Consider the following 57,671-nt stretch of genomic DNA (forward strand, 5'->3'; position numbering starts at 1 on the left):
TTCAAGTATTACCCGCAGTTCTTTTTCACCCATCAATAGCTCTGGCACATTAAACACTTGTTCAATCTCACCGCCTTTTATCCCACGACTCGCAGCGACCTTCACTTTGACCATAATTCGTTGTAAATTAAAACCACTTGGCAGCACAAAATCGCTGTCCATAATTTGAAAGTAATTGAACTCAAATTCCAGCTTTTTATTAATTAACTCGCTCAAAGACAGTTCAGCTGGCCCGCCATTTAGTGTGCCGAGCAACAATACAGTGGCGTTGGTTTTCACTTTCACTTTGCGTTTTTGCAACTGGGTTAAGATTAATCGTAACTGATATTGCTCGGAAGCTACACCTTGAGATAATTCCACCCCATGAATTGCCACCCCTTCAACATCAGCATCGGTAACCATAACACTGCGATAAAATGCTAATTCTTTTTCTAACGCTTTCTGTTCAGATAATTGCTGACTAAACATTTCTTGCATTTCTTTATTGGCATTATCAGCAATACTTAACGCTAAATTTCGACTTGCAAGCGCTTGCGCTTGCGTCTCGAGTTCTTGCAATAATTTACGCTTACCACTGGCGCTATTAGGTGTAGCCTCTGGTGCAAATGAAAGCCATAGGTTAAAACTTATAGCTCCTAACAAAAAACATACGATCATTAATCCGATTAAGTATATGCTTGAAGTCCGGTTTTTACGTTCTAAAACTTGCAGTCTGTCTAACCAGCGGTGATAATTTAACATTACGTTACAACCTTTTAATAAAATACAGTATGCTTGATGAAGCTTATTTGCGTAGTGCTTATTTTTCTGTAGAGCTTAACATCTTGTTCAAATCCTATGCATTGTAAATAAGGTGCTAATGATAATAATTCGCTTGCCAAATGAAGCTTTACCACCCAACGTAAAAAGCTAAAACAGACATGTTCAAGCCGTACTTTGACTTGTTAAAGGGCGTTAGTGCAAATTGATGGAGAGTAATAACATGACACATACGCGTTATCGGCCAATCAATAAACAACTGCCAAAGACAACCCTAAAATATCCACAGACCTTAGAGTCAAACCGTGCAATTTAAGATAAATAAAGCCGCTATTATTCACGCCAAAAGAGCTACGCGCAAATATCTACGTAACGAATTTAGAGATAAGTTATCTCAGGCTAAAATTAGTGTGCAACTTTGTGCACTCGCACTGTTGTTTGCCATCATTGCCTCACTAGTGATCATCTTATTCCGGTTAAGCTTGGTGTGGGCAGAACAATACCTACATGCAGATTCCATGAGCTTTAGCTCAACCTTAAGCGATTGGCGATCCTACTTACCTTTAATTGGCGCATTGCTTATTTGGTTGCTGTCATTGTTGGGATCAAAGCGATACCGGCGCATGGGCATTGCTTATGTATTGCATCGATTTAAATTGCACTACGGTAAGGTACCGCTTCAATCAGCTGCTGGACAGTTTTTCCAAGCATTAATCGCGCTGATGACCAATTTCTCAGTCGGAAAAGAAGGCCCTGCGATTCACTTAGGCGCAGTGAGCGCCAGTGTTATGGCTGAGAAGTTTTCATTACCAGACAATAGCGTACGCATTATGTGTGCTAGCGGTATTGCCGCCGGTATTGCCGCCACCTTTAACGCGCCACTTGCTGCGGTTTTGTTTGTGTTTGAAGTCATTGTACGAGAGTACAAAATTCATTACTTCTTCCCTATCATGCTATCTGCCATTTGCGGCGCGGTATCAAGCCAACTTGTGTTTGGTAATATTCACGAATACGATTTGATCAATGTGATCCATATTCCGCTCGATCATTATCCTATTTTACTCATTGGCGGGCTTGCGCTGGGATGTGTCGCTGCCCTATTTAATTTTTCACTGATGAAAGTTACTGCGACAGGCCAGCACTGGCCATTAATTTATCGACTGCTCATTGCTGCTGTAGTCACAACGCTAGTTGGTTTAGTCATGCCACAGGCATTAGGCTCAGGCGATTTCGCCATTAATGAAGCCATTAGTGAGCATCCTAGTTTACTGTTTTTAATCGCGCTGTTATTAGCAAAAATGTTGGCGACCATTGCGGCTATTGGCTTTGGCGTACCAGGCGGACTCATCGGCCCTCTCTATGGTATTGGCGCATTAATCGGAGCAATTCTAGCTCTAGTCAGTAGCATAATATTTCCGTCAATTGCGCCTTATGTTGGGCTATATACCGTGATTGGGATGACGGCGATGATGGGGGTTTGCCTGAGTGCCCCCCTAGCAGCATTAGTTGCACTTCTTGAATTAACCAACGATGCTTCGATTATTTTACCGGCCATGTTTGTCACCATTCCAGCATTTTTGGTCGCGTATCAAGGATTTAACACTAACTCTATCTTGCTAAAACAACTAGATATTATGGGGCTTGGTTACAAAGTCGCTCCGCTTAATCAAGGGTTGCAAAAGAAAGGTGTTAGAGTGTTAATGGATAAGCGATTTGTCATTGTGAATGATGATGATGAACTGCTACTTGAAGTACTAAAACGGGCAGCCGGTCGCCCAGTACTAGTGCGTAATGCTGAGGGAGAAATTGAAATGCTGCGCCTTGAAATGCAGTCCTTTGAAGATTCGACCACGCTATCACGTCTTCCTATGCCGGGGTTACCTGACACTGCCACCTTAAATGAAGCCTATGAGGCACTGGTCGCGAAACGCTCCGGCGAAGTGTATATCTATCGAGGCACGAATCAAAAAGTGGTTGGGGTAATAAGTTGGGCTAATTTACTTCAAGAAATTCGCTCAGGTCAGGTATAGTCCCAACCGATCCTCGGTATAACCTCTCACTGAGATACCGAATGGAATAAACCAATTCAATCTATCTATTTATAAAATAGGCCTATTGGCTAGCAAGACACATTAACACCTTGAAGCAGGTTATTTTACAAGAAAACTAGAATGCTTAAATATTGGGATAATAAGCGATTCAACAAACGTTAAGTTACCCAAAAAGAGGCTGCCTTAGCGTTATGAAGTTTGAGAGGGTCTGTAAGTATGCAGCTCATTCAGCTGCTAAATTAATCATAAAGTCGAGCAACTCAATTCAGTTAAAATATACACTAAAGCCCTCTGAATGTTCTTCATAGCAGCAAGTGAATCTCAAAGTTCGGCACGGTTATTATATTTATCTGGTGGTTATTTTCTGCTACAATTTTGCCTCAGCCACCCTACACATAATCTCTATAACACTCTATATAATAATACGGTAAAATAGCATGCTGTTCTGGTGAATATTTTGCCCCCAAACTTTGGAAATCAGGCTGATGACACAGTTCGAAGGTTCACATATCCTTTCAGTAAACCAGTTAGATCTGGATTCGATTAACACTATTTTCAACGTCGCTAACAAAATGACCCCTTATGCTTTGCGTGAAAAACGCACCAAAGTGTTGGAAGGTGCCATTTTAGGCAATCTGTTTTTTGAACCCAGCACCCGAACTCGTGTCAGCTTTGGCTGTGCCTTCAATTTACTTGGCGGACATGTAAGAGAAACCACAGGAATGGCATCATCGTCATTATCTAAAGGCGAGTCGCTTTACGATACCGCCCGAGTGCTCTCGACCTATTCTGATGTGATTGCTATGCGTCATCCAGATGCCTACTCCGTCAAAGAGTTTGCTGAAGGCAGCCGAGTGCCAGTAATCAATGGCGGTGATGGGCCAAATGAACATCCAACTCAAGCCTTGCTGGACTTGTTTACCATCAAAAAAGAATTAAGCCATTCAGGTATGGGTATCGATGGTATGCACATTGCCATGGTGGGTGACTTAAAATATGGTCGCACCGTGCATTCACTCTCGCGCTTACTTTGTATGCATAAGGACATTAAGTTCACATTGATATCGCCAAGTGAGCTAGCAATGCCTGACTATGTGATCGCCGACATTGAAAATGCTGGCCATAAGATCACAATAACCGAACAACTTGAAGGTAATTTACATAATGCGGATATTTTATATCTTACCCGTATTCAAGAAGAGCGCTTTCCGTCACAGGAAGAAGCCAATAAATACCGTGGTAAGTTTCGCTTAAATCACAATATTTATACGCAGCATTGCAAATCAAATACGGTGATTATGCATCCATTACCTCGTGATTCACGCGCGCAAGCAAATGAACTCGACAATGATTTAAACAGCCATCCAAGTTTGGCTATTTTTAGACAAGCCGACAACGGCTTACTCATACGTATGGCACTTTTTGCATTAACATTGGGAGTTGCAAACCAACTCGAAAAGTATGAGTGCCCAGTAAACTGGTATTCACGTAAAGCCGATAGATAATTGGCACATAATATTAAGGATTAGACATGACCCGTTCCGAAGTTTTATTTGAACAGGCTAAAAAAACCATTCCTGGTGGCGTTAATTCACCTGTACGCGCCTTTAATGGTGTCGGTGGTTCACCTTTGTTCATTGAAAAAGCTGATGGCGCTTATATTTTTGATGCCGATGGTAAAAAGTACATCGATTATGTAGGTTCATGGGGACCGATGATTTTAGGCCATAACCACCCTAAAATTCGCCAAGCGGTATTAGACGCGGTTGATAATGGCTTGTCATTTGGTGCGCCGACTGAACTTGAAGTGAAAATGGCTGAAAAAGTCATTTCGATGGTGCCATCAATAGAACAAGTTCGTATGGTCAGTTCAGGCACTGAAGCCACCATGAGTGCAATTCGTTTAGCCCGTGGTTTTACTAACCGTGACAACATTTTAAAATTTGAAGGCTGCTACCATGGTCATGCTGACTGCTTATTAGTAAAAGCAGGTTCTGGTGCATTAACGTTAGGACAACCAAGCTCTCCTGGCATTCCTGAAGATTTTGCTAAACACACCTTAACTGCAACCTATAACGACCTTGATTCTGTCCGCGCTATATTTGAACAGAATCCTGAAAGTATCGCTTGTATCATCCTTGAGCCTGTTGCCGGCAACATGAACTGTATTCCACCAGTGGAAGGGTTTTTACAAGGTTTACGTACAATTTGTGATGAATTCGGTGCGTTACTGATTATTGATGAAGTGATGACCGGCTTCCGTGTATCTATGAGCGGCGCACAAGGTCACTACGGTGTAACGCCAGACTTAACCACACTAGGTAAAGTGATTGGCGGCGGCATGCCTGTGGGCGCATTTGGTGGCCGTAAAGATGTTATGCAATTTATCGCACCGACAGGCCCTGTCTATCAAGCGGGTACGTTATCTGGTAATCCTATTGCGATGTCGGCAGGCTTAGCGCAAATGGATGCATTGTGTGAACCCGGTTTATATGAAGCACTAGCTGACAAAACAAAGCGGGTTGCAGAAGGCTTTAAAGCCGCAGCAGACAAACATGGTATTCCATTAAATATTACTTATGTGGGTGGCATGTTTGGTTTCTTCTTTACTGAAGATAACACGCCAATGACCTCGTTTGCCCAAGTCACAAAATGCAACATGGAGCATTTCCGTCATTTCTACCATGCCATGTTAGATGAAGGTATTTATTTAGCGCCAAGTGCTTATGAAGCAGGCTTCATGTCTATGGCTCATGGTGATGCTGAAATTGAATATACTTTAGCTGCTGTTGATCGCATTTTTGCGGCAATGAAATAAAGCAACTTCATCGCTTAACCTCATTTTAGGTTAAGCAAACTGTTGGTAACAAAAATAGGATAAATAACTAAGTTGTTTATCCTATTTTTATTTGTGTTAACAAATTTCTATCCCCTTTCTCCGAGTTCATTATTTTATCCACGACTTTGGTCGATAATTAACGAAAAAAACTGTGATCTATATTGCGAAAATGCCCGTGGTGTGATGTGATCGCCCCGCCAAACGGAAAGCTTAATTCAACCTTAAAATAAAGACTGAATTAGGTTAGCAAAAATTCATGGTAATGATGTTGATTACCTACAACACAAAGTTGGAATTGCAGTCATGCTACATACCTTTCTCATCTCACTTGCAGTGCTTGCGCTGTTAAGTATCGTGCTCGAAGAAGTTACCCATATTAATAAAGCCAAAACCACCTTGTTCCTTGGCTGTATAGCTTGGATCACCTTGTTTATTGCTTCTGGCAGCCCAGAAAAAAGTAAACTCGTGGGTGAAGAACTCAATGAAAACTTATTAGAAATTGCCACATTATGGCTGTTTTTAATGTCAACTATGACCTTTGTTGCTTACCTAAATGCTAAAGGCATGATCCAAGTATTGGTGCAAAAAATATTTCCACAGCAAGTGTCTGTTCGCATGTTGATGATCCAAGTGGGGATGTTTTCGTTAGTGCTGTCGACTTTTTGTGACAACGTGACTGCCACCCTCGTGTCATTAGGTTTACTAACAACCTTTAATTTAGACAAACAAATGCGTCGCCGTATGGCAGTGTTAATTATCTTTGCGGTGAACTCTGGCGGGGTTGCTTTAATCACAGGCGATGTCACTACTTTGATGATTTTCCTTGCCGGTAAAGTGCATATTTCTGAGTTGTTAATCCTGTTTATTCCTGCAGGCATTAGCGTCATGCTCCTAGCAATATTGTTTTCTCTCAAAGCTGAAGGTCATGTGAGTACGACTCCAATTGAGCAAAATTACAATACCGTTGATATTGTCATCGGAGTAATTTTCTTCACCACCATAGTATTAACCATGGTACTTAACGTGCTATTTGGCGTTCCTCCTGTATTAACTTTCTTATTTGGCTTATCGGTAATGTTCTTGGTGGGTCGCACTAACAAGAGTAAAACCGAAGAAGTTCAAGTATTAGAATACATTCGCCAAGTTGAGTTCGACACCCTACTGTTCTTCTTAGGTATCTTGTTACTGGTTGGTATGCTTAAAGAGATTGGTACACTTAACCTATTAACTGAAGTCTATGGCATGTATAACCCAAGCATTTCTAACTTCTTTACCGGTGTAGGCTCTGCACTATTAGACAACGTGCCATTAACCGCAGCGTTATTAAAAGCGGATCCTGTACTGACAACAGCGCAATGGTTAGGCTTAACCTATTCGGTTGGTGTAGGCGGATCGTTATTAATCATCGGCTCGGCGTCAGGCATCATCGCGATGAGTAAAGTTGAAGAACTAACATTTGTAAGCTACTTAAAATATGTTCCAGCATTACTATTATGCTACTGCATAGGTTATGGATTAACGCTGTTTTTAGCCAATAACATTCACGGCTAATATTACGATTTTTCAAATAAAACAAAGGCGCTAATAGCGCCTTTGTTTTGTCTGTTACATGTCAACATAGACTTAACGTTAAACCGCTCTAAATTGCTGGCACTCTAAATTGCTCGCCGTCAATTTCTAGTACGATATCTCGAGGTCGTATTTCTACAATCGTCAGCTTATTCTTAATCATATCGCCCTGCTGTAATTCAACCCCATCGACACTTAACCAACGGTTACTTGGTTCTGTCGAATATACATGGGCATTAATATTAAACTCGGGTACTTGTAACTGCACGCTCGCGGGTAAGTCACCATACTTAGGGATTTGCTGATTTGAAGGTCGAGGAATAGGATCTAATTTTGCTGACGTCACTTGTTGATTAGCCGACTGTTCATATTCAACGTCTTTAAGCGCCGTTTCAAATGCAGCAATCAAATTATTATGTTCATTATTTGATGGTGCTTTAACAGAGGCGAAATCGACGTCTTCTGCGGCAGCATTCACTTGCAAGCGCAATGCTTCAAGCTCAGCTAAACCTCGGCGATTAGCTTTAGCACCCAATACAATCGCTTCTCGCAGCTGTGCCTGTTGACGATTGTTCTCTTGTGTTTGATATTCATCAACTCTGCTATCTTGCTCACTTTGATAATTAACCTGTTCAGAACCGGTTTGCTGAGAGTTGAATTGTTGAGAGTTAGCTTGTTGAAAACTGCGCTGCCCATCATTTTCTTGCAGGTATAATTCATTCACACCAGAAGATTCAGCGTAACCATTGTTATTATAACTTGCTGCTTGCGTGTTCATTACATTCGTATTGAACGGTTTGGCAATAGGCAATGCCACCTTACCCGCTAAACGAATATCATCGTTACTTTGCACTGCGGGTTCATGTTGTTTAACGGTCGATGCTTCAGCTGCTTTATTTGACGTAACAGTGACAGGGGCCGTGACAGCTTGCAGTGCATTAGCGCCACTGGGTTGGACAGTCGTTAACGATGCTGATCCTGATGGTGACTGTAATAGCACACTCATACCCCATGCAGCGCCAATACCCAAGGCAATGGCTACGGCCAAAAGACTATACTTATTCAACTTATTTGAGCTGTTAGATTGCGATGTATATTGAGGCGGCTGCGTCGACATAATATCGACAACATCACCTTGTTGCTGCTTTTTACGGTTAACCGCATCTAATAAAATTGACATTAACTGCGCACCTCAGAGGCACTTAAACGTGGGCCTTGCTGGCTCAAATATAAGTTAAGTTGCACCAAAGTCTGATTGCCTGCTATACCGTCTGGTTTTAAACCATGTTGACGTTGAAAAGTCATTAATTGTTGCTCTAATTCACTATCAAACTGTGTCAGTAGTCGTGCACGTCGTTTGTTAACTAACGCTAAGCTATTTTCAAGCCATTGTACTTGCGCCAAACTAGAAGACTGGCCAATTTCTCGCGGTAAGATACTGTCTGGTTGCCACAAAATTTCGAAGGTGCCGCTAAAGTGGCGGTCAAACCAATCTTTATTCACCCAAAACTGTTGCTCGCCTAATTGCAGTAGGATCTGCTCGGCTTGACGCTCAACAATTACGCCATAAAACACATTCGCTTGTGCGTCTTGCAAGTAAGCAACCGCAGGGTAATTAAGGCGCATAATACTGTGCCAATTACCTTGTTGCTGGTAACAGGCTAAATCTTGTTGTTGTGCCGCCTGGCAAGCAGACAAGCCGATAATAGGTTGTTTATTCCACAAGCCGAATAATCCGGCAAAGGCATTATCAATGCTACTGCTTTGTAGCATGGCTTGACGCATAATTTGTTGTTGTGCATTGGCAACTGGAGTTGCTGCTTGTACTTGCTGAGGCTGAGTTTGTGCAGCTTGGTTTATCTTACTTGGCATAGATGCAGGCGTTTGATTGGCTAGACTAGATTGCGCTTGAACATCTGCTATCGCCGCATTGGCACTCATATTGTTTTCAAAGGCTGAACGATTAAACAGATAGAATGATAAACCAAAAGCGAGCACTAACGCTGTAGCGGCAATAAATGGCCAGCGTTTATCGCCAGGTACATCAATATCACCCAATACTTCGACAGCCGCTTGATTAACCATTTTATGATCGATCGGAACCTTAGCTTGCCCATAACCAGCCATTAATGCACGTTCACATAATAAGTTGGTTAAACGCGGAATACCGCCAGAATGTTTATGCAATGCGGTTATCGCTTTACGCGTAAATAAAGGCTCATGCCTACCAGCCACCTGCAAACGATGCAGCACATATAAAGCAATTTCATCTTTATTTAGCGGTAGTAAATGATAGCGAGCAGTGATCCGCTGTGCTAACTGACGTAAGTCTTGGCGCTTTAGCAGTTGTTGTAATTCGGGCTGGCCAATCAAAATCACTTGCAGCAGTTTTTTGGTATTAGTTTCTAAATTGGTCAATAAACGCAGCTGTTCTAATACTTCAGAACGCAGATGCTGTGCTTCATCAATAATCAGCACCGTATTACGACCATTTTTGTGATTATTCAGTAAGTACATGCTGATTAAATCTGTCAGCTGTTTTAACGTCGGATTATCACCGTACTTAATTTCCAGCTCATCACATAGCGTGGCCAAGAGTTCAAGCTCAGTCAATGATGGGTTAAGAATAAACGCGGTATCGGTATTATCGGGAATTTGTTGTAATAAGCAGCGAGAAACAGTGGTTTTTCCAGTGCCGACTTCACCCGTTAATAATACAAAACCACCGGTTTCACCAAGGCCGTAGGTTAAATGAGCCAACGCCTCACGATGGCGGTCACTTAAGAACATATAATGAGGGTTAGGCGCGATAGAAAATGGGTTATCGTTTAATCCATAGAAGGCTTTATACATTCGACCAAAAATCCTTATTTGAAACTGACGGCTCACGTTAATGCTTGTATGACAGCTTGTCAAAAGTTAGCCGTAAAAATCTAACTCTGATAAGATTTAACCTACTTATTATTACACGTTGTGATACGCCATGAAGATTTATTTAGTAGGTGGGGCCGTACGCGATACCCTTCTTAAACAAACTGTCGTTGATAAAGATTATGTGGTTGTTGGCAGCAGCGTAGAAGAAATGCTCGCATTGGGTTATCAGCAAGTCGGTAAAGACTTCCCTGTTTTTTTACACCCTAAAACTCAGCAAGAATATGCACTAGCTAGAACAGAACGGAAAACCGGTTATGGCTATCAAGGTTTTAGTTGTGATGCCAACAAAGATGTCACCCTCTCCGAAGACTTATTACGCCGTGATTTAACCATTAATGCCATCGCACAAGATGAGCACGGCACATTGACGGACCCGTTCCACGGTATCGCAGATATTAACGCTAAAATACTTCGCCATGTGTCAGATGCCTTTACTGAAGATCCTTTACGCGTGTTACGTGTGGCCCGTTTTGCAGCTCGATTTCATCACTTAGGCTTTACTATTGCACCTGAAACCTTACAGTTAATGACCGACATAGCTAATAGTGGTGAATTGGATCACCTCACCCCAGAACGCGTATGGCAAGAATGTGATAAAGCATTAAGCAGCCAAAGTCCGCAGGTTTTCTTCGATGTGTTAAAGCAATGCCAGGCATTAATCGTATTATTTCCTGAAGTTGATGCGTTGTTTGGCGTGCCGCAACCTGAAAAATGGCATCCTGAAATAGACACTGGCATTCACACCCTCATGGTTCTCGAGCAAACTAGTCTGTTAAGTGACAATAAAGCAGTACGTTTTGCCGCTCTAGTTCACGATCTAGGTAAAGCGTTGACCCCAAAACAAGATTGGCCGAAGCATTATGGCCACGGGCAGAAAGGTTTGCCGGTCATTAAAAAGCTTTGCGCACGAATTAGAGTGCCAAACGAATACCGTGATTTAGCATTATTAGTCAGCGATCAACACCAAAACATTCATAACGCGTTTGAACTAAGAGCAGAAACCATCGTCAAATTATTTGATAAAGGTGATTTTTGGCGAAAACCTCAACGCTTAACAGAGCTACTATTATGTTGTCATGGCGACTTAAGAGGACGAACTGGATTTGAACAATCTTCCTATCCACAAGCCGAATATTTACTACATTGCTATGAGTTAGCGAGCAACGTCGATGTGCAATCGATTATTGCCGCGGGTTACCAAGGATCGCAAATTAAAAGTCAACTTCAGCTAAATCGAGCCGAAACGATTAATAACTATAAAATACAATACATTGAAAGCAAGCAGCTACATTAGCTATTGCCTATTTAGGGTTTTATGAAAAAAAGCGGAAAAAAGCATTTTTTAACAGGGAATAAGCAATAAATCACTAAGATTTATATAAATTCGGCAATTAATGATGCTTTTGGCCCGGTAGACTTGCAATTTTCATTTATTTCGCTATTTTAAATGAACAATCTTATATTTGCCTATAGCAAATAAAAAAATCTGTGACATAATTACGCCGTTGCAAAGGCACATGCCGTTGCACTATTTAACAACCTATATATTAAGGGATTTACCCATGAACAAGAAAGTACTGATGATTGCTGGTGTTGCGATGACTGCTTTATTAGGTGGTTGTGCTAACACTACTGCTTTAGAAGAAAGCGTAGCAAACCTAGGTAACAAAGTTGATCAACTATCAGCACAAGTTGGTTCTTTAAAGTCTGAGCAAAGCAAGCTATCTGCTGATGTTAAAGGCGCTAAAGCTGCTTCTATGGACGCACAAGCCGAAGCTAAACGTGCTAACGACCGTTTAGACAACATGGCTTCTTCTTACAAAAAGTAAGAATAGTTATTAAAAATTAGCTTATTTACATAGGTTGATTATTAGGGCTTGATTGTTGATGCAACTACTTTCAGTAGAACTTCAACATCAAGCCTTAATTATTTGTGCTAGTTTTACAAAACGATATCAAGCGATATCAAGCGATATCAAGCGATATCAAGCGGTATCAAGCGGTATCAAGCGATATCAAGCGGTATCAAGCGGTATCAAGCGGTATCAAGCGGTATCAAGCGGTATCAAGCGGTATCAAGCGGTATCAAGCGGTATCAAGCGGTATCAAGCGGTATCAAGCGGTATCAAGCGGTATCAAGCGATATCAAGCGATATCAAGCGATATCAAGCGATATCAAGCGAAAAATCTAAACACCTACTGCTTATCCATACCAGCTTTTTCACTCTTTAATCTAAGCATTTTTCAACCATTTAATCTTTCTAAACAATCTCACAGAAATCTTAGAATCAGCTCTTATAGTATCTAGCCGCGAAGCGTCCTAGCCCTTAGGCTCTAACGCTCTCACCGCATTGTCGTCCTTATCGCTTGTCATCGCTTAACACCGCTCGCAACCAATTTTAGCTCTTATAGCATCTAGCCGCGAAGCGCCCTAGCTCTTAGGCTCTAACACTCTCACCGCATTGTCGTCCTTATCGCTTTCCATCAGCTTTCACGCTTGTCATCAGCTTTTACATTTTTATAAGCGTTTTTTGAGCGTTATGATCTGCCAATCAAACTCTAACTCACTGATTGCCGTCGATTTAACTTGATGCTTTAACTGATCATTAGCACGCCAACCAAATACCGACATATCAAGGAGTGTTAATGCCTGCTCACCGGTCACAGATTGAGTAAATACCACTTGTTGCTGGGCCTCAATTTCAACATCATTAGGTAAATTTAACTGCAACGGTTTTTCGACTAAGTCTGGATAAACTTGTTGTTTAATTTGCCATAAATGCCTAATACCAGGCTGCAACAATACAATTCGACCATCATCTTTTAAAATCCGAATGCATTCTTTCCCCTTTAACGGTGAATCAAGAACCGTCACGATATCGACTGATTGCGAGGCAAAGGGCAATTTTTTTAGTGCCAACAACAATAAGTTCGCCGGTGTTTCAGATTTTGCCGCTGCAAATATTGCGTTTTCAGCATCAGTAATGCCCCAGTGCTGGCACGATACATTTGTTTCAACTAGTGCAGGAACAAGCTGACGCAAATAATATCCATCAGCGCATTGGTAATCGATATGCTGTAATTCTGCGTCACGATTAGAAGCACATAAGTCCAGCAGTACAGCTTGAAGTTGTTTAATTAACGGTGCAAACAAACCTGTTTCTAATAAAAAATGTCGCCCACGCATTTGCTGGCGAGACTCCACTTTCGGCTTACTCTTGCCTTTTACGTTGCTCAGCAGTGGCCAGTAACCATTAGGGTGTTTATCAAAATGATGTTTGTTGTCGCAATAAAATCCCGCTGAAGCTTGATGTTGATTTAGTGGAGCTGAACACACTGGACATAATAAAGATAAAGTCATAATTACACTGATAGTTAATTGAAAGATGGTAAAACAAAAACGGGTAGAAATACCTAGTATGGTAAGCCTACCCGCTATGCAAACAAAAGTCGCTTAAATGCTTATCTTAAAGATAGAGCAATCCAAGCAATATCGCACCAAGAGCAAGGCGATATAATACAAACGGCGTCATGCCTATTTTGCTAATAAACTTTAAAAAGAAGTGGATACATAAATACGCAGCAACGAATGAAACAACAATCCCTAAACCAAGTGCTTGGTAGTCAATAGGGGCTGGACTGCTAACCAAGTCTTTTGTCACCAGTAACGCAGCACCAAAGCTCACAGGAACAGACATAAGGAATGAAAAACGAGCAGCTGCATCACGTGTTAGCCCTAACATCAGTGCTGCTGTCATCGTGGCGCCAGAGCGCGACGTGCCAGGTATTAATGCCATTGCCTGCGCTAAGCCGATAAGCAAAGCCTTTTTCCAACCCATTTGAAATTCAGTTAACTGTGCTTTTGACATTCTATCTGCTGCCCACAACAATAAACCAAAAACAATCGTGGTTATCGCTATCACTAAAGTATTTCTGAAATGGGTTTCAATAAAGTCTTTGGCAGTAAATCCTACAATTACAGCTGGGATAGTCGCTAAAATAATCCACCAGGCGAGTTTACTTTCTTGAGTTTGTTGCTTGCTAGCTAAGCTGGTGAACCAGGCTTTAGCCAGAACCACAATCTCATGACGAAAATAAATGACCACGGCAAATAAAGAGCCTGTATTAACTGCCACATCAAATGATAAACCTTGATCTGCCCAACCTAATATTTGTGATGGTAAAATTAAATGTGCCGAGCTAGAAATAGGCAAAAACTCCGTAAGCCCTTGGATTAATGCCAGCAGAATAACTTGAAACGTTTCCATATTTGTCCTTGTTAGAGATTAACTTATCAATTGGTTATAACGTGTTGGTAGGTAATAGTTCTGGTGGGAACTCAAATACAATAGGCCACAATTGTTGACACTGTTTGTCATAATTCTGCCAAAGTGTTTGATAGGTTTGTAACGTCACCGGATGAGACAGATTAGGGACTAATTCTGCCAAAGGCCACAATACAAACGCATTAAACAAAATTTCGCCACGGGGTAATTCTACGGGAATGTCACAAATAACATCGTCATACAGCAACAAATCAATATCAAGGCTCCTTGGGCTGAATTTCTTCTCACCTCTAATACGGCCATTGTCTTGTTCAATTTGTTTAAATGTTGTCACAACCTGTGCAATTGACAAATCGGTATCAGCCGCGGCCACCATATTTAAAAAATTAGTGCCTTTAAACCCTACCGATTCACTCTCAAAAACCCGTGATAATTGTAATGGGCCAAAACATTGCTGTAAATCAACCAAACCGGCTTTAAGATGTTTCTCTGGTGAAATATTAGTGCCCAAACTTATGTAAATACGTGCCATTGACTGACCTAATGCTAAACAGTAAAAAAATAACAGTTAAATGCTACCGCGTTCGATCTCGACACCGACAGAAACAGCATGAGGTATTGCACCTGGTTTCATCACAACCACTTTAACCCAAGGCACATTAAATTCGTCTTGCAAACAATGCGCAATCATTTCAGCGACCGTTTCAATCAATTCAATCGGATTCTCAGTAATTAAAGCCGTTAAACGATTTGATACCGTTTCATAACACAATGCATTTTCGTAACTATCACTGGCGGCCGCAAGACGATTATCCCAGGCCATATCTAAATCGATAAGCAATGTTTGATGAAGTTTTTTTTCCCACTCATAGATACCAATAATGGTCTCTATCGCTAACTGGCGGATGAGTACTTTATCCATAAAAATCCCTACCTTAATCGACATAAAAAGACGTCAAATTCATCTTAATCAAACTTTATTACCGATTATATGCCTAATAAACACATTTAAGCTTCTTCCTAATGAATTAAAACAGTAGGATAGGCGTTGTTGTTCAATTAACATCAACAAAATGGTTAATGTTAACGCGAAGACAGCTTCAGTGGATACTGAAAATGACTTGTCTCACAAATGAATGCGCGATGATACCCTAAGAAGAGTAAGGAAACCAATTTGAACGCCGTTACAGTCACCATTTTGATGATCATTGCCGCCTACCTAGCGGGTTCGATCTCAAGTGCCGTACTGGTTTGTAAATTAAGAGGTTTACCTGATCCAAGAACCAACGGCTCCGGCAATCCCGGTGCCACTAATGTGCTACGCATTGGTGGAGTCAGTTCTGCAGCTCTTGTGTTATTTTTTGACATGCTCAAAGGTGCCCTGCCTTCTTATTTTGGCTATAAAATGGGACTTGATGCAGCATCATTAGGTTTTATCGCTGTCAGCGCCTGCCTAGGGCATATATTCCCAATATTTTTTGGCTTTAAAGGCGGAAAAGGTGTTGCTACAGCCTTTGGTGCAATGGCCCCCATCGGAGGTGATTTAGCGCTATGCCTCATCCTCACTTGGATTGTATTTTTACTATTAACGCGTTATTCCTCTGTAGCCGCTATGGCAACCGCAACTTTAGCGCCCTTTTTTACTTGGTGGTTAGACGAACGTTTTATTCTTCCTGTTGCGATGCTATCAACCCTTATTTTAATCCGCCACAAAGACAATATTGGCCGTTTGCGCCATGGCGAAGAAAGTAAAGTCACACGGAAAAAAACCATAAAAAAAACCAATACCAAATAGTATTAGGTTTTCTTGGTGGCTTGAAAGTAAGTCATCACTTAAGGCAATCATGCCAACTCAAACACGCTAACTCATCAATTAATCTACTGCGGGCAACGTATCCAAAGGCCATCTAGGCTGCCCCTTAACTTCTAGCCCCTCAATATGCCCTGCACGTAAACGTTGTAAACCAGCATAAGCAATCATGGCACCATTGTCGGTACAAAACTCTCCGCGAGGATAATACACTTGACCACCTAACTTGGTCATCATCTCAGCCAAAGACTCACGTAAACGGGTATTAGCGCTTACACCACCGGCAATCACCAAACGTGTGTAACCAGTTTGCTTTAAGGCTCGTTTGCATTTTATCGCAAGAGTATCAACAACAGCTTCTTCAAATGCACGGGCAATATTGGCACGAGTCTGATCATCATTGGGTTCTGCAGCGATAGTATTTGCTGTAAATGTTTTCAATCCTGAAAAACTAAAGTCTAATCCTGGTCTATCAGTCATTGGCCGCGGAAATTTATATCCTGCAGGCACGCCTTTTTGAGCTAATTTGGCTAAACGAGGGCCACCAGGATAATCTAAGCCCATGAGCTTGGCGGTCTTATCAAAAGCTTCGCCAGCAGCATCATCAACAGATTCACCTAACACTTGATATCGTCCAATGCCTTCAACTTGCACTAACATTGAATGGCCGCCAGACACTAACAAGGCTAAAAAAGGAAATTCAGGCGCATTTTCTTCCAGCATGGGTGCCAATAAATGCCCTTCCATATGATGCACACCGATTGCCGGTTTATTCCATGCATACGCTAAAGAACGTCCCACACAAGCACCAACAAGCAATGCACCAATTAGCCCAGGGCCTTTGGTATACGCGACACCATCGATATCATTTAGGCTTGAATTAGCTTCTGATAAAGCCTGCTTAATCAATGGCACAATTTTGCGAACATGATCACGAGAGGCAAGCTCAGGCACAACACCACCATAATCGGCGTGCAATTTAACTTGGCTATATAGCACATGCGACAATAAGCCTAACTTATCGTCATATACTGCTACTCCAGTCTCGTCACAGGATGTCTCAATACCAATAACCCGCATAATCTCTCGTCTTCATTAAAAATAAGGCCGCCAATTCTACCCGTCTCAGCGAAAATACTCCAATGTTTAACGATTAAATACCTATCGATATAAGTAAGTAATCAATTCAAGAGCTTGAATCTGCCAAACACGAATTAAAGATAGATTCTAATCAGTTACTTTGCATTTAAAATATACATATCAAGGAGTAACTGTAATACGGTCCTTGCATTTTCTTGAATGAGACTGGCTCATGAGCACAGTAGTTTGTTACTTAAGCGATGAGGTATATAGCGGCTAGTTTTTTATTAAATTTAAAAAAATGAAACTATGAGCTATTTCCCCGAAGAGAAAATCAATCAGGGGTTTACAAATGGTCGCCGCTCGGTGTAAAATTCCGCACCATTTTAAATAGCCTTTGGTTTGAGTGAAGTCACTAAAAATGTTTAGTCGATTTAATCATCCAACATAACTACACCTAAGGGGTGATGGCGTATGCCAATTATTAAAGTACGTGAAAACGAACCATTCGACGTAGCTCTTCGTCGTTTCAAGCGCTCTTGTGAAAAAGCTGGTATTTTAGCTGACGTGCGTGCTCGTGAATTTTACGAGAAGCCAACTACTGCCCGTAAGCGTGCAAAAGCAGCTGCAGTTAAGCGTCTAGCTAAGAAGCTTTCTCGCGAAAACGCACGTCGCGTACGTTTATATTAATCTCATTATGAACTTAACCGATCAGCTAAAAGACCAAATGAAAGATGCCATGCGCGCTAAAGATAAAGTGCGCTTAGGAACAATTCGTATGGCACTTTCTGCCATCAAACAGATTGAAGTGGATACCCGCGAAACTCTGACTGATGAACAGACAATAGCTGTATTAACCAAAATGGTTAAACAACGCCGTGATTCGATTGCTCAATATGAAGCAGCGAATCGTCCGGAGTTGGCAGCTGTAGAAGCAGATGAAATTCGAGTTATCGAAAATTTTCTGCCTACACCGCTAACAGAAGATGAAGTAGCAGCGATTATCGATGCTACTATTATTGATGTTGGTGCTGCATCCATGGCGGATATGGGTAAAGTAATGGGAGCATTAAAAACTAAAGTTCAAGGCCGTGCAGATATGAGTGCCATTGGTACAATGATCCGCGCTAAGTTGAAGTAATCAATTTTTAATGTTGAATAAGCCGTGCACTTGCACGGCTTGTTTGTTTACATCAGTTGATAAAGTAAATTCGAGAACAACAGCAATCAATGGCGATACCTCGTGATTTTATCAATGAGCTAATAGCTCGAATAGACATAGTCGATCTCATTGACCGTAAAGTGCCGTTGAAAAAAGCCGGTAAGAACCATTCGGCTTGTTGTCCTTTTCATAGCGAAAAATCACCCTCTTTTACCGTCAGCAGAGACAAACAGTTTTACCACTGTTTTGGTTGCGGTGCCCATGGCAATGCTATTGATTTTGTCATGGAATATGATCGCCTAGAATTTGTTGATGCCATTGAAGAACTTGCAGGTCAACTTGGTCTTGCCGTACCACGAGAGCAAGGCACAGGAAAAAGACCAGATCAAGGATTAAGTCGAGACTTATACGAACTGATGGAAGAAGCTAACCTCTTCTATCAAAGCCAACTTAGGCAGCATACAGACAAACAAAAAGTTGTCGATTATCTTGAGTTTCGCGGATTATCGAGTGACGTTGTTGAGCAGTTCGGTATTGGGTTTGCCCCCGATGGTTGGGATGGTTTACTGGGTCGTTACAGGCAAAATTTGCCCGCCCAAGATAAATTACTAACCGCAGGCATGTTGATTGCCAATGATAGCGGTAAACGGTACGACCGTTTTCGCGACAGATTAATGTTCCCAATACGCGACCGTCGTGGTCGTGTGGTTGGATTTGGTGGTAGAGTTTTGGGTGACGGCACCCCAAAGTACTTGAATTCTCCAGAAACGCCCATATTTCATAAGGGTAATGAACTTTATGGTTTATATGAGCTAAAGCAAAAACACCGTGATCCACAACATGTGTTAATTGTTGAAGGGTATATGGATGTCGTCGCACTCGCCCAATTTGGGATTGATTATGCGGTTGCATCTCTAGGTACATCGACTACAGCTGAACAATTTCAGCTTTTAGTGCGTAGTGCAAAACAAGTGGTTTGTTGTTATGACGGTGACCGCGCAGGCCGCGAAGCAGCTTGGCGTGCACTAGAAACAGCGCTACCGCTGTTAAAACCGGGTGACCAAGTCAAGTTTATGTTTCTACCGCAAGGTGAAGACCCTGACACTATGGTCCGCAAAATTGGCAAAGAAGCATTCGAAGCATTAATGCAAAAAGCCATGTTACTGCCCGAGTTTTTGTTTGACACATTAAGTGCTAACCACGGTACCGATAAAGGGGCATTAGCCAAGCAAGCCATTGCGCTAATCGAAAAGGTACAAGATACCGTCCTACAGAATTTACTGTTAGAAAATTTAGCACACAAATTAGGCATGAACAGTAGCGAAGATTTAAAGAAAAAATTAGGTTTTACTGTAAAACAAGCAAAACCATTAAATGCGAAAGGCTTACAAGGTCGTGGCACGCCATTAAGATTGGCCATTGCCCTGCTGGTCCAAAATCCAAGTTTAGGCTTTGGTTTGGCCAAACAGCCTGCACTAGATCGATTACAGATGACCGGCATAGAATTGCTCAATCATTTGTTAGATATAACTCGAGAGCAGACGTTAAACAGCGCACAACTACTTGAAATGCATAGAGAGCATAATCAAAAAAGCACTCTAATAAAGCTAGCCCAATGGGAACATCAAGTGGCGGATGAAAACGTATTGCCAGAGTTCAAGCAAACCCTGATTTGGTTAAACAACCAATATATTGAACAACGATATCAGGAATTAAGCCTAAAACAGGCTTTAACGAAAGTTGAAAAAATGCAGCTAACAAAGCTGATTTCTATAATGAAAGGCATAGCGAAGTAATACGCAATTTATTCGTGAAGAATGTGCGTACAAACATTGCCATGGACTAGCTAAGGTTAGCCCACACAGCTATAATTGACGATTTGCGCGCCACTTAGCACAGCTAACTGGCCTATCGTTTTATCAGTTACCCAAAATTGGATGATATCTATGGATCACACTCCGCAGTCGCAACTCAAACTGTTGCTCGCTAAAGGTAAAGAGCAAGGTTACTTAACCTATGCAGAAGTGAACGACCACTTACCTGCAGACATGGTCGATTCCGATCAGATTGAAGATATTATCCAGATGATAAATGACATGGGTATCCGCGTTTTTGAAGAAGCGCCAGATGCCGATGACATGATGATGTCGGAAGACAACACAGACGAAGATGCTGCAGAAGAAGCAGCGGCAGCTCTCGCAACCGTAGAAAGTGAGTTAGGCCGAACCACAGACCCTGTCCGCATGTATATGCGCGAAATGGGCACGGTAGAGCTACTTACTCGCGAAGGCGAAATTGTTATTGCTAAACGTATCGAAGAAGGTATCAACACTGTACAGAGTTCTGTCAGTGAATACCCTCAAGCGATCGCAATGATCTTAGAGCAATTCGATAAGTATGAAGCTGAAGAATTGCGCTTGTCTGATATTATCTCTGGATTTATCAATCCTGACGACGATGACGTCGCACCAACAGCCACCAACGTTGGTTCAGAATTAGCAGACTCTAAAAACGATGATGACGATGATGACGACGATGATGACGATGAGGAAGAGGAAGAAGGCAACAAAGGACCAGATCCTGAAGAAGCCAAAGAAAAATTCACTCAACTCAGAGAAGCCTACGAAAAAAGTTTAGGAATTATTGCCGAAAAAGGCCGTGATCACCCTGAAGCGATTGGCTCATTATTTGTTATTGGCGAATTATTCAAAGAATTCCGTTTAGTACCTAAACAGTTTGACCGTTTAGTGAAAAGCATGCGCAACATGATGGACCGCGTACGAATTCAAGAACGTCTAGTCATTAAGCTTTGTGTTGAACACGCTAAGATGCCAAAGAAAAACTTTATTAAGGCTTTCACTGGCAACGAAACAAACTTAGATTGGTTTAACAAAGAAAAAGAAAGCACTAAGCCTTACGCTGAAGGTTTACGCTTGATCACCGATGACGTAACGCGTTGTGTGACCAAACTTGGTGCTATTGAAGTTGAAACAGATTTAACCATCGCAGGCATTAAAGACATTAACCGTCGTATGTCTATCGGTGAAGCGAAAGCTCGTCGAGCGAAAAAAGAAATGGTTGAAGCTAACTTACGTTTGGTTATTTCTATTGCCAAAAAGTACACCAACCGTGGTTTACAGTTCTTGGATTTAATCCAAGAAGGTAACATTGGTTTGATGAAAGCAGTAGATAAGTTTGAATACCGCCGTGGTTACAAATTCTCGACTTATGCAACGTGGTGGATCCGTCAGGCAATCACTCGTTCAATCGCCGACCAAGCACGTACGATCCGTATTCCAGTACACATGATCGAAACGATTAACAAGTTGAACCGTATTTCTCGTCAAATGCTTCAAGAAATGGGCCGTGAGCCGTCTCCTGAAGAATTAGCAGAACGTATGATGATGCCTGAAGATAAAATTCGTAAGGTACTGAAAATCGCTAAAGAGCCAATCTCAATGGAAACCCCAATCGGTGACGATGAAGATTCGCATTTAGGTGATTTTATCGAGGATACTACCCTCGAGCTACCACTTGACTCAGCAACTAGCGAAAGTCTAAAGAACGCCACACACGAAGTCTTAGCTGGCCTAACAGCCCGCGAAGCAAAAGTACTGCGTATGCGTTTTGGTATCGACATGAATACTGACCACACGTTAGAAGAAGTGGGTAAGCAATTTGATGTAACACGTGAACGTATTCGTCAAATTGAAGCCAAAGCGTTACGTAAATTACGTCACCCTTCTCGCTCAGAAATCTTAAAGTCGTTCTTAGACGAGTAAGCTCACTGAAAAAATAGTATAAAAACCTGCTTCGGCAGGTTTTTTTATGTCCAAAAACCCAATAATTGCTTAACAGATAACCAATTGAAACAAGATAAGTAAATACAATTAAAAACACGGGTGACAAGTGCCCACAAACTTCGTATACTTTCCCCGCTTTCGATAGTGACGACTATCTTAAGTCGGCCCCTTAGCTCAGTTGGTTAGAGCATACGACTCATAATCGTCAGGTCCCCAGTTCGAGTCTGGGAGGGGCCACCAATTCAACGAATCAAGACGCTCTTTAGCGTCTTTTTTTGTGCCTAAAATTCACAAGATCCATACATATCAGATAAACAACTGTAGATTAATACCTACTACAGCATTTTAGTTTTTAACATTTACTCATTCCATATTGATATCATCAAGAATCAACATCTACTTTCTGCTCGGCTTTATATTGACGTAAATATTTCTAACAGCTTAAAACTCACCCAACAAATGTTTAATAAATGTAAATAAAAGGCTATCCTTGACGTACAACACTTTCAGAAACTGTTTATGCAAATTCATTCTACCCGCTCTAAATTAATGCTTTTGTTAGTCACCATCGGGTATTTACTTTTTTCGTTTGTGATTATTGAATATTTACACAGTAACTATTTACGCAATGCTGAAGCAGACAACTATCAACATCTATCCGGTAGATTATCTTTACTGCGCGCCAAAATTGAAGCTTTGGTAAATTCAGAAGTATTTTTATCTGACAGTTTATCGACCTTAATTACTTTCGCCCCCGAAAGTACTTTAGCCCAATGGGAGCAGGTCGCGATGCAGCTTAAAAATAAAGGACCACACATACTGAATATAGGTGTTGCACCTAATGATGTCCTGTCCTTTATTTATCCGTTAGAAGGCAATGAGCGCGCCATGGGACTGGATTTTAGAGACAGTCCAGCACAATGGGATAGTGTGTAACAAGCGCGAGTAATGCAAAAAATATTTATCCAAGGTCCGTTTAAACTGATTCAAGGCAACAAAGCCATTATTGGTCGTATGCCCATTTTTTCTGATCCACCTTTTAATCACCAGTACTGGGGCCATTGTAGTGTGGTCATTAATATAGAATCGCTACTACTCGATGCCGGTATAAAAGATATAGACAGTAATCTTGAACTGGCTATCAGAGGTGTTGATGGCAAAGGCACCCATGGCGACATTTTTTACGGTAAGAAAATCGTTTTCGATAAACCATTAATGACAGAAGAAGTGCATATTTTAAATGGCAGTTGGATCATTGGATTAAAGCAAGCTAAGCAAAACTCAACGGGTGAGATAACATCCTGGGCAACACACAACATGATCCGCTTGATTGGCTTTGGGGTTGCCATTTCATTCTTGCTGAGTTTTGTAGCCGTTTTACAAGCTTACCGTTTAGCGAATCGAGCATCTTTACATGATGTATTAACCCATTTGCCCAATCGCCGTTTTGCCATGAGTATTTTAGAACAGTTGCAGCAAGGTTCATTCAGCATAATTAGTATCGATCTCAATCGATTTAAAATTATTAATGACACCTATGGCCACGCTGTAGGTGATGCATTTTTAATTGAAGTCGCCGAACGTGTACTCGGCACTTTACGCAGTTCCGATACAATTGCTCGCTTAGGTGGCGATGAGTTTTTAATTATTTTACCGCGAGTCATTGAGCGCGATAGCATCAATAAGGTCATCCATAAACTTGAAAAGCATGTATGTGAATTACCATTCAAATACAATGATATTACATTAGACGTTTGCATGAGTATGGGGGTTGCCCGTTACCCTCAAGATGCTAGTACATTGTCTGAGTTGCTGCATTTTGCAGATAAAGCAATGTACCTAAACAAACAGCAAAAACGAGAAGAATAATGTTCATACCTTATCTGTTAACTGGTTGCTCATGGTTTTCTCGTCAATTGATACAGTTAAGCCTACTGGCCTTTACACTAACAATGAGCGCATTTGTATACAGTGCTGATCAACCTCAAATAATCACTTACGTGGAGGGCACTAAAGTCGTCACTGATCCATATAATAATTACTTTAGTGACTTATTATTATTAGCACTTGATCAATCTGTTGATAAATTTGGCCCATTTCAGCTAACACCTATCGAGACCGATATTTCACAAAGAAGACAAATACGTGAGATACAAAAAGGCAGAACAGATGTGTTTTGGACTATGACATCTTTTAGTCGTGAAGCCGATTTATTGGCCGTCAAATTCCCTTTGGCAAAAGGCATGTACGGCCTGCGTTTACTCGCAATAAATGCCAACGATGCCGATATATTTAGCGATATAGCAGGTTCACCTAGTGTAAAGGCAATGGAAGCTTTAGCTGAGATTCCTGCATTATCAGGCAGCGATTGGCCAGATACGCCAATATTGAGGTTAAACCGATTTACAGTTTTAAGTGATGTTGCCGAAAATAAAATGTACCCTTATTTGTCACAAAAGACAGGCTATTATTTCCCTTGCGGAATAGTCGAGCTATTTTCTGAACTACAAAGTCGTGAAGAAGAGACGTTAATTAATGAGCCTAGACTCGCGTTAATGTACCCTGCCGTTATTTATTTTTTTGTTTCAAAACAAAACCCTCAACTGGCAGAACGATTGGAATATGGTCTCAATAAAGCTAAAAACAATGGTTCATTTGATCACTTGTTTTATGGCCATCCTAGACATGATATGGCATTTAAACGAGCAAACTTAAGTCAGCGAATTTTTTTCAAACTCAAAAACCCATTATTCCCAGAGTCAGCCACAGCTGAGAGCATCACCTTAATGCAAGAGCAAATGATTAAACGCCTTAGCGAAAAATAAGCACCTACTCTAATTTTAATTTCATAAGTTGGCTAAACAGAAACTCAATCCGTTATGATGCAATTTCGGCCAGCGCCCTTCGCTTGGTACAAAGCACTATCAGCTCTTTGGAACCACTCTTTAAAAGGCTCTTCAACACGAAGAGTAGCTATGCCAGCACTAAAGGTTAACTTTTCGACTGGCGAAAAGCTCATCTGTGAGATTTTTTGACGAACCTCTTCAATATGTTTAAACACCATAGTCGAAGTCGCTTCTGGTATTAAAATGACAAACTCTTCTCCACCCCAGCGACAGATGAGATTTTCTTTGCGCATATTTAAAGACAATTCATCCGCAAAACGACACAAAATATCATCACCAACATTGTGCCCAAACTCATCATTAATCTTTTTGAAGTGGTCAATGTCTAATATGACCAAAGTTATAGGAAAATGATGTCGCTTAGCGCGGGAGATCTCTTTATCAACCAGAGCACTAAAGGCTCGACGATTATAAAGCAACGTTAACGGGTCTTTGGATGCAAGCTGTTCAAGCTTTTCATTCTGCTGATTCAGAAGTAAATTTTTGTCGGTAATTTCTTGAGTTCGATGATTGACCATTTGTTCTAAATGGGTAGTGTGTGAGTGTATTTTTTGAAGACTATCGTGGAAAGCTTTAGACAGTTGACCTATTTCGTCATCTGAATCGATTATTTTTAGATAACTTTTTTTATCTTTGACAGAAGCTTTTACATCTTTGGTCAGTTGCACGATTGGCTTTGTTATTCTATTGGATAGCTCACTAATGAGTAATAAAAATATCACCATCAAAATAATTGAAGTGACTAATACATCGTACATAATTGTATATATGTCGTGAAAAATTTCAGACTCTTTAGTTGTGACAAACAAGGTCCAGCCAGGCAGATAATCAACTTTAGAAAATGTGACTATTTTCGATTCATTTAATGTGGCGTCCATATAACGCCCATAACCATCATTTTGTAATTTAGTTTGTCTGACTATTTTATAAAACCCTGGATAGTCAGCATTTTCCGTCATTGAAAGTTTATTCTTCATTATAAAACTTTTATTTGGATGTGAAACCATTAAACCATTCGAGTCAGTTAACCAAGCGTAACTCTCTTTTGCGAGCTTAATTTCCGCCAGTTTAGCGGAGATAATGGTTAGAGGCACCGCCACAGCAAGCGTTCCCATCCAGTTATTTTGCGTGTCTAAAATAGGTACTCCCACCATGATGACCGGAGTCTTTTCAAACCGAGTGATGACTGGCACGCTAATATTATATTGTTTACCTACCCATTGTTCTGCACGCATAAATGAAGGGTGAGTGACTTTATTTGTATTGCCTAACACATCTGTCAAATTTAAATTTTTGTCTACATAAATAGCATTAATGAAATTACCACGCCCCATTGTCATGAGTCTTTTGAGCTGTCGAGCGATTGTAGGTTTATCGCCTAACTTTGTATTCGGGTTGTTACTGAGCATTTTTAACATGACAACATATCGAGCAAATTCTTGGCTGAGGAGATTGGCGTGCATTTTTGAAATTTTGGTAGAGTTTTCTAAAGCTAAATCCAATACGCGATCACGTTCATTGATAAATATAGTGAGTAAAAGCACAGACGTGAAAGCAATCATGACTAAAGAGAATATAGTGATGACTTTGGCTTTTATACTATGAAACATATCACTCCTGAAAACGTTGCTTAACACACTACAAAAAATATAAATCACAAAAAATTGATAACACTTAATGGTATAGATTGCTGGTTAACATTATGTCGTAACGATGCAATGCCAATGAATCATCTTATATAATTTGAACACATTAACTCACTCAAGTTATCTTGCATTTAGTCATGCTGTTTGGTGGTTAATCTCGACCAATATAGGCCGGGTTCTTTTCTAAATAGGCCTGCGCAGCGGTGATAGCAACCACGGCTTTAGAATTAAATTCACGTTGGTACAAGGTATATACCACAAATAAACTGGCTAAAATGAACATTCCTGGATGCATAAACCAACACAATGCAGCCATAGAGTAGTAATAAGAACGCAAGCCATAGTTATATGAATGTGCAGCTTGATCTTGCACTACGGCCATTTGCCTTGCATAGCCCAATGCATTTTTATCGCTACCGGTTTTATCTAATGGTGCAGCACCGATCATGATATTCACAAAGCCATATTGGCGCATCGACCAAGTAAATTGGAAAAATGCGAGCACGAAAATCCCGGCTAAAAGAGCCAGCTTAACTTGTACCAGCGCGTGGTTAGGAGACGTGGTAAAAGGAATCGAACCAATCACGGTTTCAAGCTTTTCAACCTGCGAAAATAACGTCAACACACCTGCCAGGATCAGTAAAGTTGTTGAAGCAAAAAACGCAATATTGCGTTCTAAATTAGCCAATAATGCCGCTTCGGCTACACGTATCTCTTTGGCTATCACCTGTGACATCCAATGAATTCGTTGTTGATGCATGACTCGCGCGATACAGTTAGTCGTTTTAGCTTTACGACGGGCAAAACCGGCATACCCGATCCAACTGACTAAAAATACAATTAAAGCTAGCGAATCTAACCATGAAATTACCATGCTGATTAACCTGTGTAAGAATAAATAATAGATTGATTATGCATCAGTTTTCACCATGCTAACATTAGTTTATTGATAGAAATGATTAAAATGGGCTTGGGCAAACATAATCAATTCGTTGTTCTGTTACAGGATGGGTGAACGATAATGAAGTGGCATGCAGCATTAATCGGTCCGACATCGCTTGCGAATACTCATTTCGGTATAAGTCACAACCTAAAATCGGATGGCCTATTTGCAGGCTGTGTATGCGTAGCTGATGAGTTCGGCCTGTAATAGGGGTAAAGGTCACCCGCGTTGATAGCCTCTGTTGATGCCGTTCAATCACTTGATATTGACTGTGCGCTGGCTTGCCAGTTTGTTGGCAAATTTTCATTAACGGGAAATTATCGCTATCTTTGGCGATCGGTAATTCAATATCACCATGTTGCTCAACTAAATCACCGTATAACACTGCGGTATAGGTTTTTGAGACAGTTCGTAGCTGAAATTGTTTAGTCAATAAACCATTAATCACTTTGTTTAGCGCTACCAACATAATGCCCGACGTGCCGAAATCGAGACGGTGCACTAACGTTGCCGAGGGGTAATCTTGTACTAAACGATGGTGTACCGAATCCTTATTCAATGGATTCTTCCCCGAAAGACTCAATAACCCTGTAGGCTTATTGATCAACAGTAAATGTTCATCTTGGTATAAAACCTCAATGTTGCCATCGCAAGGTGGAGCAATAAATTCAGCCATAATATCTTAGTGATAACAATCTAAGCAGGAATAATAATCGAAAAGGTGGCTTATAAGCCACCTTTCAAACTGTACTCTCCGAGCTAAAACTGCATTAAGTTCTTAACCGTCCTAATTGCAATTGCTGCTGTTGAACTAAATCAGCTAAGCTGTCACTGCTCTGCTGAGCACTGTCAGCCAACTGTGATAACTCAGCAGCTGAGTCTGAAATACCCGTAATATTACGATTTACTTCTTCGGTTACTGCGCTTTGCTCTTCCGCGGCTGTCGCAATGTGGGTCACTTGGCCTGACACTTGGTTAATTTGTTCAACGATGGCATTCAGTGATTGTAATGCTAGCTGAGTTTGCTCAACCGCTTTTTGTGCACCTTGGGCGCCTTTATCAATAATGCTCGAGGCATTTTTAACTTCTTTTTGTAACGACTCAATCAAGGTACTGATTTCATTCGTCGACGTTTGAGTTCTAGACGCTAGCGTTCTCACCTCATCAGCAACAACAGCAAAACCTCGACCTTGTTCTCCCGCTCTGGCAGCTTCAATAGCTGCGTTTAACGCTAATAGGTTAGTTTGCTCAGCAATAGAGCTAATCACCTCTAAAATGCGGCTAATATTGGCGCTGCTTTGCGACACCATACCTACCGCTTGTTGAGCTTGTGCAGAATCACCCGAGACTCCCTCTACAAATACCATCGCTTGAGTTAACCGCGATTGACCGTCTTTCACATTGACCGTCATTGACTCGGTTTCCATTGCCGTTTGCTCAGAAGCTTTAGCCACTTCAAGCGCGGTAGCACTCATTTGATTAACTGCAGTGACCACACTTTCAATTTCACCATATTGGCGATTAACACTTTCGCGAGTGTGCTTAGCAATGTCTGCCGATTTTATACTTTCTTGTTGTGAACGGTCAGCAAGAATTTTAAGCTCTGAAATGAGATGACGCAATTTCGCAATGAAGGCATTAATACCGCTGCCTAGTGCAATCAATTCCGCATGGGCATCGACTTCTATCGCTTGAGTTAAATCGCCTTCAGCGCTGGCAAGGTTTTCGACGCGAGCTTGGATCATATTAAGTGGAGAAATAATACTACGAATGACTAAGCTAATAATAAGCACCGCTATGACTGTAACAATAATACCAATAGTTAATAGCAAACTGCCCAGAGACATCGCCATGTCATTCATGGCAGTATTCATATTATCTACCGCCATAAACGCTTTATTTTTCGGCACTTCAATAATTAATGACCAAGTTGCATCAGCAATTGGGATATTAATAGGATATGCCACGGCAATGCTGGTAGGTTCATTAACAAAATCCGAAGAACTGTCTAAGGCTAACAGTTTTTTGGCTAATTCTGGCCCGACAGATTCGCTAAAAGGTCGCGCAAACTTTTTATAATGGCTAGCTGCTACCACAAAACCTTTCTGGCTCACCAAGGTCACCTTGGCTTGCCCACCGTATAAGCTTTTAGATAATTGCATGATCATGGTTTGAAAAATTGGCAAGTTAATATCAACGCCAACAAGACCTTTAAATTGATTGTCGACGATAACGGGCACGGTTAACGAAGTCATTAATGCAGTGTTTCCCGGAGTGATCTCATATAAATACGGTTCCATTAAACACGACTTTTTAGTGTCTTTAGCGCACAAATACCACTCAGCTTCGCGAACGCCAAACTCATTTAACGTGGTAATGTATTTTTCAGCTGCCTCATCAACTTGATTCTGTTCTACTGTGCCATCACCATTACGGGTATAGTAAATTTCTAATGTGCCTACATTCGGTACACTGTGACTGCTACCTTGAAAGTAACTACTATCAAGTCCATCGTAACCATTGGGCTCAAATTGCGCATACATCGATGATATTATGTTATTTTTTTGCAATATTGCGGCTAAAGACAACTCCATTCGATCACGACTTAGAGGATCTTTTTTTGAAGTTTGCTCAAGTAAGCCTGCAAACGAAAAGGGAATTCTATAAGCCTCATTGATAAATCCAGCAATACGTTCACCATACTCACCAGCTCTTGCTGAGAGTTTATCTTTAATCTCTTGCTGTAACGCAACCTCTACTTCTGCGGCCAAGCTGCTATTCTTATCTTTTAGACCTAACCATAAACTTAAAGAGAGTACGATAACTGTGGTAACAAATAACGCTGAGGTGATCCATAACAACTTTGTCTTAATGGATAATGCCTTCATTCAATTGAGCTCCCGCTTTAGTATTAACTTTTAGATACCATAAAGTGTAGTCAGCTTTAAAAATTAAGTAGGTGTAATATATAAAAAATCCCGTAAAAACGGGATTTTATTGATTATTTTGACAAAAAGAGCCGTTATTTAAACACTGCCTGAAATGTCGAATCCATAATCGCAAGACCAGTATCAATTTGTGCATCTGGCGCAGTTAATGGCACCAGCACTCTAATCACGTTGCCGTAGGTGCCACAAGACAATAAAATCAGTCCGCGGTTACGTGCTTCAGTTAAAATCTTACCGCTGTACTGCGGAGCAGGTTCACCATCTTCCATTAACTCTATGGCGATCATTGCACCCAATCCACGTACATCAGCAATTTGCGAATACTTAGCCTGCATATCCGTTAATGCCGATTTAAGCCGATTACCGACTTCATTAGCGCGAGTTAATAACTGCTCTTCTTCAAACACTTCAATAACCGCTAACGCAGCAGCACAAGCAATCGGGCTGCCACCATAAGTGCCACCTAAACCACCTGCGGTTACTGCATCCATGACTTCTGCTTTACCGGTAATACCCGACAGTGGAAAACCACCGGCTATAGACTTGGCAAAGGTAGTAATGTCTGCGGCTACACCCATTTGCTCCATCGCAAAGAAAGTACCAGTACGACCAGCGCCGGTTTGAACTTCGTCCGCAATTAACACAATGCCATGGTTGTCGCACAATTCACGTAAGCGCTTCATAAATGATGGCGTAACGGCATAAAAGCCACCCTCGCCTTGCACAGGTTCTAATATAATTGCGGCAATATCTGCAGGCTCGGCATCATTCTTAAAAATACGTTCAATTGATGCCATAGCATCATCTTCAGACACGCCATGCATCTCACAAGGAAATTCAGCTCGGAACACGTTGGCAGACATTAAGCCCATGCCTTTACTGTACGGTGCTACTTTGCCAGTTAATGCTAGCGCAGCAATGGTTCGACCATGATAGCCAGAGGTAAATGCGATAACGCCTGCTCGTTTTGTATAAGCACGGGCTACTTTAACTGCGTTTTCAACCGCTTCAGAACCACTGGTAAATAAGGCGGTTTTTTTAGCAAAATCGCCTGGCACTAAATGGTTAAGTTTTTCACATACCGCAATGTAACTTTCATAACCCAACACCATAAAACATGTATGCGAAAATGCATCTAGCTGCGCTGCCACAGCCGCTTTAACTTTAGGGTGTAAATGACCAGTATTGAGTACCGCAATACCACCGGCAAAGTCGATATATTCACGACCTTCAACATCCCATACTGTGGCGTTTTCAGCACGTTCAGTAAAAATTGGGTGAATTTGCCCTACACCTTGAGCCACTGCCGCTTGGCGACGAGCCATTAATCCATCATTTGTTTTAGTCATAGCCCGCTCTCTTAAACTGACATGCAGATATATTTCATTTCAAGGTATTCTTCGATACCAAATTTTGAGCCTTCGCGGCCTAATCCAGACGATTTAATGCCACCAAATGGCGCGACTTCGGTCGAGATTAATCCGGTGTTAACGCCCACCATACCGTATTCAAGTGCTTCTGCTACTTTGTAAACCAGCGAAATATCACGGCCATAAAAGTAAGCGGCTAAGCCAAATTCAGTGTCATTAGCTTGTTTAATCACATCATCTACTGAGTCGAATTTGAATAGCGGTGCTAATGGGCCAAAAGTCTCTTCTTTGGCAACTAACATCGATTTATCAACGTCACGTAAAATAGTAGGTTCAAAGAAAAAGCCACCTAAGCTATGTGTTTTACCGCCAGTGACGATACTTGCGCCTTTAGCAACCGCATCGGCTAAATGACGCTGTACTTTAGTCACTGCATCAGCATTGATTAACGGGCCGATATTCACCCCTGTATCCACGCCATTACCGACGCTTAATTTAGCCACTGCTGCAGCAAATTTTTGGGTGAATTGCTCATACACCCCTGCTTGGACATAAATACGGTTGGCACACACACAGGTTTGACCGGCATTACGGTATTTAGCAATCATTGCGCCATCAACTGCGGCATCAATATCGGCATCATTAAAAACGATAAACGGTGCATTACCACCTAGCTCCAATGACAGTTTTTTAAGTGTTGGAGCACATTGCTCCATTAACTTAATTCCTACCGCAGTTGAACCAGTAAAAGATAATTTACGCACAATAGGGCTTTCACATAAAGCATTACCAATCGCAATCGCATCACCAGTAATAACACTAAACACACCAGCAGGAATGCCCGCACGATGTGCAAGCTCAGCTAATGCTAATGCGGTAAATGGAGTTTGCGGCGCAGGTTTAACGACCATAGTACAACCGGCTGCTAGTGCAGGGCCCGCTTTACGGGTGATCATCGCAGCAGGGAAATTCCACGGGGTAATCGCCGCAGTCACACCAACAGGTTGTTTAATAACAGTCAGTCTTTTATCTGCTTGATGGCCAGGAATGGTATCACCATAAATACGCTTAGCTTCTTCAGCAAACCATTCGATAAACGAGGCGGCATAGGTTACTTCACCTCTTGATTCTGCCAGCGGTTTACCTTGCTCTGTCGTCATCATCAACGCTAGGTCTTCAGCATTTTCATGCATTAACTCAAACCAACGGCGTAACTTTTGGCTACGCTCTTTGGCAGTCAGCGCACGCCAAGCCGGTAAGGCATTATTGGCTGCAGTAATGGCTGCTTCGGTTTCTGTTTTGCCCATAACAGGCACATTACCGATAATTTCTTGGGTAGCAGGGTTAGCTATAGCAACCGTTTCGCCGCTGTTAGCACCCACCCATAGGCCATCGATATAACATTGTTCATGCAATAAGCTTGGATCATTTAAAATCACAATGCGCTCCTACTAAATTCTAATAAAACTCAGTTAATCATTGATTAATCAATCGTTAACAGCCAACTGATAATCAAAGGCTATATGCCAAACTTGTCACGTAACGTGTAATACCACGCACCTAAGGCACTAAATGGCACTCTAAGTGCGTGCCCGCCAGGAAATGGATAATGTGGTAATGCGGCAAAGGCATCAAAACGTGTGGCTTGGCCATTAAGCATTTCGGCAATTAACTTACCTGCTAAATGAGTATAGGTAACCCCATGACCGCTACAGCCTTGTGAGTAATAAATATTATCCCCAATACGGCCCACTTGCGGCAGACGCGATAACGTCATTAAAAAGTTACCAGTCCAAGCATAGTCAACTTTAATCCCCTTTAACTGCGGGAAAGTCTTTAATAGTTTAGGCATAATCAAGGCTTCAACGTTGGCCGGATCGCGCGCACCATAAACCACGCCGCCACCAAAAATAAGGCGTTTATCACCAGTAAGGCGGTAATAATCTAATAGGTAGTTACAGTCTTCAACGCAATAGTCTTGCGGTAATAGACTCGCAGCCATTTCATCTGACAATGGTTCAGTGGTAATCACTTGAGTACCACAAGGCATTGATTTAGCTTGTAGCTCTGGCAGCAATTTACCTAAATAAGCATTACCAGCCACCACCACAAATTTACACTTAACCTGGCCTTGAGCAGTGTGCACAACCGGTGACGCACCATCGTCCACTTTAATAACCGCAGAATCTTCAAAAATCAGTCCACCAAGTGATTCCACCGCACGGGCTTCACCTAATGCAAGGTTGAGAGGATGAATATGGCCACCGCTTTTATCGAGTAAACCACCGACATATAAATCGGTATTAACCACTTTGCGAATGCCATCCTGGTCGAGTAACTCTAATTGATTGTTATGACCATGAGCTTCCCATAATGATTTTTGACTCTGTAAATGGCCCATTTGCTTGGCGTTCATGGCGGCAAAAACACCACCATCTTTTAAGTCGCAATCAATGTTGTATTTGGCAATACGGTCACGAATAATCTGACCACCTTCGAACGCCATTTGACCAAAAAGTTTAGCTTGTTCTTTGCCGACAACGCCTTCGATAGAATCAATGTCACGACTAAAAGAATTGACAATTTGACCGCCGTTTCGACCAGATGCTCCCCAGCCAATTCTGGCCGCTTCAAGCACCACAACTTTCATGCCGCTTTCTAATAAATGTAACGCAGAAGACAACCCTGTATAGCCCGCGCCAATAACACAAACATCTGTTTCAATTGTAGATTCTAAGCGAGGACGTTCGACTTTATCATTAGCCGATGCAGCATAATATGAACTAGCATGAGGTGTGGCGGACATAGCGCTTCCTTTAAAGGTTCAAAACGTAATTCAACTCACTCATCCTACACTTATGCAAATTTAAAAACTAGCATTAATCGCGTAATTTTTGACACTTTGTCGAATATATTAAACACCCGTGTCAGCAGAATATAGCAAATAGATTACCGAAAATAAAAAGCCACACTGACATCAGCATGGCTTTTGCATTGTGTTTATTGAGTGTTGTTATTCCATCGCAATTTTAGCTTTTTTCTCTGCTCGGCGGGCAAAATACCAAGACAAGAAAGCCACTAAAGATACCGCTAAAATAATAATTGTCGCGAGTGCGTTAATCTTAGGTGAAACCCCTAAGCGAACTGACGAAAATACCACCATAGGCAAGGTTGTAGAACCAGGGCCAGAGGTAAAGCTGGCAATCACTAAATCATCTAACGACAAGCTAAATGATAACAACCAACCGGCAATGAGTGATGGCGCTATCATTGGTATGGTGATTAAAAAGAAGGTTTTTAATCGCGTTGCACCTAAGTCCATCGCGGCTTCTTCTATCGACAAATCCAGTTCACGCAGTCTTGACGACACTACCACCGCAACATAAGCAGCACAGAAAGTAGAGTGAGCAATCCATACCGTAAACATCCCGCGCTCAGTGGGCCAGCCAAAGGTTTCTGACATTTGTACAAATAACAGTAACAACGACAAACCAGTAATAACTTCTGGCATAACCAAAGGTGCGGTGATCATGTTAGACAAGGTTAACTTAGCCCATGAGCGTCTAAAACGAGTCATCACAAACGCTGCCATCGTTCCAATAATCACTGCCATGGTGGAGCTGTAAAAGGCAATACGTAAACTGGTCCAGACTGCATTTAATATCTGCTGGTCCTGAAATAGCTCGCCATACCATTTAGGCGAAAAACCTCCCCACACGGTAACCAGTTTTGAGTCATTAAATGAATAGATGACCAAAATAAGCATTGGCGCATATAAAAATATCAACCCAACCCACAACATCACTTTAGAGAAACTTAAGTTCTTCATACGTCGCTCTCCATGCTGCGTGACTGATAACGGTGGAACAAAGTAATTGGGATAATCAATAACGCTAGCATCACAATCGCTAATGATGAAGCTACTGGCCAGTCGCGGTTATTAAAGAACTCTTGCCACAACACCTTACCAATCATTAATGAGTCTGGACCACCAAGCAGTTCAGGAATAACAAACTCACCCACGGCAGGGATAAAGACCAACATAGAGCCAGCGATTACACCGCCCATTGATAATGGCAGAGTAATTTTCCAGAAAGTATTGATACTGCTAGAGCCTAAATCGGAAGCGGCTTCTAGTAAGCTTAAATCCAATTTAACTAGGGTGGCGTAAAGCGGCAAAATCATAAACGGCAAATAGGCGTAAATGATACCGATATATACTGCAAAATTAGTATTCAGCATTTGGATTGGTTCAGAAATAACCCCTAACCAAGTCAAGGCGTTATTAATTAAACCGTTGTTACTTAAAATACCCATCCATGCGTATACACGGATCAAAAATGAGGTCCACGACGGCAACATCACCAGTAACAGCAATACCGCCTGCATTTTTACGGGGGCGCGGGCAATGGCGTAAGCCATCGGAAAACCAAGCACCAAACAGCCAAGTGTAGCAACAAATGCCATTTTCAATGAGGTTAAGTACGCCATGTAATACATTGAATCTTGCAGTAACAACAAATAGTTACCCAGATTAACGAATATATTTAGCGCCTCATCAACATAATTAAACGTTGGCTCGTACGGTGGAATCGCAATCGCAGCAGTCGAAAAGCTCAGCTTTAATACAATGGCGAACGGTAAGGCAAAAAACAGTAACAACCATAGGTAAGGGATACCCATGGTGAGATGTCGGCCTTTGAATATTTTCAATGGATTCTTCATGAGTTTAATACAACCCCGCTGGTGTCTTCCCAACTGATGTAAACCTCGTCTTCCCACGTTGGGTGATCGGCGCGGCGTTCACGGTTAATCATTGAGCATTGAACAATTTGGTTGTTTTTTAACTTAATGTAATACACCGACAAACCACCAAGATAGGCAATGTCATGCACTACGCCGTGAGCCCAGTTATATTCACTTTCAGGCTTTTGGCGGGTAATAATGGTTTTTTCTGGTCGTAGGGCCAAGAATACATTTTTGTTTTCTAGACTGGTTGAAATACCGTGACCAATGTAAAACTGCTGCGATAAAGTCGGCGATTTAATAATCGCGTGGTCAACTTCATCTTCAATAATTTCACCTTCAAATAAATTAACCGTACCAATAAACTCTGCAACCATGCGACTCGCTGGCGACTCATAAATGTCCATTGGGCTGCCTGTTTGGGCAATCCAACCTTCATGCATAATCGAAATACGTCCGGCCATGGTCATGGCTTCTTCTTGGTCATGGGTTACCATCACGCAGGTAACACCTACGGCTTCTAAAATATCGACCACTTCTAACTGCATTTGAGTACGCAGCTTTTTATCTAATGCGCCCATTGGCTCATCAAGTAATAATAATTTAGGCCGCTTTGCTAACGAACGAGCTAAGGCGACACGCTGACGTTGACCACCTGATAACTGATGCGGTTTACGTTTACCGTATTTGTCCATGTGCACCAGTTTAAGCATTTCTTTAACCCGCACAGCAATATCAGCCTTCGGCATTTTGTCTTGTTTCAATCCAAAAGCGATATTCTGTTCAACCGTCATGTGCGGAAATAAAGCATACGATTGGAACATCATATTAATAGGGCGTTCGTACGGTGGCATATCAGTAATGTCGACACCATCAAGAAAAATACGCCCTTCTGTTGGCTTTTCAAAACCCGCGAGCATGCGTAACAAGGTTGATTTACCTGAACCTGAACCACCCAGTAGTGCAAATATTTCACCACGGTTAATGGTTAACGAGACGTCGTCTACTGCGCGCACATCATCGAAAAGTTTGCTGACACGCTCAATTTTGAGCAGCACTTTATCTTGCGTCTTTGTGGTTGGTTTATTAGTGACGCTCGAGGTGTTTACCATAATACTGCTCCGCCTTTTGGAGTATGCGTACCGCAACAGAACAGCCTGTTTTTGGGCACACGTAACAATCTGTTAAAGTGGCAAAATTAGCCAATAAATACATCAATACTGCTATAAAAACAGGGCGAGAGGGCTCGCCCTGAGTGCTAGTGAGTTAGGTTATTGACCTGACTTCACTTTGGTCCATGCACGCGTTACTACACGTTGAATTTTTAATGGACGAATATCACCAATGTACAACTTATCAATTACCGACTGTGGTGGGTAAATGGCTGGGTCGTTACGAATAGCTTCGTCAACTAAGGCTTGTGCTGGAGCGTTAGGGTTAGCGTAAGCAACATAGTTACTGATAGGTGCAATCACTTCAGGGCGAAGTAAATAGTTAATCAGTTTATGGGCGTTATCTACATTAGTGGCATCTTGTGGGATAGCTAACATATCAAACCATAAGTTGGCGCCTTCTTTTGGAATAGAATAGCCAATTTTATTGCCATTACCGGCTTCATCAGCACGTGCAGCAGCCTGGAATACGTCACCAGAGAAACCAAACGCGACACAGATATCACCGTTAGCTAAGTCAGAAATATAGCGTGATGAATGGAAGTAAGTAACGTAAGGACGCACTTTTTCCAGAACTTCGGCGGCTTTTTCATAATCAGCAGCATTTTTACTGTTTGGATCTAAGCCTAAGTAAATCAGAGCTTGAGGCAACATGTCGTCGGCGGAATCAAGCATCGAGAAACCACATGAACCAATCTTTTCAGCATACTTAGGGTTAAAGATAAGCTCTAAAGAATCAAATGGCGCATCTTCACCCAATACGGCTTTCACTTTTTCGATATTATATCCAATACCGTTAGTGCCCCATAAATACGGAATTGCGTGCTCATTGGCCGGATCAGCTTTTTGTAGCTGTTTCATTAAATCAGGCTTTAAGTTGGCATAATTAGTCAACTTAGCGCGATCGAGCTTTTGAAATGCCCCCGCTTTAACTTGCTTAGCTAAAAAGTGATTCGACGGAACAACAATGTCATAACCGCTATGGCCAGAAAGCAATTTCGCTTCAAGTACTTCATTACTGTCAAACACGTCATAAATGACATGAATCCCGGTTTCTTTCTCAAAATTGGCTAAGGTATCTTCGGCAATATAATCCGACCAGTTGTACATTTTAACCACTTCCTGAGCCTGAATAGCGGTGCTTGAAAACACACCCGCAGTAATTAAGGCCAATGTGGATAGTTTGTTTGATAGCTTCATACTTTCTCCCTGTTGGATAATGGTCAGAATGGTACTGACATTCGTTTTTTTCGCTAGGTCTTACCAGCGTGTAAAATCTTCTTTTTAATAAAAGAAATTATCCAATGCTACAACTTAACTATGCATCGGTATGGTTAACGCGACATTACTTGTTTCCTTCAGCGCGAATTTTATCAAAAACATTTCCGATTACTAGATCGTGGAAATGCAATTGGTTAAAAAATCACTATATTGCAATAATCATTCAGTAACGGGACGTCATCCCATGTTTTTTACGTGTTGATAAGTATCATTTAACGCCTGCGTTGCTTTCGCAACTAACTCGTCAATCTCAGCATGACTAATGGTCAATGGCGGTGAAATAATCATAGTGTCGCCAACAGAGCGCATCACCAAACCATGGGTGATACACGCATCGCGGCAATATGTTCCAACGCCGACGTTGGCATCAAACCGTTGTCGTAACGATTTATCTTTAACTAACTCGATGGCCGCAACTAAACCCACGCCGCGCACCTCACCCACTAATGGATGTTCGGCCAATTGTTGTAAGCGCGACTGTAAATACGGCGAGGTATCATTAGCCACACGTTCAACTAATTTTTCTTGTTCAATAATACGAATATTTTCTAATGCAGCAGCTGCGGCAACTGGATGACCGGAATAAGTAAAACCGTGGGTAAATTCACCGCAGTCTTGCTTAATAACCTCAGCCACTTTGTCTGACACAATCACCCCACCCATTGGCACATAACCCGATGTCATGCCTTTGGCGATGGTGATAAGGTCGGGCTGCAAATCAAAATACTCAGCCGCAAACCACTTTCCGGTGCGCCCAAAACCGCTGATCACTTCATCAAGAATAAATAAAATATCGTATTTGGCTAAAATTCTTTTTATTTCAGGCCAGTAAGTTGATGGAGGAATAATCACCCCACCTGCACCTTGAAAAGGTTCGGCAATAAAAGCAGCAACGTTGTCTTCGCCAAGCTCTATAATTTTGGCTTCAAGCGCTTGTGCAGTTTTCAAACCAAATTCTTCTGGGGATAAATCTTTACCTTCGGCATACCAATAAGGTTGCGCAATATGCACTACGCCAGGAATAGGTAAATCACCTTGTTCATGCATGCCCGACATACCACCTAAACTGGCACCCGCGACAGTAGAACCATGATAAGCATTAACCCGACTGATAATGGTTTTCTTGCTTGGTTTGCCTTTTAAATCCCAGTAACGTCGTACCATGCGTAAGTTGGTGTCGTTTGACTCAGAGCCAGACCCAGTAAAAAACACATTGTTCATGTGCGCAGGGGCAAGGGAAGCAATTTTTTGCGCTAATTCAATCGCTGGAGGATGAGAACATTGGAAAAAACTATTATAAAAAGGCAGTTTTTGCATTTGCTTGCTGACAGCATCCACAATTGACTGCCGACCATAGCCCACGTTGACACACCATAAGCCTGCCATGCCATCTAGCAGTTTATGACCCATTACATCCCACAGATACACTCCCTCAGCCCGTTCTATCACCCGAGTGCCCTTTACGGCTAACCCCTTTGAATCGGTAAATGGGTGAATAAAATGCTGTTTGTCTGCAGCTTGTAGACGCTCAAGCTTGTGCTGCTGGCTCATCGCATCTGTCGATAATGGGTTTGTCATACAGGTATCCTTTCAAACAGATAGCAAATCCGTTGGTATTTGCTATCTGTTGTTATCCACATACATTAATAATGTAGGCCAACGCGCCCAACCATCATTACACCGTTAGTAATAAGAACTCACGTTCCCACGAACTCACAACGCGTCTAAAGTTTTCAAGTTCAGCTTGTTTTACCGCCACAAAACCAGTGGTAAAAGATTGACCTAAATACTCAATACAAGCATCGCTGCTTTGCATCGCCACCAAGGCTTCTTCTAAGGTCAACGGTAAGCAGTTTTCGTTATTAGTACGGCTTTCGTTCGACTTACCTGTCACAGGTGTAGAAGGTTTTAAGTCGTCAACCATACCGATATAACCACATAACAAACTGGCCGCGATTGCGAGGTAACAGTTAGCGTCGGCACCCGGAATACGGTTTTCGATACGGCGATTTTGTGGTGATGATTCAGGAATACGCAAGCCACAAGTACGGTTTTCCACGCCCCATTCTAAGTTTACAGGTGCAGAAGTACCCGGTAAGAAGCGACGGAAAGAGTTAGCACTTGGCGCCATTAACGGTAACAATTCAGGAATGTACTGTTGTAAGCCAGCAATATAGCTGAGGAATAATTTACTTTGAGTGCCATCGTCTTTGGTGAAAATGTTTTTACCGGTTTTAATATCCAGTACGCTCTGGTGAATGTGCATCGCGCTGCCAGGCTCATCAGTAACGGGCTTAGCCATAAAGGTGGCACACACATCATGCTTTAATGCGGCTTCTTTCAATGTGCGTTTAAAAATGAACACCTGATCGGCTAATGACAATGCATTACCATGGCTGAAGTTAATCTCCATTTGTGCAGGACCATCTTCATGGATCAAGGTATCAATATCTAACCCTTGGATTTCACACCAGTCATACATGTCTTCAAACAGAGGATCGTATTCGTTAGCAGCATCTATAGAGAAAGACTGACGGCCAGCTTCAGGACGACCAGAGCGACCAATAGGTGGTTTAAGCGGTAAATCATGATCGTCAGAACGTTTAGTCAGATAAAATTCCATTTCTGGCGCAATAACGGGTTCCCAACCTTTATCTTCATAAAGCTTAAGTACTTTCTTCAACACATTACGCGGTGACAATTCAATTGGATTACCCATACGATCATAACAATCGTGAATAACTTGCGCGGTAGCTTCAACAGTCCATGGCAACATAAACACGGCATTTTCGTCTGGAACACAGACAAAATCGATATCGGCATCATCGAGAAGTTGATAATAAACCTCATCATCAATGAAATCTCCAGTGACTGTTTGCAATAGCACGCTCTCAGGTAAACGCATGCCTTTTTCTGATACAAACTTATCTACTGGAGCAATTTTGCCACGTGCTATACCAGTCATATCACTGATAACACATTCTACTTCGGTAATTTTTTTGTCTTTTAAAAAAGCGATTAACTTATCCATTTTTATCTCACTTGTGTTGCCGCATGTTGTCTACAGGCTTGTCCGAATGCTTCGAAAATTGCAGTGTAGAATGCATTTTCGGTTACTTTCCATTCTGGATGCCATTGGACTCCTAATGCAAAATTTTTAGCATTTTTAACAGAAAATGCTTCTACTAATCCGTCTGGAGCGAATGCTTCTGGCTGTAACCCCTCACCTAGACGCTCCACGCCTTGAGTATGAACAGAGTTAACCTCTGCTGTGTCACAGCCCCATGCATCGTGAAGGAGCCCGCCAGCAACCAGGTTAACTGGATGCGAAATACCATATTGCACATCTAATGGGGCTTTCTTATCTTCACGATGTTCAATATACGTGCCTACTTCGTGTAGTTTCTGGTACAAACTGCCACCGTACACTACGTTCATTTCTTGAAAACCACGGCAAATACCTAATACAGGGATCCCGGCATCAATTGCGGCTTTTATCAGCGGTAAAGTTATTGCGTCACGCTTAGGATCATGATGGGTTCCATGCTCACTAGCAGGACCTTGGTAATGATGAGGTTCAACATTCGATGGTGAACCCGTAAAAAGGATACCGTCGAGACGAGCAAGAATAGCTTCAATTGGCGCATCGACGCCAAGTGATGGGATAACTAAGGGGAATCCTTTAGCGCCATTAACCACACTCAATAAATATTTTTCACCCACTATGTTAAATGGATGAAGACCAATTTGCTGATTGCACGCTACTACCCCGATGAGGGGAAGACCTGACAGAGACATATCTCACCTTTAGCAAAGAATGTGATGAACTTATTGTTTTACGTGTTCATTTTTTCACACACTACACGGATTTTTTTAGCTAGGCAAGAGGATAACTGATGATAAAAACAACTTTTAATGAAAATAAATTAAAACACTTTAAAAACAAACTAGTAACTTTAAATTAACCGTAATACATAAAAATATATTCCGAGTTACTTTAATTAGATTTCACTAAAAAATGCGCCAAAATGGGGAGGCAATGCACAAAAAAAGGGAATTTATTGCTTAATATTCTTTACACAAACCAATAATCTCATGCTAGGAAGTTACACGACAACAACTAAAATAGAGCAAATGGTAATCTTTTTAGGGGGCGGGAATAGCAAGGTTGATTGATTACCTTGCCTTATTCCCTGAATAAAATCATTGGATATAAGCAGACATAAATGAGATGAGAAATGATTAAAAATCAGCTGGCGTAGTCGCGCTAGTGAGCTTGCAAGGTTCATCAAATGGATTACGAAATCGATGAGGTTGTTCACTATTAAAATAGTAACTGTCGCCTTTTTCGAGGATAAAAACCTCTTCGCCAACAGTAAGCTCAAGCTTGCCTTCTATAATGATGCCACCTTCCTCACCCTTATGTTGCAGCATTTCAGCGCCAGTATCAGCATTGACAGGATATGTTTCACTCATTACCGACATCGCACGGTTTGGGTAATCACGACCAATAAGCTTGTAGACTAATTCGCCAGTACCGATGTCCAGTAACTCATTACCTCGATAAACCACTTTTTGGTCACCGATAGAGCCATCATCAATAGAGAAAAAATCGACTAAGGACATCGGGATCCCTGCGAGTACCTTTTTAAGTGAACTCACTGATGGGCTAACACTATTTTTCTCAATCATTGAAATTGTACTGTTGGTAACCCCTGCACGCTTGGCTAACTCACGTTGAGATAATCCTTTCAATTTACGAACAGCTTTTAGGCTTGTACCAATATCCAAATTCGTTCTCCTAGTAAATGTTGACCAATATCCTGCTGTTAAAGTGTTGCAGATTATTAACACTTTACCAAAAATCTGTATCCATTAAGCATGATAACTTACTTAAATCAAAGCAATTGTATTTTACACCAAATAAGTGTTAAATAAAATGCACACCATAGATGGCTTACATTGCATCTAACTATTCATTTTAAAGTTATTATTACAATTATAATCAATAGCTTGGAGCTTTTATGTCGCATAAATCCCCAATTCATAGCCAACACTACCCAGACTCCTTTTATGTTGCGACCGCCAAAGAGCTTTATCAGCATCCCAAGCTAACCGAAAACATTACTGTCGATGTGTGTATTGTCGGCGGTGGATTTAGCGGGATTAATACCGCTATTGAACTCAGACAACGCGGTTACAGTGTTGCATTGCTCGAAGCTAAACGTATTGGCTGGGGCGCATCTGGCCGAAATGGTGGTGAACTTATCCGTGGGATCGGCCATGACGCGAGCCAATTTCGAAATGAAATTGGTGATGAAGGTGTAAAATCGATTCAACAAATGGGTTTTGAAGCGGTTGATATTGTCACCGAGCGCATTGCCGAGCACAAAATCGATTGCGACTTACACATGGGTTATTGTGATTTAGCCGTAAAGCCACGGCACATGGATGATTTAGCGGCAGAATTTCAAGATCTGCAAGACCAAGGTTATCAAAAATCAATCAAGCTGCTTGATCGTTCACAAATTGGTGAAGTTATCGGTTCAGACTTTTATCAAGGCGCCTTGGTCGATATGGGCAGCGGACATTTACACCCGCTTAACTTAGCCCTAGGCGAAGCGCGTGTCGCCCGCGAACTTGGCGCACAATTATTTGAATACAGCGCCGCAGAAAAAATCATTAAAGGCACTAAACCCAAAGTCATTACCGCTGAAGGCGAAGTAACTTGTGACTATCTAGTCATGGCCGGTAATGGTTATATCGGCAATAAATTAAGCCCTTTCCTTGGTGGGAAAGTGTTGCCAACAGGCACCTATTTATTAGCCACTGAGCCATTAACCGAGCAACAATGTGCCAGTATTATTCCGCAAAACATGGCATTTGCCGATATGCGCGTAGCGTTAGACTACTTCCATTTATCAGCAGACCGCCGTTTATTGTTTGGTGGTTTATGTACTTATTCTGGTAAAGACCCAAAAGACATTGAAGCCGAGTTAAGACCTAATCTTGAAAAAGTGTTCCCACAATTAAAAGGTATCAAAATTGATTATGAATGGGGCGGCATGATGGGTATCGGCGCCAACCGCATGCCGCAAATAGGCCGTTTACCTGATGCAGCCAACATCTACTTTGCTCAAGCCTATGCCGGACATGGGGTAAATGCTACGCATATGGCAGCAAGATTAATTGCTGAAGCCATTAGTCAGCAATCACAACGTATTGATGTGTTTAATGACATTAAACACATGACCTTCCCAGGCGGACCAATGTTGCGATCGCCATTGCTTGCAGCTGGAATGTTTTATCATAGGATGAAGGATTTGCTATAGGTTGTTGGATTTGCTGTGGGTTGGCAAAGGGGTCAACCTTTGTTCTTTTTATGGCCTACGGCCACTAACGCTTAAGATCGCAAGGTTCCACCCTGCACGGGCCAAATACGGCGTCATTCCGGCAATGCTTTTGAGCCGGAATCCAGGTGTTATGTTTGCTTTGTACTTTTGTACTTTTGTACTTTTGTACTTTATGGCCTGCGGCCACTAACGTCGTGGCGCTTCACCCACACCAGACCAAGAGGAAACCAACGGCTGTTCCCTCTTGGAACTCCCAGCCGCCCCGCAACATTTTCAAACAGCGAAAAGGTCGCCATGGGGATTGATCCAGCTTTGGACTTCATTTGTAGCATGCCTCGGCCTTATTCGAAAATGCTAACGCTTCCAATGGGGCGTCCCTTCCCCTCGAAAGCTAGCCAGACATCCATGTCTGGACTCACGACATTTTCTTCAACGGCCTCAAGTTCAGAGTTGAATTTGAGCATTTGAAAGCTAAGAACAACTCGTTTTTGGACATAAACGTTTTAGAAAAGCCAGTGTTTCAATTTACTTTTTATAAAAGTTTACCCTAACCCCACTAAATTTTTCAGGCTACCCAGTTATATGGCAACACTTACTATTAGCGCTAAGCACACAATCATATTTTTATAGCTCTGCAACGCTATCGTAAGCCCACCAGCAACTTCCACTACCTGCCCCCATTTTTCTTTCTTCTGTCAAATCAATTTCAAATGTTCCATCACAGGCAAGCCCGTAATCAAGCGCACCTTTTAAATCAGACCATTGAGATTGAAGGACAGGATCTTTTACCCATTCTGGAGGTTCGGGATATGTCATTATATATTTGTACTTAACTATTTCTTGTAGAGAATGATTGCCTCTAGCATTACTTGCAATTATTTTTAGTTCGACTAGGTTTACCTTTCCTTTACCTAAGTAGATACACCCCTTATTTTTATCAATAATATGGTTATAATTAGAGCTAAGTTGATAAACGGTACCATTAAATAATTTTCCTCGGTTCTTTTTATTTCCTTCAATTCCATTTTGTAAATGAGACGTCAATAAACCCGCACCAACCAGACGCTCTAAGTAAGGCTTTGTTTTTATTTCAATATCATCCAATTTAGAACGTTTCATATTATCAAATATTGCTACGCTATAATTGTATTGACTACTTGATTTAAGTTCCTTATCAACCCTAACTCCATTAGAACTTTGTCCTGGTAAACTGATACAACTCCAATATTTATTTCTATGCTCTTCAATTTCAAATGCATCAAGCATGCTTTCTTTTTTTGTGATTGACGCATTGGTATTAAAATAATTGCTCGATTTGGTCCTCCCTGACTTAGCCATTCGTTTTACAGAAGACGGTGACAGATATTCAGCCCACTGACCATTGACTTTATTCATTGAAATTATTCGCTCATACCCTTTAACTAATTTATCAACAAGAGGGAAAGCCTGTCGTACATCTTGATGATTTGCCCAATCAGGTAACTTTTGTTCTCTAGCAATCCCGACTATAGTAGTTACTTTATAAAGAGTTTCTTTACTGTCGCGGCTAATCGGTACTTGGATTTTTTTTACCTTGGTTACGGAAAGGTGTTTCGCTTTACCAAGGTAAAAACAATCCCTACCAACCGACTCCTTCCAACCTTTCACAGTAAGGCGATACCTATTAAATTTTTGTTTTATGGAATCAATATCTATATAGACTGTTTTTTTTGAGAGAAGCTTTACTGTGACTAAGGCGTTTAGTTCTTTAATACCAATGGCTTCTTTACTTGAAATCTTTCCCTTTGTGGGTACATCGATTACCCACTTGAATGCCCTTTTGGATTTTTGACGTTCACCTTTGTGAAGGTTATGATTAATACGAATACATTGATCTTCACTAACAAAGTTCGATATAGAACTTTCATAAGTAAAATGGGGCTTTAAGTTTTCATCTTTTTTTATAGCAGCAAAAATATCATTTTTCTGACTATCAAATTCCATGTCTGATGAGCCAAATGCATATATATTACTAAATAACACCAATACAATTGTGACAAAAAAAGCTTGTAAAACATCCATATTATTTTCCCTAAAAGTAACGGTTCTAATCAATCGTCAAAATCTAAGACATTTAACTTTGTCATATAACGTTTTAGCATTTATACATTGTGTAGTGGCATAGTTATTTTGGCCACCTAAATAGAGGTGATATTATTACCTCGTACATGACTTTAGGTGAACACATGAGATCGATAACCAGAAAAACATTTAGTGCTGAATTCAAACTTGAAGCAGCCCAATTAGTCCTCGATAAAAACCATAGCATCATCGAAGCAGCAAAGGCGATGAACGTGGGTAAATCAACCATGGATAAATGGGTGAGACAGTTAAAACTAGAACGCCAGGGTGGCACGCCAAAAGCCTCTCCCATTACCCCTGAACAAATTGAAATCCGTGAACTGAAGAAACAGGTAGCCCGTCTTGAGGAGCATAATCTTATTCTAAAAAAGGCTACCGCTCTCTTGATGTCAGACTCGATGAACAATTTACGCTGATCAGCGCACTCAAGCAGAGCCACTCTATTCTCACAATTTGTAATGCATTCAAAGTGCATCGAAGTAGCTATAAATATTGGCTAAAAAGAAAAGAACATATCGATGCTGACTTTACTATTTTATGCAGTGAAGTGAAGGCCGCGCATCGTATTAGTAATGGCTCTGCCGGTGCTAGAACGATAGCGCAATTAGTGACTAACAAAGGGATTAATCTCAGTCGTTATCGAGCCCGTAATCTAATGAGAAAGCTTGGATTATTAAGCTGTCAGCAGCCTAAGCATTCTTATAGGAAAGCTGCACAAGAGCATGTAGCGATCCCAAACACGCTTAATCGACAGTTTGCAGTAACTCAACCAGATCAAGTGTGGTGTGGCGATGTGACGTATGTTTGGGTCGGTAATCGTTGGGCATATTTAGCCGTTGTTTTAGACTTATTTTCCCGCAAACCTGTTGGGTGGGCTTTGTCATTATCGCCTGACAGCGAGCTGACCTCTAAAGCCTTGAAAATGGCATTTGAGTTAAGGGGGAAACCTGAGAATGTGATATATCACAGCGACCAAGGTTCACATTACACAAGCTTGAAATTCAGACAGTTATTATGGCGTCTTCAGATTGAGCAAAGCATGAGTCGTCGCGGGAATTGTTGGGATAACGCACCAATGGAGCGTTTCTTTAGAAGTTTGAAATCTGAATGGGTACCCGCAAGTGGCTATGGGAATTTTACAGAAGCAGACAAAGCGATCACAAATTACATCACTGGATATTACAGTGAAACTAGACCCCATCAATATAATGGTGGGTTAACTCCAAATGAGTCAGAACGTTTATATTGGAATGACTCTAAAACCGTGGCCAATATTACTTGACCACTACAGTGCGTTATTTGCATGGCTTAAATCACTTGTTGAACTTGGCCTATGCCGAATCCAGATTAATTAGTACACTTTATGCTATAGGAATTTGATTTTTTTGATGCTGAATCTGGGCTGTAGAGCAGTTTTGAACTGATTAATTGGCTTGAATTGTACATATTCATTGAAATTCCTTTATCGTTTGGTGTTCCATCACATTTTTTTAGTCTAGCTGATCCAATGAGAAAATATACTCGATTGAGTCCTGATTTATTTGCTTGTTAATAGCTGACGTTAATCTGAACGTAAACATGAGAACACGTTGAGACTTTTGCTCTGGTGTGGGCGAAGCGCCAAGACGTTAGTGGCCGGAGGCCATCGCTTAAAAGACAAGCTAACTTAATTACAATTGCTGTAACCTTTGTGCATGCTGCAGCAGTAAAGTGTCTAATACTTCAGGGCTTAAGCTAAATATTTGTACAATTTCTTCGCCGGTTTTAGAAACTGTTGCTTGCTTGTCTTCAAAAGTGATATGTAAACCTAACGCCTTTAACGTTTGCTGGTCATAACTATATAATGGCGTGTTTCGTTTACCTTTTAAGCCTGGCATCATCCCCAATACCGTGACAGCTTGATTAACCTTAACCATGTCAAAAAAGACGCGCTCGGCCTCTGCCCACGCCATAATATATTCAACCATACTTTTTTTGTACTTATGGAAGTCTTCCGAACCGTATAAGAGTGGTTGTAACACCCCACCATGCCAACCTAACAGGGCATCTTGTTTTATAGTCACTTCATCACTGGCGGTTACAACATAATTAGCACACGATGATGCACAGACTTTATCAACTGTAACCTTTAATTTGTGCTGATATACCAACTCACCTAATCGTATGCCAGCAAGTACATCTCCCCCACCACTGTTAATAACCAATGAGGTTATTTGAGTTGGACTATTTGCTATGCCTTGTTCAAAAGCGGCAACATTATCTGGATCAATTTCACCGCTATAATTAATGACAGAGGGCAATAAGGGGTCGATAACAAGACTAAAAGAGGGTTGTTTACTTGCGCAACCAGTTAAGGTTAGCAGCATGGCTAGCAGTAGATAATACATTCATATTCCATCATGATGTTGAGTTCGCAAAAAATTAGCATAACAAGCTCATTATTCACAAGTAAATAATTTCAATTCCTCGATGATATTGATTAATCAGACTCTAACTGAACATTATCGCCAGAGACTTCTCATTGCAGGTTGTTGGACTATATAGCTTTACGATTATTTTGCTACTTTAACCATCCGGTTTCAGTTTGATTGAGGACGTTGAGGACTCTTTATAAAAGAATTCGTGAGCCTGACATGGCCTTTCTCGCACATCTGACCTATATGGATATTGGAAATGTCATAATGATGTAGGGAACATCATTGACCATGCCATCACGACATTTGTGAATCCATTCACATCAGACTCCCTATGTGAAGCGTTAGCATTTTCATTCTTTATCATAAAGAGTTGGCCGAAGAACACTCAGACGAAGTTAAAAGCTGGGAATTTAATTGGGTCCGCATAAACTTTTATAAAAAGATAAGTTTTAAGCCACTTTTGTGTCCGAAACGAATTAGTCATGCCCAAATTCAACTCTGAACTTGAGGCCGTTGAAGACTCTTTATAAAAGAATGCGTGAGCCTGACAGGACGTCAGGCTAGCTTTCGGTGGCCATGGATGTCCTATCGGAAGCGATAGCATTTTCGAATAAGACCGAGGCTGTCTATAAGAGAGGTCAAAAGCTGGATTAATCCCCATGGCGACCTTTTCGCTGTTTGAAAATGTTGCGGGGCGGCTGGGCCAATTCTTTTATAAAGAGTAAAGAGGGAACAGCCGTTGGTTTCCTCTTGGTCTGGTGTGGGTGAAGCGCCACGACGTTAGTGGCCGTAGGCCATAATCTAATAGCCCGTGCAGGGTGTAACCTTGCGATTTTAAGCGTTAGTGGCCACAGGCCATAAAAAATTAACCCTATTATTCAATAGGAAGCGCTGCATCTCCGCCCCAAACTGCCCAAGAACCATCATATAAAGCCGCTTGATGGTGCCCTGCTACATACGAAGCCAGAATCAAAATACAGGCGGTAATTCCTGAACCGCAGCTAAACACCCGTTGGGCATTATTACTGGTATCTAAGCTAGCGAAAATTGTATGCAATTCACGGATAGATTTCATTTTAAAACCGTTTAATACTTGTGCAAAAGGCAAGTTGAGTGAACCAGGAATATGACCGCCGCGCATGCCAACACGAGGTTCAGGGGTAGTGCCATTAAACCGCCCAGCTGCTCGCGCATCAATAATATCAACTTTGGCATGGCCAAGATGGGTTAACACAAACTCAGTGTCGCACACCTTGTATTGCTGTAGGCGGCCTTTGATATCACCTGAGTCTGTTGCTGTCGCAAATTGACGTACTGTGTCTCGCCCTTCACTGCGCCACAGTGGTAAACCGCCATCGAGTACAAATACTTTATCAAACCCCATTGCTTTAAAGGTCCACCACGCACGCGGTGCAGAATAAATGCCTTGATCATCGTAAATAACTACGGTGCTGTTATGGCTTACGCCTAATGATTTAGCTGCAACAGTAAATTGATCTTCCGTGGGCATAGCGTGAGTTTGTGGAGATTGATGATTGAAGAAAAGTTTATCTATTTGGCACGATAATGCACCAGGAATAACGTAAAGCTCATCATAAACAAGTGGCTCTTTTCCCAGCACAATTTCTATGCTGGCATCTAGTAATACAAGATCTGGGTCTTCTAAGTGTTGCGCTAACCAATCGGTGGTCACTAAAGGAAAATTCACATTAAACCTCTCTTACAATTGATGGCAAATATTGATGGAAAATATTGATGCTAACTCACACGAATACTCTCATGATGATTGTCTATATAACGCTGAGTTAACCCACTTAAATAACTGAATAAAATTATACCTACAGCATCGGCAACTAAATCGATGATGTCTAATGTTCTTGATGGGATAAAACCCTGGCTGATTTCTTCACTCAGGACGAATATCGACACTAACACAGTGCCGTAATAAAGCGGAAGACGCCCGATACAAAAATGACGACTCTGCAGCGCTAAATTGGCCACAAAAGTTAATAACCCGAATAACAACATGTGACAAATCTTGTCACCATAGGGAACATGTTTTATTACATCGAAAAACACACTTTGACTGCCAGTATTGGCGAGGTAAATAATCCACAAAATAAAACCAAAAAAGCCACCAGCAGCAATAATAGCTAAACGAGAGAAGGTCTTATGGGTCATCTGTATTCATCCGTGTATGACATGTTGAGGTAATAATGCCTTTGAGTCTACAATGAATAGTTAGCATTTTAGCGTTAATTTTGCTTAACCTCCGCTCGCATTAAGGCGTCAGCAATATAGATGCACTTGTTAAACAAAATTTGAGTCGTTGCTATGAATTATCCAGCGCGGAGATGACCAATAAAAAAGCCCTTTATCGCTAAAGGGCTTGTTATTAATCTACATTAAAATGCCTGTTATAGGGCTATCCAAGTTGCTTTGATTTCGGTGTACTTATCAAATGCATGTAATGATTTATCTCGGCCATTACCAGACTGTTTATAACCACCAAACGGAGCTGTCATGTCGCCGCCATCATAATGATTAATCCACACCATACCGCTGCGTAGCGCTTTGGCCGTTTTGTGAGCTTTGCTTAAGTTTGATGTCCACACACCTGCCGCTAAACCATACATAGTGTCGTTGGCTATCTTGACGGCTTGTTCCATACCATCAAACTCGATAACCGATAACACAGGGCCAAAAATTTCTTCGCTGGCAATGGTCATGTCATTTCTAACATTGCTAAAAATGGTAGGTTGTACATACATGCCGCCAGTTTCTGCCATCACTTGTTTACCACCATCAACCAAGGTAGCACCTTGCTCACTACCGGCTTTAATGTAATTAAGCACGTTAGTCAGTTGCTGTTGATCAACCATTGCACCGCAGGTTGTTTTAGGATCAAGCGGATGCCCTGGTTGCCATCCTTGCATTTCTTCAACAATAAGCTTGATTAACTCATCTTTTACACCTGACTCAACCAATAAACGAGAACCCGCAGTGCACACTTCGCCTTGGTTAAAAGCAATGGCTACTGCGGCGGCTTCTGCAGCTGCTTTTAAATCTGGCGCGTCATTAAACACAATATTAGGGCTCTTACCGCCCGCTTCTAACCACACGCGCTTCATGTTCGACTCGCCTGCGTAAATCATTAACTGCTTAGCAATTTTAGTTGAACCAGTGAATACTAAAGTATCGACATCCATGTGCAGTGCCAACGCTTTACCAACTGTATGACCATAGCCTGGTAATACGTTTAATACCCCTGCCGGAATACCCGCTTCTATCGCTAATTGCGCCATGCGAATAGCCGTAAGTGGTGATTTTTCAGATGGCTTTAAAATCACACTATTACCCGTGGCGAGTGAAGGCCCAAGCTTCCAACATGCCATAATCATTGGGAAATTCCATGGCACAATGGCTGCAACCACACCTACGGGTTCACGGGTGATCATGCCTATTTCATTATGAGCAGTAGGAGCAATTTCATCATAAATTTTATCTATCGCTTCACCATACCAACGTATAGCACGGGCAGCACCGACCACATCAACGCCTTTGGAGTGTTGAATTGGTTTACCCATATCTAGGGTTTCAAGTAATGCCAATTCATCGGCATTTTCTTCGAGTAAGTCAGCAAACTTAATCATTACTTGCTTGCGCTTTACTGGCGGTAACATTGACCAAGTACCCGCTTCAAACACTTCACGCGCGTTCGCGACAGCAAGGTTAGCATCGGCTAAATCACAGCTAGCCACTTTAGCCAATACTTGGCCATCAATAGGGCTGATACAGTCAAATGTATCACCAGAAGCGGCGCCTTGATATTGACCATTAATGAAAGCTTGCCCAGTAATTTTTAGACTTGCTGCTAATGCTTCCCAATCGCTACGACTTGTTGGAGTACTCATTGTGACCTCGAAATAATAAATGGATTGATAAGCACCAAGCTACGCTAAAAAGCAGGTGCTAAACCTAAAATGTGTGCCACATAAAATGGATTATCGACACAATAACCTTGATGAATATTGTCACCTGATTATGCTCAACAGCAAGATATTTTCAATATATTTTACAAAATAGGCACATTTAGTTTAAATAAATGCACAAAACACTTTAACGTTCATTATTTTTGACATAGCATAGCGAATATTCGTCACTCATTATTTAATCAATTTGAGATGAATCCCTAGTAATTGTAGCTATCAATGTAGAGTCAATTTATGAGCGAATATAAGCAAAATGGAACTGGCGATTCATCGCAAACATTGCCAAACATGGCACATTTTTGGATGCCGTTTACTGCCAATAAGCAATTTAAGACTAATCCTAGGCTTTTGGTTTCGGCACAAGGAATGTATTACACCGATATTGAAGGCAATAAAGTACTCGATGCGACTGCCGGTTTATGGTGTTGCAATGCTGGCCACGGCCGCCAAGAAATTTCCCAAGCGGTAAGCCAACAAATTAGCCAAATGGATTATGCACCGTCTTTTCAAATGGGCCATCCGCTCGCCTTTGAATTAGCGCATAAACTCAGTCAGCTGAGCCCCGACGGATTGGATAAGGTGTTTTTTACTAATTCTGGTTCAGAATCGGTAGACACCGCCCTAAAAATGGCGCTTTGCTATCATCGCGCCAATGGCCAAGCCACTCGTACTCGGTTTATCGGCCGCGAGCTTGGTTACCATGGTGTCGGTTTTGGCGGGATTTCAGTTGGTGGGATCAGCAATAATCGCAAAACATTCAGCCAACAATTACTCCAAGGTGTTGATCACTTACCTCACACCCTCGATATTGCCAATAATGCTTTTAGCCACGGCTTACCGCCACACGGTTTGGATAAAGCAGAAGTGCTTGAGCAACTTATTACCTTACATGGCGCCGAGAACATTGCCGCGGTCATTGTTGAACCCATGTCTGGTTCTGCTGGGGTTATTTTACCGCCAGATGGATACTTAACGCGGTTACGCGAAATCACCCAAAAGCACGGCATTTTATTAATATTCGATGAAGTGATCACAGGCTTTGGCCGAGTCGGTGCCGCCTTTGCCAGCGAGCGCTGGCAAGTTACCCCAGACATGATCACCACAGCCAAAGCCATTAATAATGGTGCAATTCCAATGGGCGCGGTATTTGTTAGCAATACCATTCACGACACCTGCATGCATGGTCCTGATGAATTAATAGAATTTTTCCATGGTTATACCTATTCCGGTCATCCGGTCGCGGCGGCCTCAGCACTTGCTACCCTGTCTATATATGAAGATGAACAATTATTTGAACGCGCAAAAGGGCTTGAATCTTATTTCGAGCAAGCGGTTCACAGCCTTAAAGGCTTACCAAACGTCATTGATATTCGTAATACCGGTTTAGTTGCAGGTATTCAACTGGCACCAAGTGATAAAGGCGTGGGTAAACGAGGTTATGACATTTTTGATCATTGCTTTAGGCATGGCGCGTTAGTGCGGGCAACGGCTGACATTATTGCATTATCTCCGCCATTGATTGTGGAAAAGTCACAAATCGACGACATGGTTAATCACATTACCGATGCAATTAATGCTGTTGGTTAACGCTGTTAGTTAATATTTTCTAAATACATATTTTGCTTAAAAGGATCCAGTTCATGCTTAACATCACTCATTTTGTCGATGGGCAACACACCCCAGCCAGCCAACGTAATCAAACCATTTATGATCCTGCTACGGGGGAAACGCGTGGCCAAGTATCTTTGGCGAGTCACGATGAAGTGAGCTTAACGGTAGCGGTTGCCAAAAACGCTTATCAGACTTGGTCGCAAGTGACGCCACTTAACCGTGCTCGGGTATTATTCAAATTTAAAGCGTTAGTAGAGCAAAATATTGATAAATTGGCCCGACTCATCACTCTTGAACATGGCAAAGTGTTAGATGATGCTAAAGGTGAAATTACCCGAGGACTTGAAGTTGTTGAGTTTGCTTGCGGCATCCCGCATTTACTCAAAGGAGAGCATACTCAACAAGTGGGTGGTGGCGTTGATTCATGGTCTGTTAACCAATCGTTGGGTGTCGTCGCCGGTATTTCACCGTTTAATTTTCCTGTTATGGTGCCAATGTGGATGTTCCCTATCGCAATAGCCTGCGGTAATACTTTTATCATGAAGCCGTCTGAAAAAGATCCAAGCGCAGTGATGTTCATTGCCGAATTACTGACGCAAGCAGGCCTACCAAATGGCGTGTTTAACGTGATTAATGGCGATAAAGAAGCCGTTGATGCTTTATTAACTCATCCCGATGTTCACGCAATTAGTTTTGTTGGCTCAACCCCGATTGCCGAATACATTTACAGCACCGCCTCTGCTCACGGTAAACGCGTGCAAGCATTGGGCGGAGCTAAAAATCACATGCTATTAATGCCAGATGCTGACTTAGATCAAGCCGTCAATGCATTAATGGGTGCAGCATATGGTAGTGCAGGTGAACGCTGTATGGCTATTTCGGTGGTATTAGCGGTCGGCGATGTGGGTGACAAATTAGTCGAGGCATTATTACCGCAAATTAGTGCCTTAAAAATTGGCAGCGGTATTACCCCTGAAATGGACATGGGACCGTTAATTTCGGCCCAGCATTTAGCTAAAGTACGCGATTATGTCGAAGTCGGTGTCAAAGAAGGTGCAACATTAGTCGTTGATGGCCGAGACATCAGTATTCAAGACCACCAGCAGGGTTACTTTTTAGGTGCGTGCTTATTTGACCATGTGACTCCACAGATGAGCATTTACCAACAAGAAATTTTTGGTCCTGTGTTAGCCATCGTCCGCGTCGACAACTATGCCGATGCATTGACGCTGATTAACCAACACGAATTTGGTAATGGCACCGCTATTTTTACTCAAAGTGGCCAAGTAGCTCGTCACTTTTGTCACCATGTTGAAGTGGGCATGGTTGGCGTTAATGTGCCGATTCCGGTGCCAATGGCATTTCATAGCTTTGGCGGTTGGAAACGTTCGCTATTTGGGCCGCTGCACATGCATGGACCCGATGGCGTTCGCTTTTATACCAAGCGCAAAGCCATTACCGCTCGCTGGCCACAAGCTAAAAGCGACACTAATGAACCTTCGGCATTTATTATGCCGACCATGAAATAAGTGATACCCACAATGAAGCATATTAATGATATTACGCTTTTTAGTAGCCAATCAACCGCGGTTGAGTCGTATCACTTAACAGATGAAAAACTGCTTACAGGCGATCCACTGCAGTCAGTGCAAAACCATTTCGAAAGCCCATGCAAGCAGTTTAATGTTGGTGTTTGGCAAAGTGAACCGGGCAGTTGGAATATCAATTATAGCGAATATGAGTATTGCGATATTCTCGAAGGCTGTAGCATTATCACCGACAGCCAAGGCAAAAGCTTAACCGTCAATGCCGGTGATAAATTTGTTATTCCGGCAGGGTTTACCGGTACATGGGAAGTCGTCAATCATTGTA

General features: G+C 41.7%; 48 protein-coding genes and 1 tRNA gene (2 of these 49 cut by a window edge). 21 read left to right on the forward strand and 28 right to left on the reverse strand.

Annotation, left to right across the window (positions count from 1 at the left end; genetic code table 11):
• Window positions 1–741, reverse strand: partial view of a DUF6776 family protein gene (locus tag SFRI_RS15385; RefSeq protein WP_011638425.1) — the 5' portion only. 33 nt of this gene lie to the left of the window's left edge; only the first 741 of its 774 coding nucleotides appear in the window; its start codon is at window positions 739–741; its stop codon lies off the left edge, out of view.
• Window positions 742–1,064: 323 nt separating this feature from the next.
• Between SFRI_RS15385 and SFRI_RS15390 the strand changes: the two genes are divergently transcribed.
• The 4 genes from SFRI_RS15390 to nhaD all read left to right on the forward strand — a co-directional run bounded on the left by SFRI_RS15390 (window position 1,065) and on the right by nhaD (window position 7,200).
• Window positions 1,065–2,789 (forward strand): chloride channel protein, encoded by a 1,725-nt coding sequence (locus SFRI_RS15390; protein WP_011638426.1) that lies wholly within the window; start codon window positions 1,065–1,067, stop codon window positions 2,787–2,789.
• Window positions 2,790–3,295: 506 nt separating this feature from the next.
• Window positions 3,296–4,315 carry an aspartate carbamoyltransferase gene (locus tag SFRI_RS15395; protein ID WP_011638427.1) on the forward strand — a complete coding sequence of 340 codons (1,020 nt, stop codon included), beginning with the start codon at window positions 3,296–3,298 and terminating at the stop codon, window positions 4,313–4,315.
• 26 nt (window positions 4,316–4,341) lie between these two features.
• Window positions 4,342–5,628, forward strand: coding sequence for a glutamate-1-semialdehyde 2,1-aminomutase (hemL, locus tag SFRI_RS15400; protein ID WP_011638428.1), 1,287 nt, complete (start codon window positions 4,342–4,344; stop codon window positions 5,626–5,628).
• Window positions 5,629–5,952: 324 nt separating this feature from the next.
• Entirely contained in the window at window positions 5,953–7,200 is a 1,248-nt protein-coding gene (nhaD, locus tag SFRI_RS15405; protein WP_011638429.1) for a sodium:proton antiporter NhaD, read from the forward strand.
• 88 nt (window positions 7,201–7,288) lie between these two features.
• On the opposite strand, the gene SFRI_RS15410 is transcribed toward nhaD, so the two are convergent.
• Entirely contained in the window at window positions 7,289–8,398 is a 1,110-nt protein-coding gene (locus tag SFRI_RS15410) for a general secretion pathway protein GspB (protein WP_011638430.1), read from the reverse strand.
• Window positions 8,398–10,071: an ExeA family protein gene (locus tag SFRI_RS15415; protein WP_011638431.1), complete on the reverse strand. Its 1,674-nt coding sequence runs from the start codon at window positions 10,069–10,071 to the stop codon at window positions 8,398–8,400. Before SFRI_RS15415 ends, SFRI_RS15410 begins: the two co-directional genes overlap by 1 nt.
• A 130-nt stretch (window positions 10,072–10,201) precedes the next feature.
• Here SFRI_RS15415 and SFRI_RS15420 point away from each other — a divergent pair, with 130 nt between their 5' ends.
• The 3 genes from SFRI_RS15420 to SFRI_RS15430 all read left to right on the forward strand — a co-directional run bounded on the left by SFRI_RS15420 (window position 10,202) and on the right by SFRI_RS15430 (window position 12,384).
• Entirely contained in the window at window positions 10,202–11,446 is a 1,245-nt protein-coding gene (locus tag SFRI_RS15420) for a multifunctional CCA addition/repair protein (protein WP_011638432.1), read from the forward strand.
• A gap of 268 nt (window positions 11,447–11,714) precedes the next feature.
• The gene (locus SFRI_RS15425; RefSeq protein WP_011638433.1) at window positions 11,715–11,981 is read left to right on the forward strand and encodes an Lpp/OprI family alanine-zipper lipoprotein; all 267 of its coding nucleotides are present in this window, start codon (window positions 11,715–11,717) and stop codon (window positions 11,979–11,981) included.
• Between the two features lie 58 nt (window positions 11,982–12,039).
• Window positions 12,040–12,384, forward strand: a complete 345-nt coding sequence (locus SFRI_RS15430) for a hypothetical protein (RefSeq protein ID WP_011638434.1) — start codon at window positions 12,040–12,042, stop codon at window positions 12,382–12,384.
• A 286-nt stretch (window positions 12,385–12,670) separates the two neighbouring features.
• Here the strand turns inward: SFRI_RS15430 and SFRI_RS15435 are convergent, their stop codons facing one another.
• The 4 genes from SFRI_RS15435 to folB form a co-directional block, all read right to left on the reverse strand.
• Window positions 12,671–13,513 carry a putative RNA methyltransferase gene (locus SFRI_RS15435; RefSeq protein ID WP_011638435.1) on the reverse strand — a complete coding sequence of 281 codons (843 nt, stop codon included), beginning with the start codon at window positions 13,511–13,513 and terminating at the stop codon, window positions 12,671–12,673.
• A gap of 106 nt (window positions 13,514–13,619) precedes the next feature.
• On the reverse strand, window positions 13,620–14,420 hold the full coding sequence (locus SFRI_RS15440) for an undecaprenyl-diphosphate phosphatase (RefSeq protein ID WP_011638436.1): 801 nt from the start codon (window positions 14,418–14,420) through the stop codon (window positions 13,620–13,622).
• A gap of 34 nt (window positions 14,421–14,454) precedes the next feature.
• Entirely contained in the window at window positions 14,455–14,970 is a 516-nt protein-coding gene (gene folK, locus SFRI_RS15445) for a 2-amino-4-hydroxy-6-hydroxymethyldihydropteridine diphosphokinase (protein ID WP_011638437.1), read from the reverse strand.
• A 36-nt stretch (window positions 14,971–15,006) separates the two neighbouring features.
• Window positions 15,007–15,360, reverse strand: a complete 354-nt coding sequence (folB, locus tag SFRI_RS15450) for a dihydroneopterin aldolase (RefSeq protein ID WP_011638438.1) — start codon at window positions 15,358–15,360, stop codon at window positions 15,007–15,009.
• Window positions 15,361–15,639: 279 nt separating this feature from the next.
• Here folB and plsY point away from each other — a divergent pair, with 279 nt between their 5' ends.
• Window positions 15,640–16,233, forward strand: coding sequence for a glycerol-3-phosphate 1-O-acyltransferase PlsY (gene plsY, locus SFRI_RS15455; RefSeq protein WP_011638439.1), 594 nt, complete (start codon window positions 15,640–15,642; stop codon window positions 16,231–16,233).
• Window positions 16,234–16,311: 78 nt separating this feature from the next.
• Here the strand turns inward: plsY and tsaD are convergent, their stop codons facing one another.
• Window positions 16,312–17,328 carry a tRNA (adenosine(37)-N6)-threonylcarbamoyltransferase complex transferase subunit TsaD gene (gene tsaD / locus SFRI_RS15460; RefSeq protein WP_011638440.1) on the reverse strand — a complete coding sequence of 339 codons (1,017 nt, stop codon included), beginning with the start codon at window positions 17,326–17,328 and terminating at the stop codon, window positions 16,312–16,314.
• A 474-nt stretch (window positions 17,329–17,802) separates the two neighbouring features.
• Here tsaD and rpsU point away from each other — a divergent pair, with 474 nt between their 5' ends.
• From rpsU to SFRI_RS15495, 8 genes are all read left to right on the forward strand, one after another.
• Window positions 17,803–18,018 (forward strand): 30S ribosomal protein S21, encoded by a 216-nt coding sequence (rpsU, locus tag SFRI_RS15465; protein ID WP_006080725.1) that lies wholly within the window; start codon window positions 17,803–17,805, stop codon window positions 18,016–18,018.
• A 7-nt stretch (window positions 18,019–18,025) separates the two neighbouring features.
• Entirely contained in the window at window positions 18,026–18,469 is a 444-nt protein-coding gene (locus tag SFRI_RS15470; protein WP_011638441.1) for a GatB/YqeY domain-containing protein, read from the forward strand.
• 89 nt (window positions 18,470–18,558) lie between these two features.
• On the forward strand, window positions 18,559–20,286 hold the full coding sequence (gene dnaG / locus SFRI_RS15475; protein WP_011638442.1) for a DNA primase: 1,728 nt from the start codon (window positions 18,559–18,561) through the stop codon (window positions 20,284–20,286).
• 150 nt (window positions 20,287–20,436) lie between these two features.
• Window positions 20,437–22,272 (forward strand): RNA polymerase sigma factor RpoD, encoded by a 1,836-nt coding sequence (rpoD, locus tag SFRI_RS15480; RefSeq protein WP_086019768.1) that lies wholly within the window; start codon window positions 20,437–20,439, stop codon window positions 22,270–22,272.
• A 184-nt stretch (window positions 22,273–22,456) separates the two neighbouring features.
• Window positions 22,457–22,533, forward strand: a tRNA-Ile gene (locus SFRI_RS15485).
• A gap of 279 nt (window positions 22,534–22,812) precedes the next feature.
• The gene (locus SFRI_RS21060; protein WP_049763548.1) at window positions 22,813–23,229 is read left to right on the forward strand and encodes a hypothetical protein; all 417 of its coding nucleotides are present in this window, start codon (window positions 22,813–22,815) and stop codon (window positions 23,227–23,229) included.
• A 12-nt stretch (window positions 23,230–23,241) separates the two neighbouring features.
• Entirely contained in the window at window positions 23,242–24,162 is a 921-nt protein-coding gene (locus tag SFRI_RS15490; protein WP_049763549.1) for a sensor domain-containing diguanylate cyclase, read from the forward strand.
• The gene (locus SFRI_RS15495) at window positions 24,162–25,118 is read left to right on the forward strand and encodes a hypothetical protein (RefSeq protein ID WP_011638444.1); all 957 of its coding nucleotides are present in this window, start codon (window positions 24,162–24,164) and stop codon (window positions 25,116–25,118) included. Before SFRI_RS15490 ends, SFRI_RS15495 begins: the two co-directional genes overlap by 1 nt.
• Window positions 25,119–25,162: 44 nt before the next feature.
• On the opposite strand, the gene SFRI_RS15500 is transcribed toward SFRI_RS15495, so the two are convergent.
• The 15 genes from SFRI_RS15500 to SFRI_RS15570 form a co-directional block, all read right to left on the reverse strand.
• Window positions 25,163–26,809 carry a sensor domain-containing diguanylate cyclase gene (locus SFRI_RS15500; protein ID WP_011638445.1) on the reverse strand — a complete coding sequence of 549 codons (1,647 nt, stop codon included), beginning with the start codon at window positions 26,807–26,809 and terminating at the stop codon, window positions 25,163–25,165.
• 187 nt (window positions 26,810–26,996) lie between these two features.
• The gene (locus tag SFRI_RS15505; protein ID WP_011638446.1) at window positions 26,997–27,719 is read right to left on the reverse strand and encodes a DUF599 domain-containing protein; all 723 of its coding nucleotides are present in this window, start codon (window positions 27,717–27,719) and stop codon (window positions 26,997–26,999) included.
• Between the two features lie 85 nt (window positions 27,720–27,804).
• Window positions 27,805–28,464, reverse strand: a complete 660-nt coding sequence (locus tag SFRI_RS15510; protein ID WP_011638447.1) for an RluA family pseudouridine synthase — start codon at window positions 28,462–28,464, stop codon at window positions 27,805–27,807.
• 94 nt (window positions 28,465–28,558) lie between these two features.
• Window positions 28,559–30,676 (reverse strand): methyl-accepting chemotaxis protein, encoded by a 2,118-nt coding sequence (locus SFRI_RS15515; protein ID WP_011638448.1) that lies wholly within the window; start codon window positions 30,674–30,676, stop codon window positions 28,559–28,561.
• Between the two features lie 134 nt (window positions 30,677–30,810).
• Window positions 30,811–32,085 (reverse strand): 4-aminobutyrate--2-oxoglutarate transaminase, encoded by a 1,275-nt coding sequence (gene gabT / locus SFRI_RS15520; protein WP_011638449.1) that lies wholly within the window; start codon window positions 32,083–32,085, stop codon window positions 30,811–30,813.
• A gap of 11 nt (window positions 32,086–32,096) precedes the next feature.
• Window positions 32,097–33,545 (reverse strand): NADP-dependent succinate-semialdehyde dehydrogenase, encoded by a 1,449-nt coding sequence (gene gabD, locus SFRI_RS15525; RefSeq protein ID WP_011638450.1) that lies wholly within the window; start codon window positions 33,543–33,545, stop codon window positions 32,097–32,099.
• An 80-nt stretch (window positions 33,546–33,625) separates the two neighbouring features.
• A complete protein-coding gene (locus SFRI_RS15530; RefSeq protein WP_011638451.1) occupies window positions 33,626–34,912 on the reverse strand; it encodes an NAD(P)/FAD-dependent oxidoreductase in 1,287 nt (428 codons plus the stop codon).
• A 207-nt stretch (window positions 34,913–35,119) separates the two neighbouring features.
• Window positions 35,120–35,935 (reverse strand): ABC transporter permease subunit, encoded by an 816-nt coding sequence (locus SFRI_RS15535; protein ID WP_011638452.1) that lies wholly within the window; start codon window positions 35,933–35,935, stop codon window positions 35,120–35,122.
• Window positions 35,932–36,831 carry an ABC transporter permease subunit gene (locus SFRI_RS15540; protein WP_011638453.1) on the reverse strand — a complete coding sequence of 300 codons (900 nt, stop codon included), beginning with the start codon at window positions 36,829–36,831 and terminating at the stop codon, window positions 35,932–35,934. The genes SFRI_RS15535 and SFRI_RS15540 overlap by 4 nt, the downstream gene beginning before the upstream one ends.
• A complete protein-coding gene (potA, locus tag SFRI_RS15545) occupies window positions 36,828–37,964 on the reverse strand; it encodes a polyamine ABC transporter ATP-binding protein (protein WP_011638454.1) in 1,137 nt (378 codons plus the stop codon). Before potA ends, SFRI_RS15540 begins: the two co-directional genes overlap by 4 nt.
• 159 nt (window positions 37,965–38,123) lie before the next feature.
• On the reverse strand, window positions 38,124–39,224 hold the full coding sequence (locus SFRI_RS15550) for a polyamine ABC transporter substrate-binding protein (RefSeq protein ID WP_011638455.1): 1,101 nt from the start codon (window positions 39,222–39,224) through the stop codon (window positions 38,124–38,126).
• A 258-nt stretch (window positions 39,225–39,482) separates the two neighbouring features.
• Window positions 39,483–40,883 (reverse strand): aspartate aminotransferase family protein, encoded by a 1,401-nt coding sequence (locus tag SFRI_RS15555; protein ID WP_011638456.1) that lies wholly within the window; start codon window positions 40,881–40,883, stop codon window positions 39,483–39,485.
• 97 nt (window positions 40,884–40,980) lie between these two features.
• Window positions 40,981–42,336, reverse strand: coding sequence for a glutamine synthetase family protein (locus tag SFRI_RS15560; protein ID WP_011638457.1), 1,356 nt, complete (start codon window positions 42,334–42,336; stop codon window positions 40,981–40,983).
• Window positions 42,337–42,338: 2 nt separating this feature from the next.
• Entirely contained in the window at window positions 42,339–43,103 is a 765-nt protein-coding gene (locus SFRI_RS15565; RefSeq protein WP_011638458.1) for a gamma-glutamyl-gamma-aminobutyrate hydrolase family protein, read from the reverse strand.
• 444 nt (window positions 43,104–43,547) lie between these two features.
• A complete protein-coding gene (locus SFRI_RS15570) occupies window positions 43,548–44,096 on the reverse strand; it encodes a cupin domain-containing protein (RefSeq protein WP_011638459.1) in 549 nt (182 codons plus the stop codon).
• Window positions 44,097–44,329: 233 nt separating this feature from the next.
• Between SFRI_RS15570 and SFRI_RS15575 the strand changes: the two genes are divergently transcribed.
• Window positions 44,330–45,637 carry an NAD(P)/FAD-dependent oxidoreductase gene (locus SFRI_RS15575; RefSeq protein WP_011638460.1) on the forward strand — a complete coding sequence of 436 codons (1,308 nt, stop codon included), beginning with the start codon at window positions 44,330–44,332 and terminating at the stop codon, window positions 45,635–45,637.
• A gap of 645 nt (window positions 45,638–46,282) precedes the next feature.
• Here the strand turns inward: SFRI_RS15575 and SFRI_RS15580 are convergent.
• Window positions 46,283–47,719, reverse strand: coding sequence for a hypothetical protein (locus tag SFRI_RS15580; RefSeq protein WP_011638461.1), 1,437 nt, complete (start codon window positions 47,717–47,719; stop codon window positions 46,283–46,285).
• 164 nt (window positions 47,720–47,883) lie between these two features.
• On the opposite strand from SFRI_RS15580, the gene SFRI_RS15590 reads away from it, so the two are divergent.
• Window positions 47,884–49,061, forward strand: a protein-coding gene (locus tag SFRI_RS15590; RefSeq protein ID WP_086019740.1) for an IS3-like element ISShfr6 family transposase whose coding sequence is annotated in 2 segments (ribosomal slippage) — window positions 47,884–48,142 and window positions 48,142–49,061 — 1,179 coding nt in all. Because the reading frame shifts where the segments join, the coding sequence is not laid out codon by codon here.
• A gap of 388 nt (window positions 49,062–49,449) precedes the next feature.
• Here the strand turns inward: SFRI_RS15590 and SFRI_RS21065 are convergent.
• The 4 genes from SFRI_RS21065 to SFRI_RS15610 form a co-directional block, all read right to left on the reverse strand.
• Window positions 49,450–50,166 (reverse strand): hypothetical protein, encoded by a 717-nt coding sequence (locus SFRI_RS21065; RefSeq protein WP_011638462.1) that lies wholly within the window; start codon window positions 50,164–50,166, stop codon window positions 49,450–49,452.
• Window positions 50,167–51,070: 904 nt separating this feature from the next.
• The gene (locus SFRI_RS15600) at window positions 51,071–51,904 is read right to left on the reverse strand and encodes a sulfurtransferase (protein WP_011638463.1); all 834 of its coding nucleotides are present in this window, start codon (window positions 51,902–51,904) and stop codon (window positions 51,071–51,073) included.
• Between the two features lie 50 nt (window positions 51,905–51,954).
• Window positions 51,955–52,377 carry a VanZ family protein gene (locus tag SFRI_RS15605; protein ID WP_011638464.1) on the reverse strand — a complete coding sequence of 141 codons (423 nt, stop codon included), beginning with the start codon at window positions 52,375–52,377 and terminating at the stop codon, window positions 51,955–51,957.
• A 236-nt stretch (window positions 52,378–52,613) separates the two neighbouring features.
• A complete protein-coding gene (locus tag SFRI_RS15610) occupies window positions 52,614–54,110 on the reverse strand; it encodes an aldehyde dehydrogenase (protein WP_011638465.1) in 1,497 nt (498 codons plus the stop codon).
• A 312-nt stretch (window positions 54,111–54,422) separates the two neighbouring features.
• Here SFRI_RS15610 and aptA point away from each other — a divergent pair, with 312 nt between their 5' ends.
• The 3 genes in view from aptA to SFRI_RS15625 are tightly spaced (at most 53 nt apart) and all read left to right on the forward strand, a layout consistent with a single transcriptional unit that may run on beyond the window.
• Window positions 54,423–55,775: an omega-aminotransferase AptA gene (gene aptA / locus SFRI_RS15615; protein ID WP_011638466.1), complete on the forward strand. Its 1,353-nt coding sequence runs from the start codon at window positions 54,423–54,425 to the stop codon at window positions 55,773–55,775.
• A 53-nt stretch (window positions 55,776–55,828) separates the two neighbouring features.
• A complete protein-coding gene (locus tag SFRI_RS15620; protein ID WP_011638467.1) occupies window positions 55,829–57,328 on the forward strand; it encodes a CoA-acylating methylmalonate-semialdehyde dehydrogenase in 1,500 nt (499 codons plus the stop codon).
• A gap of 12 nt (window positions 57,329–57,340) precedes the next feature.
• Window positions 57,341–57,671: the 5' portion of a cupin domain-containing protein gene (locus tag SFRI_RS15625; protein ID WP_011638468.1), read on the forward strand. Its footprint extends 44 nt past the window's final position; only the first 331 of its 375 coding nucleotides appear in the window; its start codon is at window positions 57,341–57,343; its stop codon lies off the right edge, out of view.

The sequence above is a fragment of the Shewanella frigidimarina NCIMB 400 genome, assembly GCF_000014705.1.
GTDB lineage: Bacteria > Pseudomonadota > Gammaproteobacteria > Enterobacterales > Shewanellaceae > Shewanella > Shewanella frigidimarina.

Excerpts from the sequence above, each read along its gene's own strand:
- SFRI_RS15560 (WP_011638457.1), bottom strand. The coding sequence starts at position 42,336 with ATGGATAAGTTAATCGCTTTTTTAAAAGACAAAAAAATTACCGAAGTA.
- SFRI_RS15535 (WP_011638452.1), bottom strand. The coding sequence starts at position 35,935 with ATGAAGAACTTAAGTTTCTCTAAAGTGATGTTGTGGGTTGGGTTGATA.
- SFRI_RS15550 (WP_011638455.1), bottom strand. The coding sequence starts at position 39,224 with ATGAAGCTATCAAACAAACTATCCACATTGGCCTTAATTACTGCGGGT.
- SFRI_RS21060 (WP_049763548.1), top strand. The coding sequence starts at position 22,813 with ATGCAAATTCATTCTACCCGCTCTAAATTAATGCTTTTGTTAGTCACC.
- SFRI_RS15500 (WP_011638445.1), bottom strand. The coding sequence starts at position 26,809 with ATGTTTCATAGTATAAAAGCCAAAGTCATCACTATATTCTCTTTAGTC.
- SFRI_RS15425 (WP_011638433.1), top strand. The coding sequence starts at position 11,715 with ATGAACAAGAAAGTACTGATGATTGCTGGTGTTGCGATGACTGCTTTA.
- plsY (WP_011638439.1), top strand. The coding sequence starts at position 15,640 with ATGATCATTGCCGCCTACCTAGCGGGTTCGATCTCAAGTGCCGTACTG.
- tsaD (WP_011638440.1), bottom strand. The coding sequence starts at position 17,328 with ATGCGGGTTATTGGTATTGAGACATCCTGTGACGAGACTGGAGTAGCA.
- potA (WP_011638454.1), bottom strand. The coding sequence starts at position 37,964 with ATGGTAAACACCTCGAGCGTCACTAATAAACCAACCACAAAGACGCAA.
- SFRI_RS15575 (WP_011638460.1), top strand. The coding sequence starts at position 44,330 with ATGTCGCATAAATCCCCAATTCATAGCCAACACTACCCAGACTCCTTT.
- SFRI_RS15510 (WP_011638447.1), bottom strand. The coding sequence starts at position 28,464 with ATGGCTGAATTTATTGCTCCACCTTGCGATGGCAACATTGAGGTTTTA.
- folK (WP_011638437.1), bottom strand. The coding sequence starts at position 14,970 with ATGGCACGTATTTACATAAGTTTGGGCACTAATATTTCACCAGAGAAA.
- rpoD (WP_086019768.1), top strand. The coding sequence starts at position 20,437 with ATGGATCACACTCCGCAGTCGCAACTCAAACTGTTGCTCGCTAAAGGT.
- SFRI_RS15495 (WP_011638444.1), top strand. The coding sequence starts at position 24,162 with ATGTTCATACCTTATCTGTTAACTGGTTGCTCATGGTTTTCTCGTCAA.
- SFRI_RS15470 (WP_011638441.1), top strand. The coding sequence starts at position 18,026 with ATGAACTTAACCGATCAGCTAAAAGACCAAATGAAAGATGCCATGCGC.
- SFRI_RS15555 (WP_011638456.1), bottom strand. The coding sequence starts at position 40,883 with ATGACAAACCCATTATCGACAGATGCGATGAGCCAGCAGCACAAGCTT.
- SFRI_RS15565 (WP_011638458.1), bottom strand. The coding sequence starts at position 43,103 with ATGTCTCTGTCAGGTCTTCCCCTCATCGGGGTAGTAGCGTGCAATCAG.
- folB (WP_011638438.1), bottom strand. The coding sequence starts at position 15,360 with ATGGATAAAGTACTCATCCGCCAGTTAGCGATAGAGACCATTATTGGT.
- SFRI_RS15605 (WP_011638464.1), bottom strand. The coding sequence starts at position 52,377 with ATGACCCATAAGACCTTCTCTCGTTTAGCTATTATTGCTGCTGGTGGC.
- SFRI_RS15515 (WP_011638448.1), bottom strand. The coding sequence starts at position 30,676 with ATGAAGGCATTATCCATTAAGACAAAGTTGTTATGGATCACCTCAGCG.
- SFRI_RS15430 (WP_011638434.1), top strand. The coding sequence starts at position 12,040 with ATGCAACTACTTTCAGTAGAACTTCAACATCAAGCCTTAATTATTTGT.
- hemL (WP_011638428.1), top strand. The coding sequence starts at position 4,342 with ATGACCCGTTCCGAAGTTTTATTTGAACAGGCTAAAAAAACCATTCCT.
- SFRI_RS15620 (WP_011638467.1), top strand. The coding sequence starts at position 55,829 with ATGCTTAACATCACTCATTTTGTCGATGGGCAACACACCCCAGCCAGC.
- gabT (WP_011638449.1), bottom strand. The coding sequence starts at position 32,085 with ATGACTAAAACAAATGATGGATTAATGGCTCGTCGCCAAGCGGCAGTG.
- rpsU (WP_006080725.1), top strand. The coding sequence starts at position 17,803 with ATGCCAATTATTAAAGTACGTGAAAACGAACCATTCGACGTAGCTCTT.
- SFRI_RS15530 (WP_011638451.1), bottom strand. The coding sequence starts at position 34,912 with ATGTCCGCCACACCTCATGCTAGTTCATATTATGCTGCATCGGCTAAT.
- SFRI_RS15415 (WP_011638431.1), bottom strand. The coding sequence starts at position 10,071 with ATGTATAAAGCCTTCTATGGATTAAACGATAACCCATTTTCTATCGCG.
- aptA (WP_011638466.1), top strand. The coding sequence starts at position 54,423 with ATGAGCGAATATAAGCAAAATGGAACTGGCGATTCATCGCAAACATTG.
- SFRI_RS15435 (WP_011638435.1), bottom strand. The coding sequence starts at position 13,513 with ATGACTTTATCTTTATTATGTCCAGTGTGTTCAGCTCCACTAAATCAA.
- dnaG (WP_011638442.1), top strand. The coding sequence starts at position 18,559 with ATGGCGATACCTCGTGATTTTATCAATGAGCTAATAGCTCGAATAGAC.
- SFRI_RS15395 (WP_011638427.1), top strand. The coding sequence starts at position 3,296 with ATGACACAGTTCGAAGGTTCACATATCCTTTCAGTAAACCAGTTAGAT.
- nhaD (WP_011638429.1), top strand. The coding sequence starts at position 5,953 with ATGCTACATACCTTTCTCATCTCACTTGCAGTGCTTGCGCTGTTAAGT.
- SFRI_RS15490 (WP_049763549.1), top strand. The coding sequence starts at position 23,242 with ATGCAAAAAATATTTATCCAAGGTCCGTTTAAACTGATTCAAGGCAAC.
- SFRI_RS15410 (WP_011638430.1), bottom strand. The coding sequence starts at position 8,398 with ATGTCAATTTTATTAGATGCGGTTAACCGTAAAAAGCAGCAACAAGGT.
- SFRI_RS15420 (WP_011638432.1), top strand. The coding sequence starts at position 10,202 with ATGAAGATTTATTTAGTAGGTGGGGCCGTACGCGATACCCTTCTTAAA.
- SFRI_RS15580 (WP_011638461.1), bottom strand. The coding sequence starts at position 47,719 with ATGGATGTTTTACAAGCTTTTTTTGTCACAATTGTATTGGTGTTATTT.
- SFRI_RS15505 (WP_011638446.1), bottom strand. The coding sequence starts at position 27,719 with ATGGTAATTTCATGGTTAGATTCGCTAGCTTTAATTGTATTTTTAGTC.
- SFRI_RS21065 (WP_011638462.1), bottom strand. The coding sequence starts at position 50,166 with ATGTATTATCTACTGCTAGCCATGCTGCTAACCTTAACTGGTTGCGCA.
- SFRI_RS15610 (WP_011638465.1), bottom strand. The coding sequence starts at position 54,110 with ATGAGTACTCCAACAAGTCGTAGCGATTGGGAAGCATTAGCAGCAAGT.
- SFRI_RS15540 (WP_011638453.1), bottom strand. The coding sequence starts at position 36,831 with ATGAAGAATCCATTGAAAATATTCAAAGGCCGACATCTCACCATGGGT.
- SFRI_RS15440 (WP_011638436.1), bottom strand. The coding sequence starts at position 14,420 with ATGGAAACGTTTCAAGTTATTCTGCTGGCATTAATCCAAGGGCTTACG.